Origin of the sequence: Cyanobium usitatum str. Tous, from assembly GCF_003011885.1 — a bacterium.
Classification (GTDB): Bacteria; Cyanobacteriota; Cyanobacteriia; order PCC-6307; family Cyanobiaceae; genus Cyanobium_A; species Cyanobium_A usitatum.
On the sequence record NZ_PXXO01000017.1, the window covers coordinates 1 to 42,395 of the forward strand.

At 62.3% G+C, this 42,395-nt stretch carries 39 protein-coding genes and 1 tRNA gene; 21 read left to right on the plus strand and 19 right to left on the minus strand.

The genetic code is table 11. The annotated features are described in order from the left end of the window. The 4 genes from C7K55_RS11950 to C7K55_RS11965 all read right to left on the minus strand — a co-directional run. Positions 1-2,160 (minus strand): DUF5801 repeats-in-toxin domain-containing protein (locus C7K55_RS11950; protein WP_206603514.1); only part of this gene is annotated, 2,160 nt, incomplete at its 3' end. Between the two features lie 343 nt (positions 2,161-2,503). Further along, on the minus strand, positions 2,504-3,910 hold the full coding sequence (locus C7K55_RS11955) for an HlyD family type I secretion periplasmic adaptor subunit (RefSeq protein WP_106632957.1): 1,407 nt from the start codon (positions 3,908-3,910) through the stop codon (positions 2,504-2,506). Positions 3,911-3,946: 36 nt separating this feature from the next. Then, positions 3,947-6,079: an ATP-binding cassette domain-containing protein gene (locus C7K55_RS11960; RefSeq protein WP_193486318.1), complete on the minus strand. Its 2,133-nt coding sequence runs from the start codon at positions 6,077-6,079 to the stop codon at positions 3,947-3,949. Continuing rightward, positions 6,076-7,752 carry an ABC transporter transmembrane domain-containing protein gene (locus C7K55_RS11965; RefSeq protein ID WP_241518352.1) on the minus strand — a complete coding sequence of 559 codons (1,677 nt, stop codon included), beginning with the start codon at positions 7,750-7,752 and terminating at the stop codon, positions 6,076-6,078. The genes C7K55_RS11960 and C7K55_RS11965 overlap by 4 nt, the downstream gene beginning before the upstream one ends. Before the next feature lie 258 nt (positions 7,753-8,010). Here C7K55_RS11965 and C7K55_RS11970 point away from each other — a divergent pair, with 258 nt between their 5' ends. Beyond that, positions 8,011-8,667, plus strand: a complete 657-nt coding sequence (locus C7K55_RS11970; protein ID WP_127432032.1) for a cyclic di-GMP-binding domain-containing protein, MshE-related — start codon at positions 8,011-8,013, stop codon at positions 8,665-8,667. Here the strand turns inward: C7K55_RS11970 and folP are convergent. The 3 genes from folP to C7K55_RS11985 all read right to left on the minus strand — a co-directional run bounded on the left by folP (position 8,664) and on the right by C7K55_RS11985 (position 10,475). Beyond that, complete coding sequence (gene folP / locus C7K55_RS11975; RefSeq protein ID WP_106632990.1) at positions 8,664-9,449, minus strand: dihydropteroate synthase; 786 nt, start codon at positions 9,447-9,449, stop codon at positions 8,664-8,666. The two genes, C7K55_RS11970 and folP, sit on opposite strands and share 4 nt — an antisense overlap. A gap of 71 nt (positions 9,450-9,520) precedes the next feature. Then, positions 9,521-10,249, minus strand: a complete 729-nt coding sequence (gene tpiA, locus C7K55_RS11980; RefSeq protein WP_106632960.1) for a triose-phosphate isomerase — start codon at positions 10,247-10,249, stop codon at positions 9,521-9,523. Between the two features lie 28 nt (positions 10,250-10,277). Then, complete coding sequence (locus tag C7K55_RS11985; protein ID WP_106632961.1) at positions 10,278-10,475, minus strand: RNA-binding S4 domain-containing protein; 198 nt, start codon at positions 10,473-10,475, stop codon at positions 10,278-10,280. Positions 10,476-10,510: 35 nt separating this feature from the next. On the opposite strand from C7K55_RS11985, the gene C7K55_RS11990 reads away from it, so the two are divergent. The 3 genes from C7K55_RS11990 to C7K55_RS12000 are packed head-to-tail and all read left to right on the plus strand — an operon-like array spanning position 10,511 to position 12,806. Continuing rightward, the gene (locus C7K55_RS11990) at positions 10,511-12,250 is read left to right on the plus strand and encodes an ABC transporter ATP-binding protein (RefSeq protein WP_106632962.1); all 1,740 of its coding nucleotides are present in this window, start codon (positions 10,511-10,513) and stop codon (positions 12,248-12,250) included. Next, positions 12,250-12,549, plus strand: coding sequence for a hypothetical protein (locus C7K55_RS11995; protein ID WP_106632963.1), 300 nt, complete (start codon positions 12,250-12,252; stop codon positions 12,547-12,549). Before C7K55_RS11990 ends, C7K55_RS11995 begins: the two co-directional genes overlap by 1 nt. A 14-nt stretch (positions 12,550-12,563) precedes the next feature. Beyond that, complete coding sequence (locus C7K55_RS12000) at positions 12,564-12,806, plus strand: DUF6447 family protein (protein WP_241518353.1); 243 nt, start codon at positions 12,564-12,566, stop codon at positions 12,804-12,806. Between the two features lie 28 nt (positions 12,807-12,834). Here C7K55_RS12000 and C7K55_RS12005 read toward each other — a convergent pair whose 3' ends face one another. From C7K55_RS12005 to carB, 5 genes are read right to left on the minus strand one after another with little or no spacing between them, the layout of a single operon-like run. Then, positions 12,835-13,848 carry an ABC transporter substrate-binding protein gene (locus C7K55_RS12005; RefSeq protein ID WP_106632965.1) on the minus strand — a complete coding sequence of 338 codons (1,014 nt, stop codon included), beginning with the start codon at positions 13,846-13,848 and terminating at the stop codon, positions 12,835-12,837. Next, complete coding sequence (locus tag C7K55_RS12010) at positions 13,829-14,692, minus strand: ABC transporter ATP-binding protein (RefSeq protein ID WP_106632966.1); 864 nt, start codon at positions 14,690-14,692, stop codon at positions 13,829-13,831. The genes C7K55_RS12005 and C7K55_RS12010 overlap by 20 nt, the downstream gene beginning before the upstream one ends. Then, positions 14,689-15,579, minus strand: coding sequence for an ABC transporter permease (locus C7K55_RS12015; protein ID WP_106632967.1), 891 nt, complete (start codon positions 15,577-15,579; stop codon positions 14,689-14,691). Before C7K55_RS12015 ends, C7K55_RS12010 begins: the two co-directional genes overlap by 4 nt. 32 nt (positions 15,580-15,611) lie before the next feature. Continuing rightward, the gene (locus tag C7K55_RS12020; protein ID WP_241518354.1) at positions 15,612-16,310 is read right to left on the minus strand and encodes a DUF3386 domain-containing protein; all 699 of its coding nucleotides are present in this window, start codon (positions 16,308-16,310) and stop codon (positions 15,612-15,614) included. A 25-nt stretch (positions 16,311-16,335) separates the two neighbouring features. Next, a complete protein-coding gene (carB, locus tag C7K55_RS12025; RefSeq protein WP_106632969.1) occupies positions 16,336-19,674 on the minus strand; it encodes a carbamoyl-phosphate synthase large subunit in 3,339 nt (1,112 codons plus the stop codon). A 97-nt stretch (positions 19,675-19,771) separates the two neighbouring features. On the opposite strand from carB, the gene C7K55_RS12030 reads away from it, so the two are divergent. The 6 genes from C7K55_RS12030 to C7K55_RS12055 all read left to right on the plus strand — a co-directional run bounded on the left by C7K55_RS12030 (position 19,772) and on the right by C7K55_RS12055 (position 24,139). Beyond that, entirely contained in the window at positions 19,772-20,407 is a 636-nt protein-coding gene (locus C7K55_RS12030) for a DUF3318 domain-containing protein (protein ID WP_106632970.1), read from the plus strand. Then, positions 20,400-20,810, plus strand: a complete 411-nt coding sequence (gene rsfS / locus C7K55_RS12035) for a ribosome silencing factor (protein ID WP_106632971.1) — start codon at positions 20,400-20,402, stop codon at positions 20,808-20,810. The genes C7K55_RS12030 and rsfS overlap by 8 nt, the downstream gene beginning before the upstream one ends. A 5-nt stretch (positions 20,811-20,815) precedes the next feature. Further along, complete coding sequence (locus tag C7K55_RS12040) at positions 20,816-21,298, plus strand: CGLD27 family protein (RefSeq protein WP_106632972.1); 483 nt, start codon at positions 20,816-20,818, stop codon at positions 21,296-21,298. 18 nt (positions 21,299-21,316) lie between these two features. After that, positions 21,317-22,288: an asparaginase gene (locus C7K55_RS12045; RefSeq protein WP_106632973.1), complete on the plus strand. Its 972-nt coding sequence runs from the start codon at positions 21,317-21,319 to the stop codon at positions 22,286-22,288. A 43-nt stretch (positions 22,289-22,331) separates the two neighbouring features. After that, positions 22,332-22,408, plus strand: a tRNA-Met gene (locus C7K55_RS12050). An 84-nt stretch (positions 22,409-22,492) separates the two neighbouring features. Next, positions 22,493-24,139, plus strand: a complete 1,647-nt coding sequence (locus C7K55_RS12055) for a GMC oxidoreductase (RefSeq protein WP_106632974.1) — start codon at positions 22,493-22,495, stop codon at positions 24,137-24,139. Positions 24,140-24,292: 153 nt separating this feature from the next. Here the strand turns inward: C7K55_RS12055 and C7K55_RS12060 are convergent, their stop codons facing one another. After that, the gene (locus tag C7K55_RS12060; RefSeq protein ID WP_106632975.1) at positions 24,293-24,562 is read right to left on the minus strand and encodes a DUF2811 domain-containing protein; all 270 of its coding nucleotides are present in this window, start codon (positions 24,560-24,562) and stop codon (positions 24,293-24,295) included. 380 nt (positions 24,563-24,942) lie between these two features. Beyond that, positions 24,943-26,082: a sirohydrochlorin chelatase gene (locus tag C7K55_RS12065; RefSeq protein WP_106632991.1), complete on the minus strand. Its 1,140-nt coding sequence runs from the start codon at positions 26,080-26,082 to the stop codon at positions 24,943-24,945. Positions 26,083-26,159: 77 nt separating this feature from the next. On the opposite strand from C7K55_RS12065, the gene C7K55_RS12070 reads away from it, so the two are divergent. The 3 genes from C7K55_RS12070 to C7K55_RS12080 all read left to right on the plus strand — a co-directional run bounded on the left by C7K55_RS12070 (position 26,160) and on the right by C7K55_RS12080 (position 28,044). After that, positions 26,160-26,822 (plus strand): ParB-like protein, encoded by a 663-nt coding sequence (locus C7K55_RS12070; RefSeq protein ID WP_106632976.1) that lies wholly within the window; start codon positions 26,160-26,162, stop codon positions 26,820-26,822. A gap of 67 nt (positions 26,823-26,889) precedes the next feature. Then, positions 26,890-27,336 (plus strand): universal stress protein, encoded by a 447-nt coding sequence (locus tag C7K55_RS12075; RefSeq protein ID WP_106632977.1) that lies wholly within the window; start codon positions 26,890-26,892, stop codon positions 27,334-27,336. Positions 27,337-27,378: 42 nt separating this feature from the next. Further along, a complete protein-coding gene (locus tag C7K55_RS12080) occupies positions 27,379-28,044 on the plus strand; it encodes a hypothetical protein (RefSeq protein WP_106632992.1) in 666 nt (221 codons plus the stop codon). On the opposite strand, the gene C7K55_RS12085 is transcribed toward C7K55_RS12080, so the two are convergent. After that, complete coding sequence (locus C7K55_RS12085; protein ID WP_106632978.1) at positions 28,041-30,440, minus strand: glycogen/starch/alpha-glucan phosphorylase; 2,400 nt, start codon at positions 30,438-30,440, stop codon at positions 28,041-28,043. The genes C7K55_RS12080 and C7K55_RS12085 overlap by 4 nt on opposite strands. 177 nt (positions 30,441-30,617) lie before the next feature. Here C7K55_RS12085 and C7K55_RS12090 point away from each other — a divergent pair, with 177 nt between their 5' ends. Continuing rightward, entirely contained in the window at positions 30,618-32,786 is a 2,169-nt protein-coding gene (locus tag C7K55_RS12090; protein WP_106632979.1) for a glutamine synthetase III family protein, read from the plus strand. Positions 32,787-32,802: 16 nt separating this feature from the next. On the opposite strand, the gene C7K55_RS12095 is transcribed toward C7K55_RS12090, so the two are convergent. After that, on the minus strand, positions 32,803-33,516 hold the full coding sequence (locus tag C7K55_RS12095; protein WP_106632980.1) for a hypothetical protein: 714 nt from the start codon (positions 33,514-33,516) through the stop codon (positions 32,803-32,805). Between the two features lie 280 nt (positions 33,517-33,796). Here C7K55_RS12095 and C7K55_RS12100 point away from each other — a divergent pair, with 280 nt between their 5' ends. Next, entirely contained in the window at positions 33,797-34,000 is a 204-nt protein-coding gene (locus tag C7K55_RS12100; RefSeq protein ID WP_106632981.1) for a hypothetical protein, read from the plus strand. 9 nt (positions 34,001-34,009) lie between these two features. On the opposite strand, the gene C7K55_RS12105 is transcribed toward C7K55_RS12100, so the two are convergent. Next, positions 34,010-34,261 (minus strand): hypothetical protein, encoded by a 252-nt coding sequence (locus tag C7K55_RS12105; RefSeq protein WP_206603515.1) that lies wholly within the window; start codon positions 34,259-34,261, stop codon positions 34,010-34,012. Between the two features lie 280 nt (positions 34,262-34,541). On the opposite strand from C7K55_RS12105, the gene C7K55_RS12110 reads away from it, so the two are divergent. Genes C7K55_RS12110 through C7K55_RS12120 form a run of 3 tightly spaced genes read left to right on the plus strand, consistent with a single transcriptional unit; the run spans position 34,542 to position 36,070 of the window. Beyond that, positions 34,542-34,979, plus strand: a complete 438-nt coding sequence (locus tag C7K55_RS12110) for a molecular chaperone DnaJ (protein WP_193486321.1) — start codon at positions 34,542-34,544, stop codon at positions 34,977-34,979. Between the two features lie 51 nt (positions 34,980-35,030). Continuing rightward, positions 35,031-35,600 carry an esterase/lipase family protein gene (locus C7K55_RS12115; RefSeq protein WP_106632983.1) on the plus strand — a complete coding sequence of 190 codons (570 nt, stop codon included), beginning with the start codon at positions 35,031-35,033 and terminating at the stop codon, positions 35,598-35,600. Continuing rightward, positions 35,600-36,070, plus strand: coding sequence for a glycosyl-4,4'-diaponeurosporenoate acyltransferase CrtO family protein (locus C7K55_RS12120; protein WP_106632984.1), 471 nt, complete (start codon positions 35,600-35,602; stop codon positions 36,068-36,070). Before C7K55_RS12115 ends, C7K55_RS12120 begins: the two co-directional genes overlap by 1 nt. Here C7K55_RS12120 and C7K55_RS12125 read toward each other — a convergent pair whose 3' ends face one another. Beyond that, positions 36,071-38,251, minus strand: a complete 2,181-nt coding sequence (locus tag C7K55_RS12125) for a beta-glucosidase family protein (RefSeq protein ID WP_106632985.1) — start codon at positions 38,249-38,251, stop codon at positions 36,071-36,073. Between the two features lie 640 nt (positions 38,252-38,891). On the opposite strand from C7K55_RS12125, the gene C7K55_RS12130 reads away from it, so the two are divergent. The 3 genes from C7K55_RS12130 to C7K55_RS12140 all read left to right on the plus strand — a co-directional run bounded on the left by C7K55_RS12130 (position 38,892) and on the right by C7K55_RS12140 (position 41,529). Then, positions 38,892-39,095 carry a cupin domain-containing protein gene (locus tag C7K55_RS12130; RefSeq protein WP_106632986.1) on the plus strand — a complete coding sequence of 68 codons (204 nt, stop codon included), beginning with the start codon at positions 38,892-38,894 and terminating at the stop codon, positions 39,093-39,095. Between the two features lie 594 nt (positions 39,096-39,689). Then, complete coding sequence (locus C7K55_RS12135; RefSeq protein ID WP_241518355.1) at positions 39,690-40,790, plus strand: glycosyltransferase family 2 protein; 1,101 nt, start codon at positions 39,690-39,692, stop codon at positions 40,788-40,790. 469 nt (positions 40,791-41,259) lie between these two features. Further along, positions 41,260-41,529 carry a ribbon-helix-helix domain-containing protein gene (locus tag C7K55_RS12140; RefSeq protein ID WP_106632987.1) on the plus strand — a complete coding sequence of 90 codons (270 nt, stop codon included), beginning with the start codon at positions 41,260-41,262 and terminating at the stop codon, positions 41,527-41,529. 248 nt (positions 41,530-41,777) lie between these two features. On the opposite strand, the gene C7K55_RS14245 is transcribed toward C7K55_RS12140, so the two are convergent. Continuing rightward, positions 41,778-41,894: a sigma factor gene (locus tag C7K55_RS14245; protein ID WP_106632988.1), complete on the minus strand. Its 117-nt coding sequence runs from the start codon at positions 41,892-41,894 to the stop codon at positions 41,778-41,780. Between the last annotated feature and the right edge of the window lie 501 nt (positions 41,895-42,395).

The window sequence follows — 42,395 nt, forward strand, 5'->3', positions numbered from 1 at the left end:
CGATTCATCAAGACTTCCTTCTCCCTCCACACGACTGAATTGATCATCTACTACCGATGCCACAGGTCCATCATCCTGGATCCCTAGCAGCGATCCATTTCCTAGATTCACTCCACCGGCACTCGTTACTGAATCGCCGTCCTGATCTATAATCGTCTGCTTCACAAGCAGTGATCCACCTTCTCCTGTATTTAGGAACGTCTCCTCATCATTTGATCCAGTATTTGAATGATATATATTATCTGGATTTGTTGTATCACTATAGGCAAATGTCACCACACCCGTGCTGCTATCAACGCTGATAACAAATACCTCATTCGTCTCGTTTCCAAACTCCACTCCGAACACCTTCCCAGCATTAGCTCCACTCCCACTCACCAGCACAATCGCATTGCCAGGCAATGACGCATCTGATGCATTCAGTAAATTAAGACCAGAGCTGATCGATTCTCCTGACAGCACAAGACCATAGGACTCTGTAACTCCAGGGACGTCTGTTCCAACCGATCCAATACTTCCGCCAGGCGCGCTGAATGCTACTGATACATCTAACGTCGTGCTATAAATTCCATCACCCTGACCAGACGCTGGCATCGTTCCTAACAGCTCCGATTCATCAAGACTTCCTTCTCCCTCCACACGACTGAATTGATCATCTACTACCGATGCAACAGGTCCATCATCCTCAAAGACAAAAATACCTTGCCCAATATTCAGATTACCGAAGGCCTGATCTCCATCAAAATCAGTAACGATCTGCTGAACCTGAAGGAGATCGGCATCAGCCAAATTGAGCAGAACGGAATCATCGTTAGACGACGAGTCGGGATGCCAGATGGCTGACGATTGAGAGAGCGAGAGCAGACCAGCGGGGCTGATGGTGATCTGAAAATAAGTAACACCACCTGCTGAGCCGATCACCGAGGTAGGTGATGCCTGCGAGAGCAATATCTCTGCACCTGGAACACCGACACTACCGAGTGCAAACAAGCCCGAGGGGATACCGATGCCGTTTAGTACCAACCCATAAGAGACCGTTCCAGGCCCATCAGCCCCAAAACCAAACTGAGTGCCAGGATCAGCGCTGCTGTCAAAGAACTGGCTGACATCGAGAGACACCGTGTCGAAGCCAGCAGCGTTCTCAGAACCATCAGGCGTGCCGATCTCACCAACACTCTCATCCACGATCAGCTGAGGGAGCTCATCAGTGGAAGCCAACACAAACGGCGTGGCATCCACAATCCGAATGCCGCCAGTAGCGGTTGCAGTAGCACCGCTTAAGTCTGTAACGGTGGCAGATATCGGCACAAAGGCCGAGTTCTGATCAATATTTGGATTGCCCAGGGGATTGGTGTTGTTCACCGGGCTGGTGAGCGTGAAGCTGAAGCTGATCACGCCAGTGACGGGATCAAAGCCCTGCAGGGTGAGCACCCCTTCCGTTTCCGTGTCACCGTCTCCGGCTTCCAGGGGGATCTGGAAGGTGGGGCTAAGCGGATCGATTGTGAGCAGCTGGCTGAGCGTGAACAGCTGTCCAGCTATCAGCACGGTGGCGATGTCGCCAATGCCATCGGGATCGCCGATCACGATGGTGCCCTGGCTGGTGGCAAACTGCGACAGACCAGCTTCCAGACCAACCTCAGACACCAGGCCGGAGGGCAGCTGGGTCAAAGGATCGCTGCGTAGCCCCTCGTTGAAGTTGTCGTCGTTATTACCCGGATCGCTGTCACCATCACTTGGCTCAGCGGGATTTTCCGGCAGCACGTCCACAGTGGGCGGACTGTTGGCTTCCTCACCAGCGGCTAGAGGAGTGAAAGGACTCAGCGCAGGATCGTCCTGAGCCACACCCGTCTGCACCACCCTGGGCTGATCAGGATTCTCGGTGGTGGTGGTGCCACCTGCTAATCCACCACTACCACCACCGACGTCGGTTTCGGGCTCAGGAATATCTTGAGTCACTCCTACAGCAGGGGGCTGGCTCTCCGGGGCCTGCTCGGTGATCGTGTTGTCGGTAGCTCCGCCCGTTGGGGTGCTGCCACCGGGATTGTCCATGCTGCCGGCGGTATCTACCACCGCGGCGTCCTGCATGTTGCCTGCCAGACGGCTCTCATCTTCGGCTGCTTGGGCGCCGTCTGTGAGCATGGTGATTAGATCTTCCGCCATGGTCTCGATACATTCGTCTGTATCCAAACTATGCAAGTCAATTCAGCTAATCAAGGGGAAAACCGCCCATTGGCAGCTCACCAGGGGGCCCTGGGCTTAGCAGAGGATCCAATAAACCTGGGAATGACTGCAGTAGAGTCAGTTTGGGGTTTCTGAGAGGTGGCTGAGAAGTTTGCCCGATCAGGGTTTATTACAAATCGACGCAAATTAGAATGCTATTTTGGGAACACAAACACTGTTGAGCGAGTTCGGAGCAGCCAAAGCCGCCGTAGTCAATTCTTATAAAACATACAAAAAAGGCCACCCATGGTGACCTTAAGAACCAAAAAGAGAAAGCCAAGTATCAGCGCGATTCACGCAGTGCTGAATCAAGGGTACGGGTGAATGGCTGGAAGATGTAGCGCAGTACGCTGCGCTGGGGACCCTTGATGTCGGCCACAAGTGGCATACCAACAGCAATTGGGTATTTACGATTGGCCACATCTACAAACTGGCGGTCAAGCTGGATACGAGCATTGTAGTAGTACTTGCGGTCGTCGGGGTCTTGTACTGAATTACCACCGATGCTCAGCACCCGACCGGGGACCGAGCCATAAATAGTGGAATCAAAGGGCTGTAGTTTTACATCCACCTTTTGGCCTGGCTTCACAAAGCCGATGTCACCAGACGGAACCCGCACCTCCACCAGCCTCTGAGTGCTGTTCGGCACCACCGACAGCACCACAGCACCAGGACCGACCACGCCACCAGGGGCCTTAAAGCGCAGATCGCTCACCACCCCATTCACTGGAGCCGTGATTTTGGTGCGCTCAAGCTGGTTACGAGTCTTCTTAATGTTTTCAGCCACTACAGCCTCCTCATTCACCAACTGAGCAACCTGAGAGTTCTGCTCAAAGACCAAACCAGATTGAACTCCATTTAGATTTGCCTCCGCCTGGGAGAGAGACTTCAGCGACTCATTACGCGCACCACGCATCTCCGCCAGCTTGGTATCGATGTCGAGCAGATTGAGCCGGGAGGCGGCGCCAGAAGCAACCAAACCAGCCCACATCGCCCGCTGCTTCAAATACAGAGCGATCTGGTTGTTAAGGCCTGTGATCTCAGCCCGCTTCTCCGCCACCACAGCCTGGGCTGCCTTGATCTGGTCGTTCCGATTGTCCATGCGGCTATTGAGCAGGTCCACCTGGGCCTGGCTCACCTTGTTGCCCTCCTTGATGCCCTCAGTGGGAGGCAGCACCCGCTCACCACGGATCGCAGCCTGCAGCTGCTGTTGCTGCAGCAGCAGGTTTTTGAGCTGTTGCTCAGTGGCGCGATATTCGCTTTCCACCAGATTGGGGCGCAGCTCCAACATCACCTCGCCCACGCGCACCTCGTCACCGTCGCTCACATCAACCCGCGACACAATGCCGCCTTCAAGGTGCTGCACCACATTCACTTCACCTTCGGGAATCACCTCGCCGGAGGCATTCACCACCTGGGTTATGGGTGTTAGCGCCGCCCAAGGGAAGAAGATCAAGGCCGCTGCTCCAAGCACGTAAAGGCTGAGTCGTAGGTAGCGGTTGTCTGGTTTTTCCTCCAGCTCCAGGGCCTGACTGAGCCGGCTGCGACCAACCAGCGTGATCGCATCAGGGCTATCCATGCCGGGCAGCCGAGATAGCAGGCCGCCAGCGGGCGGTAAGGCAAGGGAAGAGGGATCAGACAGGGCGCTGCCAGAAATGGAGTTGTGGCCGTTGGCGGGTATGGAAGTCATGGCGGTTAAGGGGGTGTTAGATCAAAAAAAGGGGAATCAGGCTGTTATCTTTTGCATACGCGCTCGCAGCTCCTCAGCCGTGCCCTGGAAAGAGGTGACGCCTTTATCAAGAATGCAGAGACGATCGGCCTTCTCCAGCAGCATCTTGTTGTCTGTTGCCATAATCACGCTGCGATCCTGGCCACTAAAGGTGCAGCGCCGCATAGACGGAAGAGCGTCCAATACCGCCTGGAACTGATCAGGAGCCAAGCCCTGACTGATGTCGTCTATCAACAAAATTGGCGTGTCCTTGATCAACGCCTGGGCTAAAGCCATAAGCCGGCGCACCCCATTGGGCAGCTGATAGGCAATCTCATCGGTGAGCGGCGTGTCGAAGCCTTCCGGTAGGCCATCGAGAAAATCGAGCAGGCCCAGGCTGGTGCAGATCTGCCGAACCCCGTCCACAGTGACGTCAGGATTCATGGCCGTGAGGTTGCTCCAAATGGTGCCGGGCAACAGCTCGCTCTGGGGCATCAGGTATGCGATGTTGCGCTGGATTGCTTCGGCGCTGAACTGGCGGTAGTCCTTACCGTCAAATAGCAGGGTGCCGCTCACCAGCGGGTAAAGCTGGTCGACAACCCTCAGCACCGTGCTCTTGCCGCAACCGGCATTGCCGGTGATCGCCAACAGTTCGCCGGGTGCCACCGAAAGCGACACCCGGGTGATCGCTAGGGCAGCCTCGCCGCCAAGCCGGCAGGCCGCTGAATCCAGCAAGATCGATCCCCGCATACGCGGCGCACTCACCAAGGCACCGGCAGGTCTCGTGCTGCTGCGCAGTCTGAAGAACTGATCGAGCTGGCCATACTGCTTACGCATCGAATCGAAGCGCAGCAAGGCATTCATCAACTGTTGAAACGGTGTAAATACCCTAAAAACGAAGAACATGGCGGCAATCAAGTTGCCCATGGCCGCCGGGCCCTGACCACTCGAATAGGCCAACCACACACCGATAGCCAGGGTGAGCACGCTTGCCAGTTGGGAGGTGGTGCTAACGATTACTTGCAACCGGCCCACTTGACGGTTGATCGTGAGGCCACTGCTGGTGCTCTGGGCCGACAGCCCTCGCAGCCGCTGCAGCCACACCCATTCGACATTGGCCAGCTTCACTTCAAGGAAACGATTCACCAGCTCCTGCTGGGCCTGGGTGATGCCGATGCCCGTGGCCAGATTGATCTCGGAGGCACCGGTGTAGTAGCGAGACAGCAACCACACCAGCAGACCACTGAGCACCATCAACACCAGAGGCACAAACACCAGCGGTCCTGCAATCATTGCAATGGCGCCTAAGTAGATCACCACAAAGGGAAAATCCAGGCAGGCCAGCGCTAGGGGGCCCTGCAAATAAGCCAGCAGGCCGTCAAGGTTGCGCTGCCGGTTGATGAGGCCGTGCTGGCCAAGGGTCTCGATCTGGCGGTAGTCGAGACCAAACAGCTTCTCCACCAGATTCACCCCCAGCAGAGCATCGAGCCGGCCCGAGAGCTGGGAGAGCAGGTTGGTGCGCCACTGGCGCAGGATCCAATCGAGCACGAATAGCAGCACGACCCCCAGAAAGATCCAGAAGGTGGAGAGCACACTGGTGCTCGGGATTGAAACGTTGTAAATAGCCCGGAGGTAAAAGGGCAGTGTCATCGCCAGCAGCGCCAAGGCGAAGCTGATGCCGTAGAGCACTGCTATGCGATTGGTGAAGCGGTAAAGAATCTGCTGAAGAAGGGTCACCCGCTCGGTGCTGCCTTTGTCCTGCAGAAACATCAACCTGCCACCGGCCGGCACGGTATGAAGTTCGACGCGACCATTGACGTTGCCGGCTACAAGATCCCCCTTAGTGGTGATCGACAGCACGTAGGGCACGTTGTCTGGAGCCACATACAAGGCTGGCAGCAGCTGGGGGTTGAGCTGGCTCCAACTCTCGAGACCTTCCAGACGGCTGCCGTAACCGAGCCTCAGCAGCAAGTTGCGTGCATCGACCAGGTCCATGTGGCGAGGGTCGTTGCCGAAGAGCTCAAACAGCTCATCGGAACGGCCTGTCCAGAGCATCTGCTGAAGTAGCAGCCTTATGCAGAAGGCCATCGGCGCTTCTGAACTGAGCGTTAGATCGCGCAGCAACGTTGAGCGGGATGCAGAAATAGTCATGCGAACACCTCCCGGCCCTTGGCCGGCATATCGATTTGCTGATCACTCAACGAACTGAGCACCCTTCCGGCGCCGCTGATCAGCACAGTCGTGCGGCCTTTGGTGCGGCTCAAAATTCGCTGCAGGCCGTCGATGAATTCCTTGCCATAAGAGCAATCGCTCAGATCCAACAGCAGCACCTGGGGTGATCGAGCGAGGGCGGTGACCACCTGGAAGAGCTGCTGGGCATCGCGCGACAGCCCAGAAGGCACCGAGGTGCCCATTGCCGTGTCGTATCCATGGGGCAAGCCCCTCACCTTGGTATCCAAGCCGGTGAGGAAGGTCCAGAACAAGGCCCGGCGCTGGTAGCGGCGCGGCTGATAGCTGGTGATGTTCTCCAGCAAGGTCCCCTCAAAAAACTGGCGCGCGGGGTCTACATGGCTAATGCAGGCGCGCAGGGCCTCGCGTTGATAACTGGCCACCGGCAGACCGTTGAGCTGCAGACGAGCCTCAGGCTCGATCTGAATCAGAGCCATAAACAGGTGGCGGGCGCTGGCGCCAAACTGCTGATTGCCCAGCAGGGCCACCGAACCATTGGGAATCACCGCCAGGGGCTGGCCATCGAGAGCAAGGCTGAGAGCGCCATCAGTGGACATGGCCAGTTTTTTATCGCCGCCTTCCCCTTCCACCGGTGTGGCCATCAGTGCGTCGTATTCGTCGCGGGAATGAGCCAGGCGGCGGTAGCTGCTCCACAAGCCCATGGCCTGCTGCCAAGGGCTGAGGATTTTGCCGGCCAGCAGCAGGGCTGCCGCCAGGGCACCCACCAGCAACCTTCCCTGGATCACCAGCAGGGCACCCCAAGTAACAATGCCAGCAAATGTGAGCTGGCTCATCAGCGAACCAAACGCCTGGTATCTACCGCTGAAGTTGTTGTTGACCATGCGCTGCCAGGCCAGCTCCTCCTGCCGCTGTTCGTTGCCCACCCGAAACTGACGGCCCAAGCCGTTCGACTTGATCAAGTCGATAGAACCCATCAACTTTTCTTGGTAGCTAAGCCGCTCGAGCTCCAGTCGGTCTCGCTGCTTGCTGATCCCCTCGTATTCGCGAGCGAATGCCAAGGCCCTCAGCACATAAATCACAATGGCAATCACCGCGACGAAGCCGACGCTGCCTGCAATCAGGAACAGCACCAGCACGAACAACAGAGAGAAAACCAGGTCTATCGCGGTAGTGAGAGACTGCAGAGCACTCTCATCGCGCAGCAGGTTGATGCTGTTGAGGCGCTCCAGGTGGGTGGCAGGCGAGACGCTTAGGTAATCGCTTAGGCGCATCTGGGAGAAGTGGGCCAGCCCCTCAAGGCGCCGCTGATGCTCTAGCCGGGCTCCGTCGCCTCCAGTGAAACCAAGCCGCACGATCTTGAGCCAGCCGCCCAACACCATTAGCAGCACCACGACCACCGTCATTACCACCAGGCTCGACATCGCACCACTGGGCAGCACGGACGTATAAACGATATTGATATAAAGAGGGGACGCCAGCTCCAGCAGATTAATTAACACCGAGGCGATCAAGATCGGACCCAGCTGGTAATTGCTCCAGTCAGCATCGCGAAGCGACTGGAAGAAGCGGTGGCCAACAAACTCTTCGATCAGATCAAAGCTAGTATTCCAGGCACCTCGAATATTGGAGGCCAACCGGCCTACCGCCTGAGTAAAGATATACAAAGGAAATCGGCTCTGCTCTCTGACCTCTAGTGTTCTTATCAAATCTCTTCTGCGGCTATTGCAAGGGTAAGCCTGTCAAGCTGGCCTGGCCACGAATTCTCAGAAAGTTCTCAGAAAGGAATTATCCTTACCAAGGCAAACTGGCAAATCAAAGCTAGGCTGAATTTTGAGTCCACTACTGCAAGCCGTGCAGTATTAGTTCAGAGCTGAGCTATGTACCGGTTCCGTTTGAGTTCGGATCAAGTCCAATTGGAGCTAGTTGCCAACGGCAACAGTGCCCTCCTGCCATTTCAGGTAATTGGCCCCACTACGGAGGTGGCCTTTCTTGAAGAGCTGATCGAAGAAAGTCTCGGCAGCCTCACCCTTAACCCGCGCGAGCTGTTTGGCTTCCTTGGCAGCGACCCATGGGTGAAGGGGGCTTTCCAAGCGCCTCAGGTGGTGGAAGGCGATCTAAATGCCGCTGCCAGCACCGAAACCAGCTTTCAGCGCCAAACCCTCGGCAGAAAGCTGGAGCAGGCCGGAGTGCTCGACATCGAAGAGCTGGAGCAGCTGCTAGTGGACTACCGCCCCTTCGCTGAAACCCAGCGCTTTGGCGAATTCCTACGGCTCAACCTGCAGGTGCCGCCCCAGATGCTGGATCTGCTACTCAACCCCGCCCTGTTCGATGAGCAGGGCTTCAATGAGAAGCGGCTGGGTGAGCGCCTGGTGGAAATGGGCTGCATCACCCCTGAGCAACTTGATCAGGCCCTCGACCTGCAACGCAGCAAGGGCGGCCGGGTTGGCGAACTGCTGGCCGAGCTGGGCTTCATCTCCACCACCACGGCCCGCTTCTTCTCGCTGGCCAAAGTCAACGAAAAAGGTCAGATCGACTACCAGGCCGGCTAAGCGGGCCGAAGCGCATCGGCCATCCGGGCAACCTGCACGATTGGCCCAACGTCGTGCACTCGCAGGATGCGGGCCCCCTGGGCAATCGCCTGGCTGCACACCGCCGCCGTGCCCCACAGCCGAGCACGGGGCCTGGGCTCGTTCAACACCGCGCCGATGAAGCGCTTGCGCGAAGGCCCCACCAGTAGGGGAAAGCCTTCCACCGCCAGGGTGCCTAGGCCCCGGAGCAGATCCAGGTTGTGGTCGGTGTCCTTAGCGAAGCCCAACCCCGGATCCCAGATCAGCTGCAGCGGGCGCACCCCCGCCGCCAGAGCCATTTCAGTGGCCGCCATTAGGCCAGCCCGCACCTCCGCCACCACATTCTCGTAGTGGGCAAGGGAGTTCATGCTGCGGCTATCGCCACGGCTGTGCATCAACACCAGTGGGCAGCCGGCAGACGCCGCCAAGCGCAGCAGGGCCGGATCACGCCGGCCGCCGCTGACGTCGTTGATCCAGTGGGCGCCCGCCGCCAAAGCCGCCTCAGCCACCGCCGCATGGAAGGTGTCGATCGAGAGCAGGGCGCCTGGATGGGCAGCGCGAATAGCAGTAAGAGCGGGCAGCAGCCGCTCAAGCTCCCGCTTGGGCCCCACCTCCTCGGCGCCGGGCCTGGTGCTCTGGGCGCCGAGATCCAACACATCGGCCCCCTGGGCCAGCATCCGCCCAGCGGCGCGCACCGCCTGCGCCACGCTGGCGAGGCGGCCGCCGTCGCTGAAGGAGTCGGGGGTGAGGTTCAGCACCCCCATCACTGCGGTGCGCTCGCCCCAGGCAAAACGGGGTTGATCGATCACGGGGGGCCAGTCTCAGGGAGCCAGTCTCAGCGGCCGTAGTTGACGATGCGGGCAAAGCTCACCGGATCGAGGGAAGCCCCACCCACCAAGACGCCGTCGATGTCGCTCTGGGCCATCAGGTCGTCGATGGTGGCAGGGTTCACCGAGCCGCCGTATTGAACCGTGACGCCGGGGTTACCCACCCAGCCCCGGATCAGGCCGCAGATGCGATTGGCCTCCTCAGCGGCGCAGGTCTTGCCGGTGCCAATCGCCCAGATCGGCTCGTAGGCCACCACCACCTGGGTGGGATCCACATCCTCAAGGCCCTGTTCGATCTGGCGGTGGATCACCCGCTCGGTTTCATTGGATTCCCGCTGGTCGAGGCTTTCGCCCACGCACAGGATCGGGATCAAGCCATGGCGCTGGGCATTGCGGGCGCGCAGGTTGATCTGCTCATCGCTTTCGCTGTAGTACTTGCGCGGCTCACTGTGGCCAACGATGGCGTAGCTCACCCCGTGCTCCAGCAGCATCGGCGCCGAGATCATGCCCGTGTAGGCCCCCTGGTCTTCCCAGTGCACGTTTTGCCCAGCAAACTTCACACCAGCACCCTCCAGGTGGCGGCAGAGCGTGGGAATCGAGGTGAAAGGCGGAGCGATCACCACCTCCCGATCGTCTGGGGAGTCGGCAATCAGGGGCCGAAACGTGGCCGCAAATACCCGCGTCTCAGCGCAGGTCATGTGCATCTTCCAATTACCCGCGATCACGGCCTTACGCATCGGCCCTCTCCAGCACTGTCAGGAAAACCTAATGGGCCGGCGGCCTGGTCCCCATAAACAGCAGCTCGCGGCCGTCGATGTCGACCGCATCACCGGGGGCCAACTGACGACCGCGACGGGTTTCGATGGCGCCATTCACCCGCACATCACCGCGCTGAATGCGCAGCTTGGCTTCGCCGCCGGTGCCAGCCAGGCCTTGGTATTTGAGGAATTGATCGAGTTTCAAGGGGCGGATTGGGGGAGCAGCGATAGCGTGACCGCATGCTTGCACCCTCGCCGGCCGGGTTTCGACACCTCTGGCCGCTGCTGAAACCCCACCGCCGGCGCCTGCTGGCAGGTGGGCTGTGCATGGTGATCTATGTGGCCTGCTGGCCGCTGCTCGCCTGGCTGGCGGGCCAGCTGATTCCAGCCATCGGCGCTGGCAACTTCCCAGTGGTGCTGCGCACTATCGCCGCGGCCCTGGGACTGTTTTTGGTTCAAAAGGCGGCCCAGTTCGGCCAGGACACCCTGCTGGCAGGGCCGGCCCTGCGGGTTAGTCAGGAGTTGCGGCGTGGCCTATTTGCCCGCCTGCAACGGCTGGAATTCGGCGCCCTCGAGAAGCTCTCAGCCGGCGACCTCACCTATCGCCTCACCGAAGACGCCGACCGGGTGGGCGAGGTGATCTACAAAACCATTCAAGACACCACCCCCAGCGCCCTGCAGCTTGTGGTGGTGCTCGGCTACATGGTGTGGCTCGATTGGCCCTTAGCCCTGGCCACCCTGCTGCTGGCGCCAGTGGTGGTGCTGCTGGTAAGCAGCTTTGGCGCCCGGGTAATGACCGCCGCCGAACGCAGTCAAAAGCAGGTGAGCGAGCTGGCGGGCCTGCTGGGCGAAGCGATCGGTGGGCTGCCTTTAGTGAGGGCCTTCGCGGCCGAACCGTGGCTGCAGCAGCGCTTCGACACCGAAATCGACCTGCACCGTCGGGCCCGCTACCGCACCCTCAAACTGCTTGCCCTGCAGCACCCGGTGGTGGGCTTTCTGGAAGCAGCCGGCATCCTCACCGTGCTGCTGCTCGGCGCCGCCCGGATTCAGGCCGGCGGCCTCAACAGCCAGGGCTTCAGCAGCTACGTGGCGGCCCTGCTGATGCTGATCGACCCGATCTCCCACCTCACCACCAACTTCAACGAGTTTCAGCAGGGCCAGGCCTCGCTTCGGCGACTGCGGGCGATCGAGGCGGAACCGGTGGAGGCTCCAGACCGGCCCTCGGCCCAGCCGCTTGGCAGCGTGCGCGGCGAGCTGGTGCTCGAGCAGGTGCGCTTCGGCTACAACCCCGCCCAACCGGTGCTGCACGACCTGGATCTGCAGGTGCGGCCTGGCCAGGTAGTGGCCCTGGTGGGCCCCTCCGGCGCCGGCAAAAGCACCCTGTTTTCCCTGCTGCTGCGCTTCAACACCGCCCAGCAGGGCCGGGTGCTGCTGGATGGCCACGACCTAGCCGATCTGCGGGCGCGGGAGCTGCGCCGCGCCGTAGCCCTGGTGCCCCAGCAGAGCAGTGTGTTTTCTGGCACGGTGGCCGAAGCGATTGCCTTCGGCCGGCCCGCCAGCGAGGCTGCCATCCGCCAAGCCGCCAGCCTCGCCAACGCCGCCGGCTTCATCGAGGCCCTGCCCCAGGGCTACGCCAGCCGCATCGAAGAGCGGGGCAGCAACTTCTCTGGCGGCCAGCTGCAACGGCTGGCCATTGCCCGCGCCGTGCTCGGCAACCCGGCGGTGTTGCTGCTGGATGAAGCCACCAGCGCCCTCGATGCCGAAGCGGAGGAGGCGGTGCAGCGGGGCTTGGAGCAGGCGATGGCGGGCCGCACCGTGCTGGTGATTGCCCACCGGCTAGCCACCGTGCAGGGTGCAGACAGAATCCTGGTACTCGATGGCGGTCGCATCGTCGAACAGGGCAGTCACAATGAGCTGATGGCGCAGGGGGGCCGCTACCGCGAGCTCTGCGAGCGCCAATTCATTCATCTGCAAGCCTGATGTCTTGGGAATACCGGGTGATCCACATCAACGTGGAGAGCGGCAATCCGCCGGGTCCTCCCTCACCCAAGGCAGATAGTGAGCGGCTCGGCGGCGCCCTGAGCCCGGAGTTTCTTAAGAAGGAATTCCCGCAGCAATACGACGCCGCAGCCACCAAACCACGCCACCCAGCCGAACAGCTGCAGTTTTTTCTCAATGCCCTCGGCAAGGAAAACTGGGAGATGGTGGAAGCAGCCCAGGTGGGCCCGCTGCTGATGTTTTTCTTCAAGCGACCGGGTGGCCTGCCACCCGTATCCTGAGGGCTGAAGATTTTTTGCCACTCGTGGACAACGTCGCCCAGCAATCCGACAACCAGCCGCCCGTGCTCACCTTCGAGGGCAAGCGCTACGACCTCAACGGCTTGCCGGATGAGATGAAGGAGCTGGTGCGTGGCATGCAAGTAGCTGATGCCCAGCTGCGCATGCATGAAGACACCCTGAAAGTGCTTGCCGTTGGCCGCCAAGCTATGGCAAGCCAGCTCAATGACAAGCTGCAAAACATCACCCCCCTTCCTTGAAAAAGGGGTGATGCGATGGGGGTGGGCTTTAGCTCACCACCTTCTGGGCTTCCTTGATCAGCTCCTCAGGCAGCGTTACCCCGATCGCTGCGGCGGTGGCCTTGTTCACCATTAACTCCGTTTTGGTGAGGGGCTCGAAGGCCATCTTGGCCGGCGATTCTCCCTTCAATACCCGCACCGCCAGCTTGCCTGCTGCGTAGCCGTCATCGAAGTAGGCCCAGCCGATCGTGGCAAGGCAGCCGGGCAGCTTGATGTCGTCGGCATCCACCGAATACACGGGAATCTTCTTCTCTAGGCCCACCTTGGCGATCGAGCCGAAGCCCTGAATCGTGGCGTAATCGCCGATCTTCACGAAGGCCTCTACCTTCTTGTCGGCCAGCACTTGGGCGGCTTGCAGCACTTCGCCGGAGTTGGCCACCGACTGCTCCACAACGGTGATGTTGCGCTTGGATGCCTCCTCCTTGAGCACCTTGGCTTCATATTCGGAGTTGGGCTCGCCGGGGTTGAAGATCAGGCCCACGGTCTTGAGCTCAGGGTTGATTTGGCGTGCCAAATCGAGCTCCTTGCCCACCGGGTTGGTGCCGATCGTGCCGACCACATTTGGCTTGTGCTGACCCACGGCACCCGGGGGCGTGCCCGCGCCGGCACCCCAGGGATTGGAGCAATAGCAGAACAGCACAGGAGTGGTTGCTGGGGCCACCTTCATGGCGGCCTGCAGGGGCGGTGTGCCAACCGCCAGGATCATGTCCACCTGGTCGCCCACAAACTGCTTCATCACCAAGGTGGTGTTGGGCAGCTCGCCGGCGGCATCCTTCTGGATGAAGTTGACGTTTTTGCCAGGGATGTAGCCAGCTTCTGCCAGGGCCGCTTCAAAGCCTTTGCGGGTGTTGGTTGGAGGCGGGGCTTCCACCATCTGCAGCATGCCGATGGTGGGGCCTTTAACCTTGGTGCCACCGCCGAGCTTGCCGCAGGCGGAGAGCACCACCGTGCTCACGGCGCCGGCCCCTGCCAGGGTTAGAAATTCACGACGCTGAAGACCCATCTGCGGCACTGGAAGACTGCGGCGCAACTATGGCTGCTCCATACATCGCCCGCAACGCGGCCGGTTCGAGATATTCACGCTCGGCAGCATTCCAGTCGCCGATCAAGCCACCCTCATGGAGCATCACCAACCTGTCGCCGTGTCTCAGGGCCTGCTCGAGGCTGTGGGTCACCATCAGGGCGGTAGTGCCCAGCTGACGAACCAACCTGTCGGTGAGCGCCATCACCGTTGCTTCGGCCCGGGGGTCAAGGGCAGCGGTGTGCTCATCAAGCAGCAGCAGATCCGGTGAACCCAGGGTTGCCATCACCAGGCTGAGGGTCTGGCGCTGGCCACCGGAAAGCTGACCCACCGGTTCATCGAGACGGTCGGCCAGGGGCAAGCCCAGCTCGCCCAGCAGCTCGCGGTAGCGCCTGCGGTCGCCGCCATTGGGATGGATGCCCCCAAAGGCACTAATCAAAAAACCTGCTGCAAACCTGGCTGGCCTGTTGCGCCGCTCCGCCAGCCGCAGGTTTTCTGCCACGGTCAGCCCCGGACAAGTTCCCTCCAGAGGGTTTTGCATCACCCGGCCGATCCAGCGAGCCCGCTGGTGATCTCGCAGGCGGTGCAGGGGGCGACCGCCCAGGTGGATACGGCCAGCACTGTGGCGCAGGGTGCCAGCCACCAGATTGAGCAGGGTGCTCTTGCCGGAGCCGTTGCTGCCAATCACCACCAGAAACTGGCCGGGGGGGCAGCTCAGCGAGAAACCGCTGAACAATTGCCGCCAGCCCGATCCAGGCAGGGGATGGCCCCAGCTGAGCTCCTCAACGCTGAGACCAGGGGGGCTGAGATGAGGGGCGGAACTCATTGCTCCTGCCTCCCCTGATCTGCCGAAAGACCCGGTATGCGCAGCCGTCCGAAGGCCAGGGCGATCAGCAGCAGCAAGGCCGTTGCCAGCTTGAGATCAACCGGTTCGAGGCCCAACTGCAGGGCGATGGCGATCATGGTGCGGAACAAAATCGCCCCCACCGCCACCGCCAACAGGGCCCGCGGCAGCGAGCGCGGCCGCAGCACGGCTTCGCCAATGATCACCATGCCTAGTCCCAGGATCAACGAGCCGATGCCCATGGTCACATCGGCAAAGCCCTGATAGGTGGCAACCAGCGCCCCGGCCAGTGCCACCAGACCATTAGCAGCGGCGATACCCACCGTGAGCCCGCGGCGCTGGTTGATGCCGTTGGCGCGGGCCATGGTGGGGTTGTTGCCCAAGGCGCGCAAAGACAAGCCGAAATCTGTGGCCATCAGGAAGGAGATCAGCAGGATCATCCCAACGGTCGCCAGGCTTAATCCCACGGCCCATTGACCATCCAGGCCAAGGCCCAGATCGGGGAGGGCCAGAATTCCAGCTGGGGTTTCAGACAGGGGGATGTTCGAGCGCCCCATCAGCCGCAGGGTGATCGAATAAAGGCCCGTGGTGGTGAGGATGCCTGCAAACAGATCATTCACACCCAGCCGGGTGTGGATCAGGCCGGTAACCATGCCAGCCAGGCAGCCAAACAAGATCGCCAGCCCCAAGGCCACCGGCACCGGGGCACCCTGGCTGATCAACACCGCAGCGGTGCCACCTCCCAGGGCAAAGGAGCCATCCACCGTGAGGTCTGGGAAGTTGAGAACGCGCAGCGTCAGGTAGGTGCCCAGGGCCAGGCCGGCATAGGCCAAGCCCTGGTCGTAGGCACCAATCCAAAGAGAAAACATGGCTGCATTGTGCCTAGCAGCGGCCTATTGGCTTAAGCCAAGGGGGCAAGATCCTCGAAACGAAACACCTGGCGGCCGGCAGGAGTTTCGCCATGGGCCTCGGTCTCAACCACCCGCTCGCTCAGCACCCAGGGGCCAGCCTCGGTCAGCGGCACAAAGGTGTCGTTGAAGCGGCTGGTGCCACCCTTAGCTTCGCCGCTGGCGGGGTCGCTGTACTGGCTGGTGTAGCTGCGGCTCAGGTAGCCGCTGCCGGTGTCTGTTGTGCTCTCGGTGAAGATCGTCACCACGGTGCCGTGGATGTGGCGGTGCACCATCGTCACCACGTCGTTCTGGATCCGGTAACGGTCACCGGTGTTCTTACCGCCCACAACCACCTCGGTGCCCACTGCATCGGTATCGCCAGCGGTGAAGGTGTTAGCACCGTGGGTTTGCTCAAAGCTGCGCCGCACCCGGTGGATTGCCACCTCCCACAGTTGGGAAGCCAGGGCCTTGTGAATCTCCTCATCGGCGACGCCAGCCACCGTGGCCTTGAGGTCGGCGCCTACCACGAAGGTGCCCTCTACGCGCTTTCCGTCTTCACCGGCATCACCGGCTTGCTCCCAGATGCAGCGGCCCTGATAGCCACCGAAATCCGGTTCCCAGGTGTAGCGATTTTCATAGGCGGCCCGGAAAGCCGCCGTGCAGTCGCTGCCTGAGGTGATCTGGTTGCTGACTTGGGTGCTGGCTGTCAAGGCGGGATCTATCGGGTCCCTAACCCTAACGAGTGAGTCCGGGGTGGATGTCCTGCAGGGCATTCACCTCAATCTTCTGCTGCTGCAACGCCGTGATCGCCTCGACAGCGGCCCGGGCCCCGGCCAGGGTTGTCACCGTCGGCACGGCGTAGTCGAGGGCGGCCCGGCGCAGATATTTATCGTCGTGGGCAGCCTGGCGGCCGATCGGGGTGTTGATGATCAGCTGAATGCGGGCCGAGCGGATCGCGTCTTCAATATTGGGACGGCCCTCATGCACCTTGAGGATTGATTCCACCTGCAGGCCAGCGGCTCGCAGGGCCTCGGCGGTGCCGCCGGTGGCGATCAGGTCAAAGCCCAGCCCCACCAGCCGCTCCGCCACCGGCAGCAGGGCCTGCTTGTCGCGGTCGTGGGTGGAGAGAAACACCGTGCCGCTGGTGGGCAGGGCCTCGCCTGCGGCCAACTCGGCCTTGGCATAGGCCATGCCGGCGCTGCTGGCGATGCCCATCACCTCGCCGGTGCTGCGCATTTCAGGGCCCAGCAACGTGTCGGAACCCGGGAAGCGCTTGAACGGCAGCACCGCCTCCTTCACCGTTTGCAGAGGCGGGATGGGCTCGGCCGTGAGCCCCAGCTCCGTCAGGGTGCGGCCGGCCATCAGCTGGCTGGCCACCTTGGCCAGGGGCACGCCAGTGGCCTTGGCCACAAACGGCACCGTGCGGGAAGCACGGGGATTGGCCTCGATGATGAACACCCGCTCGCCCTGCTCAGGGTCGATTTGCACGGCGAACTGCAGGTTGATCAGGCCGCGCACCCCAAGGGCCAGGGCCAGGGCCCGGCTCCACTCGCGGATCGTGGCCAGGGCTGCCTCGCTCAGGCTCACCGACGGCAGCCAGCAGGCCGAATCGCCCGAGTGGATGCCCGCCGGCTCGATGTGCTCCATTACACCGCCGATCACCACTACCCCCTCCCGATCGCAAAGGGCATCCACATCCACTTCGATGGCGTTATCGAGGTATTGGTCGATCAGCACTGGGTGGTCGGGCTCCACCTGCACCGCTTCCACCATGTAGCGGTTGAGCTCGGCTTCGTCGTAGACGACCTCCATGGCGCGCCCGCCCAGCACGTAGCTGGGGCGCACAACCACTGGATAGCCCACGCGCGCAGCGATGGCCCGGGCCTCGGCCTCACTGCGGGCCAAGCCATTGCGGGGCTGGCGGATCTCCAGCCGGCGCAGGATCGCTTCAAATTGCTCCCGGTCTTCGGCCGCGTCGATCGATTCAGGTGAGGTGCCCCAGATGCGAGTTCCGGTGGCCAGGCCCTCGGGCGAAGCCAGCCAGCGCAGCAACGGGATCGCCAGCTTCAGCGGTGTCTGGCCGCCGAACTGCACGATCACCCCCTCGGGATGCTCCACCTCAATCACGTTGAGCACGTCTTCGAGGGTGAGCGGCTCGAAATAAAGCCGGTCGGAGGTGTCGTAATCCGTTGACACCGTCTCCGGGTTGCTGTTCACCATCACGGTGGCGAAGCCCTCGGCCTGCAGGGCGAAGGAGGCGTGCACGCAGCAATAGTCGAATTCGATGCCCTGGCCGATGCGATTTGGCCCGCCGCCCAGGATCATCACCTTGCGGCGGCTCTCCGGCTGCACCTCGTTTTCGGGCGGCACGATCTCCAGCTCACCTGCCGCATTGAGCCGCTCCAGCGGCCGCTCGTAGGTGGAGTAGTGATACGGCGTGCTGGAGGCAAACTCCGCCGCACAGGTATCGACGGTTTTGAACACGGCATTGATGCCCAGCCCCTGACGGTGGCGCCGCACCGTGAGTTCATCGCTGCCAGTGGCCCAGGCGATCTGGCGATCTGAGAAGCCCAGCTGTTTGAGCTCCAGCAGGGCGGCGGCATCGAGTTGCTCGAGCTGGCGGCCCCGCAGCAGCCGCTGCTCAGCTTCGAGAATGCAGCGCAGCTTGGCCAAAAACCATGGATCGATGGCGCTGAGCTGGTGGATCTCGTCGTCGCTGCGGCCGACGAGCATCGCCTCGCGCACGGCGAAAATCCGCTCAGGCGTGGCGGTGCGCAGGGCCCGCTCCAGGGCGGTGGGATCGGGGGCAAGCGTGAGGTCACTTGCGGCATCGGGGCGGTCGCAGCCCCAGCCGGCATGGCCCGTTTCCAGGGAGCGCAAAGCCTTTTGGAACGACTCCTCAAAGCAGCGGCCGATCGCCATCGCCTCCCCCACCGACTTCATCGAGGTGGTGAGCACCGCCGGGCTACCGCGGAACTTCTCAAAGGCGAAGCGGGGAATCTTCGTGACCACGTAATCAATCGTGGGCTCGAAGCAGGCCGGGGTGGCACCGGTTATGTCGTTGACGATTTCGTCGAGGGTGTAACCCACCGCCAGGCGGGCGGCAATCTTGGCGATTGGAAAGCCTGTGGCCTTGGAAGCCAGCGCCGAACTGCGCGATACGCGCGGGTTCATCTCAATCACCACCACGTCGCCGTTGGCGGGGTTGATCGCAAATTGAATATTGCTGCCGCCGGTATCAACGCCGATCTCGCGGATGATCGCGATCGACTGGTCGCGCAGCCGCTGGTATTCGCGGTCGGTGAGGGTTTGGGCCGGTGCAACGGTGATCGAATCACCGGTATGTACCCCCATCGGATCGAGGTTTTCGATGCTGCAAACGATCACCACGTTGTCGGCGCTATCGCGCATCACCTCCAGCTCGAATTCCTTCCAGCCCAGCAGCGACTGCTCCACCAGGATCTGGGAGACGGGGCTCGCCTCCAGGCCGCTTTTGCAGAAGGCGCGGAACTCCTCGGGGTTGTAGGCGATGCCACCGCCGCTGCCGCCCAGGGTGAAGGCTGGCCGGATGATGCGGGGATAGCTGCCGATGACCTCGCCCACCCGCTCCGCCTCCTCCAGGGTGTTGGCGATGCCCGAGGGACACACCGCGACGCCGATTCGCTCCATCGCCTCCTTAAAGAGCAGCCGGTCTTCCGCCTTGCGAATCGCCTGCAAGTTGGCGCCGATCAGCTCCACCCCGTGCTTTTCCAGGGTGCCGTTTTCAGCCAGGGCTACCGCCAGATTGAGGGCGGTCTGGCCGCCCATCGTGGGCAGCAGGGCATCGGGCTGCTCGATCTCAATCACCCGGGCCACCACCTCGGGCGTAAGTGGCTCGATGTAGGTGCGATCCGCCATGTCCGGATCGGTCATGATCGAGGCAGGGTTGGAATTCACCAACACCACTTCGAAGCCTTCTGCCCGCAGCGCTTTACAAGCCTGGGTGCCGGAATAATCGAATTCGCAGGCCTGGCCGATCACGATCGGCCCCGAGCCCAGCAGCAGGATGCGCCTGAGGTCCGTGCGGCGGGGCATAGGGGGTGGGCAAGCCAAACCTGCCTAGCCTCTCACGCCCCCATGGCAGCAGCTGGGGCTGGAATCGCTAACCTGATTGATAACGCGGAAGCCCTAGATGAGTGAGCTCCAGCGCCTGAAAGGGCTGCTGCCCCCTGAATTACAGAGCTGGGTGTTTGTTGAAGCGGCCGCCTCGGTGGAACCGCCCCTGATCACCATCGAGGAGATCGGTCGCGATGAAGTCGAAATTCAGGTCGACCTGGAAAGCTGGGACGGGCTGGCGATAGACCATCGCAACCTGCTGTTTTGGCACGAGGTGGGCCGCGTCCAGAACGATGCAGTACCCCGCGACGGTTGGGAAATGGCGGCCCTGGCGATCGGCCTGGGTGGAGCCATCGGTGAGCTGTGGGTGCAGGACGGCCTCCTCCTGGTGATGGCCCTGGGCCTATCTGGCTTTGCCGGCTACCGCCTCTATCTCAAAAACAACTCCGAAAAGCGGTTGCAGGACGCCATCGCCGCCGATGAGCGGGCCATCGACCTGGCCACCCGCTTCGGTTACACCCTGCCCAATGCCTACAAGAGTTTGGGCGGCGCCCTCAAGGAGCTGGTGGAGCAGACCCGCAAGAAAAAGAAGCGCGCCTTCTACGAAGACCGGCTAGAGGCACTGCGCAAGAGTGCCGGCAAGGCCCGGGCCGAAATGGCCCAGCAACAGGGCTCGCGTCAATCCGTCACCAGTGAGAACGTCTATGGCTGATTCCCCCGCTGGCAGGCCCACGACCCACCAGGAGCTCGACAGCGAGCAGCTGGCCAAGCTGGCGGCGGAAGCCTGCGACGACCGCAAGGCCGTGGACATTCGCCTGATCCGCGTTGACGAGGTGTCGTCGTTGGCCGATTGGTTTGTGATCTGCAGCGGCCTCTCCGATGTGCAGGTGCGGGCCATCGCCCGCTCGGCTGAGGATCAGATCGAGGAAACCACAGGCCGGCTACCCCTACGGCGCGAAGGCCAGAAGGAGGGCCGCTGGATGCTGCTCGATTACGGCGAAGTGATCGTGCACGTGCTCACCCCCAGCGAGCGCACCTACTACGACCTCGAATCCTTCTGGGGCCACGGCGAACAGGTGCGCTTCGTAAGCTCAATTCCAGCAGTTTCTCCCTGAACGCCATGCCGTGCCCGGTGCCGCCCGAGCAACGGCCCCTGCAGGAATACGAGCAGTTGCTGACCTCCTGGTTTTTTGTTTGGCCGTCCCACGACCTGCCAGGTCTGTTGCGCCCTTTAGCCACCAGCTGGCTGTTGCTGCTGCCCCTCTCCACCTTGGTGGCAAGCGGCAGCTGGGTGCTGCGCCACCACCCGGCCCAGCTGGTGCTGGCGGGCATGGTGGCTGCAGTGGCGTTGCCGATGCTGCTGCTCGTGCGCCAGTGGCTCGGATGGAACTACGTGCACCGCCGCCTGGTCTCCGAGCGGGTCGAATACGAGGAATCGGGTTGGTATGACGGACAAGTGTGGGAAAAGCCCCTGGCCTGGCGCCAGCAGGACCTGCTGGTGGCCCAGCACCAGGTGCAACCGGTGCTGCGGCGGCTGCAACAGGGCGCAGCCCTGGCGGTAATCCTGGCCCTGGTGGGGGCCAGCCTCTGTCAGGCTCTTTAGATCAGTTCCTGGGCTTTTGTGACCCTGTCCTCCAGTTTCGGTGGCACCGCCCGCGGGGGCGTCCCTCCCTTGGAGGTGCGGCTGCTGCGCAACGGCATCGTCGAATCGCGCCACCGGGTGCATGCGGTGGTTTGCGACGGCCGCGGCCGCGTATTGATGCGGGCAGGCGAGCCCCAGCAGCTGAGCTTTGTGCGCTCTGCCCTAAAGCCCTTTCAGGCCACGGTTTTTGTGAGCAGTGGCGCCGCCGACCATTGCAATTGCGGCGAGCGGGGCCTGGCGATCGCCTGCGCTAGCCACACCGGCACGGCCATGCACGCCCGCGAGGCCTTCAAGCTGCTTTGGGGCGCTGAAATCGAGGCCGAGCAGCTGCAATGCCCCGTTCCCGACTGCGGCAAAAGCCCCCTGGAGCACAACTGTTCCGGCAAGCACGCCGCCTTCCTGGCCACCTGCCGGCAACTGAACTGGAGTACCGAGAGCTATCTACAAAAAGAGCATCCTCTCCAGCAGGAGGTGCTTAAGCGCGTGGGCGATTTGCTCGCCCTGCCCGCCGCCGAGCTGCTCACCGCCCGCGACGACTGCGGCGCCCCCACCCTGCAGCTGCAACTGGCCCAGATGGCCCTGCTCTACGCCCACCTGGGCGCCGGCAGCCAGGCCGACCTGGAGCGCCTCAGCCGGGCGATGCTGGCCCACCCCGAACTGGTGGCAGGGGAGGGGCGCTTTGACACCGAACTGATGCGCGGCGGCCACGGTCAAGTGGTGAGCAAGGGCGGAGCTGAAGGCATCCAGTGCCTCAGCCGCGTCGGCGAAGGCATGGGGGTAGCGATCAAGGTGGAAGACGGCTCCGCCCGAGCCAAGCAAGCCGTAGCCCTGCACCTGCTCGAGCAGCTCGACTGGCTAACGCCGATAGCTCTCGAAGAGCTGCGCACTCGCTTCTTGATCCCAGCCCCCCATCTGCGCCTGGAAGTGATCGGAGAGCTGCGCTTCGACTGAGCGGCAGTACTAGGCACTTCGACTGGTATGGTTAAGAGGTCGACGCGGGGTAGAGCAGTCTGGTAGCTCGTCGGGCTCATAACCCGAAGGTCGCGAGTTCAAATCTCGCCCCCGCCACCACTTCCCAAAGCCCCGGCAGTCTCCTGTCGGGGCTTTGTTGTTTGAACGTTCACCTGCGCTACCCCAGCGATCACCGCCCAGAAAATGGCCATCCCCGCCAGCGTGACCCAGCCCGACGCCATCGTGGTGGGCTCCGGCGCTACCGGCGGTGTGGCTGCCATGGTGCTGGCCGAGGCGGGGCTGAGGGTGCTGGTGCTGGAGGCCGGTCCCGAGCTCTCATCCCGCCAGGCCTTCGGCAGCGAACCGCTTAATACGGCCCGGCGTGTGGCCAGCATCGCCAGCGGCCAGCAACGCCTGCAGCGCCACCATCCGGGCTTCTGGAAACACAATCCCCAGCTGTTCGTCGATGAGCGGCTCAATCCCTACTCCACCCCAGACGACGCCCCGTTTTTGTGGAGCCGGGGCAGGCAGGTGGGGGGCAAAAGCCTCACCTGGGGAGGCATCACCCTGCGCCTATCCGACTACGAATTTGGTGCGGCTGAGCGCGAGGGTCAGGGGGCAAGCTGGCCGATCGGCAGCGCCGAGCTAGCGCCTTACTACACCCGCCTTGAGCAGTTGCTGGAGGTGCATGGAGCCTGCGACGGCCTGCCCCAGCTGCCCGATGGCCACTTCCAGGCGCCCCTGCCCTTCACCCCAGGCGAGCGCCACCTGCAGCGCCGCATCGGCAACGAGCTTGGCTTGCCCCTGATCCACTCGCGCGGCTTCAACCTGCACCGGGGTGCGGGCTGGCCCCGCTCCGCCAGCCAGGGGCGCACGTTGGCACGGGCCCTGGCAACAGGGCGCACCCAGGTGCGCAGCAACGCCGTGGTGAGCCACCTACTGCTCGACGGCGAGCGGGCCCAGGGCGTGGTGCTGGTAGATGGCAAAACGGCAGCCCGCGAGCGCATTGAGGCGCCCTTGGTGGTGCTCTGCGCCTCAACGATCGAGACCCTGCGGATCCTGCTGCACTCGAGCGAAGCCCACCAACGCGGCGGCCTAATCGATCCATCCGGCAGCCTCGGGCGCTATCTGATGGATCACATCTCCAGCAGTCGCTTCTTTTCGATTCCCGGGGTGCCGGCCCTTGATGGGCCCAGCGAACTTTCTGGGGCTGGTAGCTGCTTCATACCCAACACGGTCAACCTGGATGCGGGCAGCGAAGCTGATTTCAGTGGCGGCTATGGCCTCTGGACAGCCCTGCAGCGCTTTGATCCACCCGCCCTGCTGCAGCGACGCAGAGGCGAGGCGGTGGGTTTTCTGATCGGTCACGGCGACGTGCAACCCAACGCCGACAACCAGGTGACCTTGAACGGCGAACATCTCGATGCCTGGGGGCTACCCACCGCCCACATCAACTGCCGCTGGGGTGCAAACGAGCAGCGCCTGGTGGCCCACATGCACCGGCGCATGGAGGCGGTGGTGGCAGCTGGTGGGGGGCAGATCCGGCCCATCGAAGAGCTATTTGTGCTGCCGCTGCTGGAGCCCTGGATCCGCACCAGCCTGGCGGTGAGTCCCGAGGCGCCACCACCTGGCTACTACATCCACGAACTCGGCGGCGCCCGCATGGCAAGCCAGCCCGAGACAGGTGTGGTCAATCACCTCAACCAGTGCTGGGGCGCCCCCAATGTGCTGGTAGTCGATGGGGCCTGCTGGCCCCGGGCCGGCTGGCAGAGCCCAACCCTCACTGAAATGGCCATCACCTGGCGCGCATGCGAAGCCGCCGCCGCCAGGTTGCGCCAAGGAGACCCATAACCCGGTTGCGATCCGGTGTCTATCGCCACAACCAGCTTGAGCAACCCTGCTCACAATGGCAACGTCGACCTCAAAAGGGGTCGGGCAAGGGAGTCTCAGGCGGAGGTTGGCCCCTCCGCCTTTTTTTTGTTATCCGCCACCAGATTTGAAAATTCAGGGGCGCAGGAACAGGCCGTTGAGGTAATGCTGGCTCACCCCCTTATCGGAGCAGCCGTGCTGAAACAGGAAGCTGGACAGCGCTGAGGAGATCAAGCGGTATTGATCCCACTGGGGGTGGCTGCGCAGGAACTCGCGCATGCCATCGAACAACACCTCTGGCACCTCCGCCTCCAGGCTGATGCTGCCGGCTTCTGCCTCCACTAACCCTTCTGCGCAGCTGGGCTGCTCCATACATCGTTGGAGGTGACTGCGCTCGGCTGCCATAACGAAACACGGGATGGGGTGACTCAGTAGGCCACATCGCTGAAGGTCCGTCAAAGCCTGAAGGCCAGGGCGAAACCACACCGTTCTCAACTGAGATTGCCTGTGCCGGCGGCTCCGTAACGACGCAGCGAAGCTTTTCAAAGCCTCCGAGGGCGACCGCTGGTGGTGATGTCAAGGCCAGACTGAACAAAAGCAGTTATTCCCCAACTGCCAGGCCTAAACTGGCTTAAAAGCCTCATTTCTGGGGAAAACCCCTAATAAACCGGGGAAAAGACGGCAAAATTGTGGAAAGGGATAACCAATCAGCAGAACTGATGAGCTGGAGTCTCGCGAGACTTCCGGCAAGCTGAGAAGACTGAGCCTCGGCAAACCGAGAGGGCTCAGCTGCTGCCGCCCTGGCGCAGGGTTGTGGGACCGAGGGGATGGTCCGCGTGGGGGTAGGGCAGATGGTGATGGCTCTGCCCGTGGTCGTAGCTGAGACCGTGGTCGTGGCTGTGCCCAGGAGAGTGGTCGTGATCGTGGGAATGGTCGTGGGTGTGTCCGCCCACTGGAATCGGCACGCCATCGGGCTGGCAGGCACCGGTGCACTCGCGCTCACAGAGGTCACAGCCGTCGGTGAGCCCTTCCACGTGGTGATGGTGGCTGTGCTGGGGCGCCCCAACCTCAGTCTCAAAGCCCAGCACCTGGGCCCGGTATTTGCACAGCGAGCAATTCATGTTGGCGTCACCGCGCACCACCTCGGCCACGCGCTCCACAAAGGTTTCAAGCACCAGGGGGTGATCTGCCAGATAGGAGGCCTTCAGGAACTCCACCTCGGGATGGTCCTGGGCCACCCGCTCGGTGTGCTGCTGGATCCGACTCACCAGCACCCCGGAAAACAGGAAATAGGGGAAAACGACAACCCGGCGATAGCCAAGTCTCACCAGTTGGCGAAGTCCGGGCTCCACCAACGGAAAGGTGACCCCGGAATAAACCGTTTCACCCCAGCCAAAACCAAAACCCTCCACCAACATCCGCGTCACCTTGGCGACATTGGAGTTGGCATCGGGGTCGGACGAGCCCCGGCCCACCACGACCAACATGGTTTCGTGCAGGGGCACCTCTGTGGCTGCCCCATCAAGGACTTCGCGAATCCGGGCCCCGGCGGCCTGAATCATCTTCAGGTCAACCCCCAGTTCTCGGCCGTAGTCGATGCGCAGACCCGTCTCCGCCGCGTAGGTATTGAGCACCGAGGGGATGTCGTTTTTGGCGTGGCCCGCTGCAAACAGCATGGCCGGCACGGCCAGCACGTGGCTTACCCCCCTGGCTCGCAGCGCCTCCAGGCCATCGCGCAGGATCGGCCTGGCAAATTCCAGGTAGCCGTATTCCACAGGCACCTCGGGCAACAGCGCTTGGAGCCCCTTGGCCAGCTCGGCAAACTCGGCCACTGCCAGCCGATTGCGGCTGCCGTGGCCGCAAACCAGCACCCCAATCGAGCCGTGGGGACCGGCACTCAGGTCGGGATGGGAGAGGGAAGCCATGGCCACTCGCACTTGAGGCCGACCTTATTCCGGGAAGCAGCGGGTCAGGATGGGGATATCCGGGCTGCCTAGCCGCCATGGCCCTGCGCCTTCCCCCATACCAGCCATTGCCGGCACCGCGCCCGGGGGGTGAGCTGCTTGAGGTGCCCATCGCCCAGCTGCGCCCCACCCAGCTCTGTGTGGGACTGGCTGAAGTGCGCAGCAGGCTGCGCGATTTCGGTGCCGAAAATGCCCGCGAACGCCGCTCCTACCTGGGCAGCAAGCCCGTGCCGCTGGTGCGCAGCGCTGATGGCAGCGTGTGGATGGTCGACCGCCACCACCGCCTACGGGCCCTGATCGAGATCGAACCCGGCGCCACCGCCTTCGGCTACGTGGTGCTCGAGCTCGACAGCCCCGACCCCCAGCAGGTGCTTGCTGCCCTGCATCAACGCGGCTGGCTCTACCTCTATGACGGCAGGGGCTTAGGGCCCCTCCCCCCCAGCGCCCTGCCCGAGCAGCTCACAGGCCTGCAGGACGACCCCTACCGCAGCTTGGTGTGGAAGCTGAAGCAGGAGGGGGTGCTGGCCGCCGCCCCTCTGATTCCCTTCCACGAATTCCGCTGGGGGGCCTGGCTGCGCAGCCGCCCCCTGCCGCCATTCAGCTCCGAGCAACTCGAGCCGGCCCTGCCCCGCGCCCGCGCCCTGGCCCGTTCACGAGCCGCCGCCCACCTGGCTGGCTGGAAGGGCTCAGGCAGTTGCTAGGCGGCGCCAGTTGCTAGGCGGCGCCAACTGCCCCAGGCTGGAGCTCCACCGCTCCCCTGCGCCGTAAATGCCATACAGCCACCTGCTGGTGCCCACCGATGGCTCCGAGCTCTCAGACAAGGCCGTGCAGCAAGCGGTGGCGCTGGGCCAGAGCCTGGGAGCTCGCATCACCTTTTTGCACGCGCAATCCAACTTCCCCATCTCCCTGGTGGGCGTGGGTGAGCTGGTGGACCCCAATACGGTGACCGCCCTGGTGCAAGCCGCTCGCCATGGCGCCGAGCAAATCCTGGCGGCAGCAGCAGCAGTGGCCCAGGCCGCCGGGGTGGTCAGCGATCAGGACACCGTGGTTAGCTCCATGCCCTACGCGGCAATCGTGGAGGCGGCCAATCGCCATGGGGCTGATCTGATTGTGATGGCCTCCCATGGCCGCCGCGGCCTGGAGGGGGTGCTGCTGGGCAGCGAAACCCACCGGGTGCTTACCCACAGCAGCTGCCCGGTGCTGGTTGTGCGTTGAGCTCCGGCCACTACGCTGCCTGCGACAGCAACAGGCGTGCCGGTGGCTAAGGACGAAACGAGCAGGGGTGAAGAACTGCAGGGCTTGGGCTGGACGCCTGAGGAGGTGCGCCAATACGAGGAGCTGTGGGAATACCGGCAGCGCTGGGGCGCCATCAACCTGGAGCCGGAAGATCGGGTGTTGCTGCGGCGAGCTGAAGCAGCCCTGCCCAAGCGAGTTGCCCATGGCAAGAGCTCGCTCAAAAAAACACTGCAGCAGAAATCTCACTACCGCTGGCTATGTCTCTATCGAGACGCCATGCTCGCCGCCGCCGAAGGCCTTGGCCTCCAGCCCGGCGAAGAAGCCGCCTGGGTGATTCTGCTCGAGGCCGAGTTAAGGGCCCTGGATCACTACGAGCCGGTGCTGGGCTTGCCTGACACCCTCAAGGCCAAGGCCCTTTTGCCGGTCCGGGAGGCCTGGATCGCTGCCATCGCCACCCAGGGACGGGAGCTCAGCTTCGACTTCGACGCACCTCTGGACGCCCTCAAGCAGCAGGAAGCCACCAGCTGGAAGCCCCTGCGCAACGTTGGGGCCCGCTCCTATCCGGTGCTTGAAGCTGGCGCCGCTGCCAACTTCCGCACCCAGATGAACCAGGAGGTAGCCCAGCTGATCCGCTCCAGCTTCCCCTCGCTTAAGGACAGCGACAAGCCGGAGCCCACAAGCGCCTAAGGCGCCGGGGCGCCGGCGCTGGTCTGCACCGGTACCCGGCCCACCTTCCAGATGCGCTCGGCGTAGTCAGCGATCGAGCGGTCGCTGCTGAAGAAGCCACAGCGCATCGTGTTGTGCAGCGACATCCGCGCCCAGCGGCCCCGGTCGAGCCAGGCTTCATCTACGGCGTTTTGAGCGCGGCGGTAGTCGGCCACATCAGCCATCACCCGGAAGGGATCGTGGCTGGTGAGGCTGGCCAACAAGGGGTGGAAGAGCTCCCTATCACCCTCGCTGAAGTAGCCAGAGCCGATCAACTCCAGGGCCTGGCGCACGGCCGGGTCCTGCTCGATCCAGGGCATCGGGTGATAACCGCTGTGGCCCAGCTGCTCGATCTGCTCTGCGGTGTGGCCAAAGAGGAAGAAGTTCTCAGCACCAACGCAATCGCGGATTTCGATGTTGGCCCCATCGAGGGTGCCAATCGTGACCGCACCATTGAGAGCCATCTTCATGTTGCCGGTGCCGGAAGCCTCCTTACCAGCGGTGGAGATCTGCTCAGAGAGATCCACCGCTGGATACACCAGCTGGCCCAAGCTGACGCTGAAGTTGGGCAGGAACACCACCTTGAGGCGGCCATCCATGGCCGGATCCATGTTGACCACGTCGGCGATACCAACCAGCAGGCGGATGATCAACTTGGCCAGGGCATAGCCCGGAGCCGCCTTGCCACCGAACACAAAGGTGCGCGGCGGCAGGTCTTCACCGGCGCGGATGCGCAGATAGCGCTCAACGATCTGCAGGGCCGCCAAGTGCTGGCGCTTGTATTCGTGGATGCGCTTGACCTGCACATCAAACAGGGAGGTGTGATCAACCAGCACCCCCAGCTCGCGGCGCATGTACTGGGCGAGGCGCTGCTTGCCGAGGTCACGAACCGCCTGCCAGCGCTCCAGGAACGCAGAGTCGTCGGCAAAGGCGGCAAGACCTTGCAGCTCCTCGAGGTGGGTGCGCCAGCGATCGCCGATCGCCTCATCGAGCAGGGCCGCCAGCGGTGGGTTGGCCACCGCCAGCCAGCGCCGCGGTGTTACGCCGTTGGTGACATTGGTGAAGCGCTCCGGCCAGATCCGGGCAAGATCGGCAAACAGGTTCTGCTTAAGCAAGGTGCTGTGCAGTTCGGCCACGCCGTTGACGTGGTGGCTGCCCACCACCGCCAAGTGGGCCATGCGCACCCGGCGCTGCGGGCCCTCCTCAATTAAGGAAATGCGCTGCAGGATTTGGGAATCGCCGGGATAGCGAATCCGGGCCATGCGCAGGAAGCGGGTGTTGATCTCGTAAATGATCTCGAGCTGGCGGGGCAGCAGCTGCTCAAACAGCTCCACGCCCCAGGTTTCCAGGGCCTCGGGCAGCAGGGTGTGATTGGTGTAACTGATGCTGGCAGTGGTGATCGACCAAGCGGTATCCCAATCGATGCCGTACTCGTCCATCAGCAGCCGCATCAACTCAGCCACGGCGATGGCTGGATGGGTGTCGTTCAGCTGCAGCGCAAACTTGCGGTGGAAGTCGGTCACCTCCAGCCCCTGGCCCCGCAGGATGCGGAACATGTCCTGCAGGGAGCAGCTGACGAAGAAGATCTGCTGGGACAGACGCAGCCGCTTGCCCTGGTCCAGCTCGTCGTTGGGGTAGAGGACCTTTGAAAGGGTTTCCGCCTGCATCTTGCGCAGCACCGCCCTGGTGTAATCGCCGGCGTTGAAGGAGGCGAAGTCGAAGGCCTCGGGAGCCACCGCCGACCAGAGCCGCAGGGTATTGGCGGTGTTTACGCCATAGCCGAGGATTGGGGTGTCGTAGGCGACGCCGATCACGGTGTGTTCACCTATCTGCACCGGATAGCTCCACTCAGGCCGGATCACCTCCCAGGGATTGCCATGGGCCAGCCAGGGATCGGTGCTCTCCACCTGGCCGTGGGGGGTGATCTGTTGGCGGAAGATGCCGAATTCGTAGCGGATGCCGTAGCCGATCGCTGGCAGCTCCAGCGTCGCCATCGACTCCTGGAAGCAGGCGGCCAGTCGACCTAAGCCACCATTACCAAGTCCGGGTTCGGGCTCCTCGGCGATCAGCTCCTCAAGGCTCAAGCCCAAGCTGGCGCAGGCCTCCCGGGCTGCCTCCACCAAGCCCAGATTCACCAGGTTGTTTTCCAGGTGCGGGCCCAGTAGGTATTCCGCCGACAGGTAGGTGGCCGTGCGGACATGCTCGCGGGTGTATGTGTCTGCGGTGTCGACCCAGTTTTTGAGCAAGCGATCACGCACCGCCAAAGCCAGGCAGCGGTAATGGTCGTGGCTGGTGGCAAGGGAGCTGGACTTGGCCTGACTGAAGAAGAGATGCCCTTGCATGGACTCCTTCAGAGCCTGGCTATCGGCTGAGGCCATCCCTGACTACCTGGAAAGTGAAAGTCTGGGGCTGGCGACTCAAATTCGCAGCAGCGTGGTCACGGTTACCGCACACGCCAAGCCAGGGCCAATCGCGCCGCTGGTATCAACCGCAGCAAAGTTTGGAGGGGGGAACAGCTTTGGGTAGGGGGAGTGACGTTCAGTGGCGAACTCCCCATGCCCTCCCAACCACGCCTTCAAGCCCTCGAAAAGATTCTCAGCCGCCCCGCCGCCCTTACAGCACCGATTCAGCCCCTCGATGAGCTCTGGGCTAGCGACGTATTCACCCTCGACAAGATGAAGGCGGCGCTGCCGAAAGAGATCTTCAAATCGGTGCAGCGCACCATTAAGGAGGGCAGCAAGCTCGACGTGTCGGTGGCAAACGTTGTAGCCCAGGCGATGAAGGAGTGGGCCACCGCCCGAGGTGCCCTGTATTACTCCCACGTTTTTTATCCGCTCACCAACTCCACTGCCGAGAAGCACGACGGCTTCATCTCACCCCAAGGCGACGGCACGGTCTTCACCGAATTCACCGGCAAGGTGCTGGTGCAGGGCGAGCCCGACGGCTCCTCCTTTCCCAATGGCGGTATCCGCTCCACCTTTGAAGCTCGCGGCTACACCGCCTGGGACATCACCAGCCCCGCCTGGCTGATGGAGACGCCCAACGGTGTCACCCTCTGCATCCCCACCGTCTTCGTCTCGTGGACCGGCGAGGCCCTCGACAAAAAAACCCCCCTGCTGCGCTCGATCGCAGCCGTAAACAAACAGGCCCACAGGCTGCTCAGCCTGCTGGGGGAAACCACCATTGCCCCGGTCAACTCCAGCTGCGGCGCCGAGCAGGAGTACTTCCTGATCGACAGCGCCTACGTGCCCCTGCGGCCAGACCTGCTGTTGGCCGGCCGCACCCTGTTCGGTCGCCCCTCCGCCAAGGGCCAACAGTTTGACGACCACTACTTCGGCGCTATCCCGGAGCGGGTGCAGGTGTTCATGCAGGAGGTGGAGCGGCAGATGTACCGCCTGGGGATTCCGGCCAAAACCCGCCACAACGAGGTGGCCCCATCCCAGTTTGAGATTGCGCCTTTCTTCGAGGCCGCCAACGTGGCCACCGACCACCAGCAGCTCACCATGACCCTGCTGCGCAGCACGGCGAAGAAACATGGTCTGGCCTGCCTGCTGCACGAGAAGCCCTTCGCCGGCATCAACGGCTCTGGCAAGCACGTCAACTGGTCGATCGGCAACGCCACCCAGGGGAACCTGCTCGATCCGGGCAAGACGCCCCATAAAAACCTGCAGTTTCTGATGTTCTGCGGAGCGGTGATCCGCGGCGTGCACATGTATGGCCCCCTGCTGAGGGCCGTGATCGCCACCGCCAGCAACGACCACCGCCTCGGAGCCAACGAAGCGCCCCCGGCAATTATCTCGGTGTATCTGGGCAGCCAGCTGGAGGATGTGTTCAACCAGATCCGCGAGGGCCGGCTCTCCGGTTCGGCCCTCGGCGGCGTGATGGACTTCGGTGTGGATACCTTGCCGGAATTCGACAAGGACGCTGGTGATCGCAACCGCACCTCGCCCTTTGCCTTCACGGGCAACCGCTTCGAGTTTCGCGCCGTCGGCTCCAACCAATCGGTGGCTGGCCCGCTTGTGGCCCTGAACACCATCCTGGCCGATTCCCTCGCCTGGATCTCCAGCGAGCTGGAGGCAAAGCTGGGAAGTGGCTACGGCCTTGAGGAAGGGGCTCTGGCCGTGCTCAAGACCCTGATCGAACAGCATGGCGCCGTCGTGTTTGGCGGCAACGGCTATTCCGATGAGTGGCACCGCATGGCCGTGGAGGAGCGGGGCCTGGAAAACCTGCGCACTACCGCCGATGCCCTGCCGGTGTTGGAGCGCCAATCAATGCGCGAGCTGTTCGAGCGCACCGGCGTGCTCTCGGCCGTGGAGCTGCAGAGCCGCTTCGAGGTTTACGCCGAGCAGTACATCCTGGCGATCGATGTGGAAGCCAAGCTGGCCGTCCAGATCGCCCGCACCCAGGTGTATCCGGCGGCGATCCGCTACCTCGGCGAACTAGCTGAATCCCTGCAACTGCAGAGTTCCCTAGGCATCCAGGTATCGCCGGAAACCTCCAAGGAGGTGGCTGGACTGTGCCAGTCGTTGATGGACATCAGCGGCCAACTGCAAAACGCCATCGACCATCCCCCCCACGGCACCGAAGCCCACATGCGCTACTCGGCCGACACCCTGGTGCCGTTGATGGCCGACTTGCGCGTGGCGGTTGACGGCTTGGAGGCCCTGGTCGACGACAACCTCTGGCCCCTACCCACCTACCAGGAGATGCTGTTCGTGCGTTGAGCCAGGCTGCGCCCGCTCACTGCGGAAAAACGCTGATGCGGGCGCGTTCTACGTAGCTGGGGTCGGCCATGGTGTCGACCTCAAAGCTGGTCCAGGTGGCACTGGGTGCGGGGCTGCGCTCAAGCAACGGCCATTCGATACGCCGGCGCTGATAGGTGAGGCCCACACAAGTAAGCGCCTGGTCATCGGCCATCAGCGACCAGAGCACGTGCACCTCGCCGCGGTCATAGGCGATCGGAAGCTCCTGCCCGCCCTGCTCTGGCAACCATCCCGGAGCGAGGGTCAGGCCAGTCTGATTTTCCCAGCACAGGTAAGAGCCGTTATCGGTGGGATAAAACCAGCAGGTCTCATTGGCTGCCTCAGCCAGCGGAAAGCGATCCAGCAGCTCCACCTGCTGCACTTGCAGCCAAGAGCCTTCGGCGGGGCCCCTAACGGCGTAGACCCCGATCCACAAGGAGGGCACGTCAAACTGCGTCACAACGGCATCGCAGATCAGGGAACGCCGCTCTGGCGCTGAGCCGAGGGGATCTTCACCGGCGATGGTGGCGCAGCTATTAGCCACCAACTCATCGAGGCTGCCCTGCCATTGATCTGGCATCCGAAACAGCCTCAGACCCCGGCCGCGATCAGGACCCTGGTGGCCTTGGGCCGCAACCAGAGCCTGCCAATCAACGCCCTCTTCGGGCAACTCCTGGACCCTTGTCAAGAGAAAGGCTAGGGAGTGGAGCATGGGTGCCTGCACAGGTCAGGGGCGCAGTAAAAGCGGACCCTAGAAGCCCTGACTGTTTAAGGCGGTGTTCTTGGCTGCCGGTCAGAGCACCAACTCCACGATCACAAAGCCCACAAGGGCCGCCAGAGCCAGCAGGGATGGCACACGCATCGAATTCTGCACTGCTCAATTCTTAAGCAAATCCTAGGAGCGCTGGCTGGCCCTGGTTTGGGATCGGGGAGGTCTTCACATCTCTTGCTCCTGAGAGACTGGGGTCATCAGCAATCCGGCACCCCAGGCGATGCAAAGCAGCGAGGGCAGCCACCGCACAGCTTTCAGCCTGGTGCTGCTGCTCGGGGTGGCCATCGGCCTACACGTTTATGCCCTACGGGTGAAAGAGGTAAAACCGAGTCGCCAGCTGCCAAGAACCAGCCTTAGCCCCGATGGCCAGGGGCGCGTGGCCGGGTCCCAATCCAGCCGGATTCAGCGACTACTTGAAAACTGAAAGCCAGCCTCAGCGCTCGAAGGCAAGGCCCACCAAAGAACGATTGGCACCCTTGACTTGCCAGCAGCCCTTCACCGGCCTGTAGCCACAGCCACGGCCATGGGCCTGGGTGATAAGTACGCCATGGCCGCCTGGACACAAATCGAGCTGCGGATCAACCCATATCGCCACGCCACCAGCACTGAAGTTGGCGATATCAACGGGAATTACAGGCAGCACCCTGCCCTCCCACTGCAACCAGCCCTCCATGGGTTGCTCCACTGGCCAACGCTGACCCTCGCGGAGGTTGGCGAACCCAGCCAGAGGCCTGTTTCGCAGGCGAAATCTGGTCAGCGATCTCATAAAACCCCCACTACGCAGGCCAGAGAAGACCGATCGCGGCAAGCGCGCCTCACCTCTTCTTAAGTTTAGACCCATCTGACACTGGATAGGATGAGGTCCCGGCAGCCTTGTCATAAGACGCTCCAGAAGCGCAAGGCACAAAGATCTCGCCCCTAGCCAGCCATGAGCGTCGCCTAGGCCACCACGGGGCTTGCCGGCCATGGAGGACAGTGGATATATCGCGGCAGAGCTGATGCCCCAGACCATGCAAGCCAATTTGACCGGTCTGGTACCGACCCGATCGCCACGGGCCGCTGCCGCGCCAGCTGAAGAGACAAGCCAGTCCCAGCGGGGATTCGGCGGATCGGGCCAGAGCAAGTCACGACGCAAAGGGGGCAAAAAGCGCAGCCCTGCGCTGAGCAAAGCCGACTGGGGCCCTCTGGGTAAGCATCCCGATCTTGATGCGATCGTGGCGCGTCAGCGATTACACCTGCCCCTGGCCGGGCGCATCGGCGCCGACGAAGTCAACCGAGCTTGGAAGAGCGCCGCCGCCGAACACCACCCAGACCGCGGTGGCAGTCACGACACAATGCAACGGGTTAACGGGGCGCGGGATCTGCTGCTGGGTCGCAGCACCGTGGTGGAAAGGTCAGATTGAGTAATTGAATCGGATGGTGGTCCCATCGCCGATGCAACCCCCCTGGTTCTGGTGCACGGGCTGCTCGACAGCCCCGCGGTTTTCAATGCGCTTAAGCGCTGCCTGGGCAACCAGCGCCAACCGCTGTTAATCCCCGAACTACCGCTGCGGTTTGGCCTCACCCCTATCTCCGAGGCGGCCGAACTACTCGGTAGTCATATCGAAGCGGCCTTCGGGCTGGAGCAACCCATTGATCTGCTGGGCTTTTCGATCGGCGGCGTAATCGCCCGGACCTGGATCCAGCTGCTGGGCGGCCAACACCGCACCAGGCGCTTCACCAGTGTGGGAAGTCCCCAGCAAGGCACCCTCACCGCCCAGCCCTGGCCGGGCCGCCTACTGGCGGGTATCGCCGACCTCAAATCGGGCAGCCCCCTGCTCACCGAGCTCAACGGCAACCTCGACGCCCTGGCCGGGATCGACTGCTGCAGCTTCTATTCGACCATCGACCTAGCCGTACTGCCCGGCTGGCGGGCCGTGCTGCCTGTGGGCCGCACCCAGATGCTGCCGGTGTGGGCCCATCCCCAGTTGCTGCGCGCTCCCAAATCGGTGCAGCTACTAGCCCAGGAGCTGTTGCGGCCCTGATGACAAACCTTTCTCCGCTGATGACAGCCACCTCCAGCGCCCTGGGCTGGCTGCTCTGGAGCCTGCTCGTGGGCTCCCTGGCCAACAGGCTGCCAGCCGCTTGGTTAGAGCGGGAGCACTGGTTTATGCGGCGGCCATGGAGCGAAAGCCGTCAGGGCTTCGAGAGCCAGCTGGCGATCCGCAGCTGGAAGCCCTGGCTGCCCGATGCCGGCCACGCCCTGCCCAAAGGGATCGCCAAGGCAAGCCTGGTGGGCCGGGAGAGCATCAAGCTGGAGCGGCTGGTGCTGGAAACTCGCCGGGCCGAGCTAGTGCATCTAGCCCTGTGGCTTTTCTGGACTATCACCCCCCTGTGGCTGCCGCCGGCGGGGGTGCTGATCAACCTCGCCTTTGCCACCGCCTTCAACCTGCCCTGCCTGTGGGTGCAGCGCTACAACCGCCTGCGGCTGCAGCGCCTGCTGGGCAAAGGCTGATCAGGGGCCCAGATCCGTTGCCTCGCAATTGATCTCCAGCAGCACCCCCCAATCTTCACTGTGTTGGCCAACCCGCAGGCGATGGCAACCCGACTCCAGCCAAAAGTGGCTGGAGGCTTCATCGAAATAGGCCAGTTGACGCAGCGGAATGAGCAGCTGAAGCCGCCGGCAGTTGCCTGGCTCCAGCGCCACCCGAGCAAAGCCCACCAGGCTGCGCTGGGGCCGCTCCAGCACTAACCCAGGCGGTTCGGCGTACACCTGCACCACAAACTCACTGGCCAGCAGGCCGGCATTTTGGGCAGTTACAGCCAGCCGAATTTGATCTGGCTGCAGCTCGGCCTCCGCCTGGCTGAGGCGCAGCTCTGCGTAGGAGAGCCCAAAGCCGAAGGGGAAGGCGGCCGGATTGCCCTCTCGCTGCAGGCGGCGGTAGCCGTGCCAGAGGTCGTAGCGCACCTGGGGAGCCCGGGGCTTGAAATCAGGCAGGTGGTCGGCGCTGGTGGGAATGGCGAAGGGCAGGCGCCCACTGGGCGACACCTGGCCGAACACAACATCGGCCAAGGCCTCACCGCCCCGCTCCCCCGGGTACCAGAGCAGCAGGATCGCCGGCACAGCACGGCGCCAGGCCTCGATCAAGATTGCCCCACCTCCCATCAACACCACCACTGTGCGGGGGTTTGCCGCCAGCACGGCCTCGATTAAGGCCACCTGCTCAGCGGGCAGCTCCAGGTTGGTGCGGTCGCCGGCGGCGAAATCGCCCCCCTGACGCGCCGAGCCGTAGCTGGTGATGGCGGCAATGGCCCGGGCCACCGGCGGCCACCAGCGCCGTAGCAGGGGATGGGGGGGCGGTATCTGGCGCAGGATCGGCGCGATGTCGCCGGGATGGATGTGCTCCCCCTCCAGGCGCCAGTCGAGGCCCACTACCAGCAGGGCCGCCTCACAGCTGGCGGCCAGGGCAGTGGCTTCAGCCAGCCGCTCGCCACTGGCGTAACGCACAGCCCCCGGCGCAGCCGCTGCCTGCAGCCCCTGCAAGGGTGTGACCACCACGCCTGGCTCGGGCCGGGTGTCGGAGGAGCCGCGATCGCCCAGGTTGGCGATGGCGGCCAGGCTGCCTACCACCGCCAGCGAGCGGGCCGGATCCAGGGGCAACAGGGGGGGGCCATGGGGGAAGGCCTCGTTTTGAAGCAGCACGATCGACTTGGTGGCAGCCTCCCGGGCCAGGGCCCGGTGCTCGGAGCAGCCGCGCAGGCTGGTGGGATAGGGACCCTGGGGCACGGCGAGCTGCACCCGCAGCTGGCGCAGCACGGCGTCATCCACGCGCTGCTGCGGCAGCCGACCATCAGCAACGGCAGCCGCCAGGCAACCGGCAAAGATCATGCGGAAGGGCATTTCCAAGTCCTGGCCGGCCCGCACCGCGGCAACGCCATCGCGCATCCCGAAGATGAAATCGGTCACCACGAAGCCCCTGAATCCCCAGCGCTGCTTGAGGATTTCGTTGAGCAGCGCGGGGTGCTGGCCGCACCACTCGCCATTCACCTGGTTGTAGGCGCTCATCAGCGAGCCCGCCCCGGCCTCTACGCAGGCGCGGAAGTGGGGCAGGTAAAGCTCGTGCAGCACCCGTTCACTCACCTGCACGTCCACCAGGAAGCGAGAGCTGTCGATCGAGTTGAGGGCGAAATGCTTGACGCAGGCAACGGCGTGGCGCTGGATGCCGCGGGTCATTGCCGCCCCCAAGCAGCCGAGCAGCACCGGGTCTTCGCCATAGGTTTCCTGGGCCCGGCCCCAGCCGGGGTGGCGCAGCAGATTGACGCACACCGCCGCCAGCCAGTTGGCCCCGAAACTGCGGGCCTCGCGGGCCATGGCCACGCCGATCCGCTCCTCCAGATCCACGTCCCAGCAGGCACCGCGAGCAATCGGAGCGGGGAAGGTAGTCGCCCCGCCCTGGAGCACCACCCCCCGCGGGCCATCAACAAACTGCAGACCGGCTAGCCCCAGGCGCGGCAACACTCCCGCTGGCCAGGGGTGCAGGTGGGAGGCGTCGCGGCTGGCAATTTCCACCATGCCGGGCCAGAAGTCGGTATCGCCCTCCAGCAGGGCAAGCTTCTCGGCAACGCTGAGCTGGGCCAGCAGCTCTTGGGCCCGGCGCTCAATCGACTGCTGATCAGTCTCTGGTGGCGCCGTCATGGCCTTTTCCCAAGCGGCATAAAAACTAGGAAGCCCGGAGCGCGTGCCCCGGGCTTCTGTTGACCCAGCTGTGGCGTTTGCCCGGAGGGGTGGGGCGCAGCTGGGCGCAAGTTAGATAGCAATCAGATCGTGAGATCTGGGTGTCTTCAGTTGTACTGCGGAGCTGCTGACGCAAGCACCTGAGGCCAGGTGACCAGTGGGACGTCTCGATTAATCCGGGGCACCTAAGGCGGCGCAGTGGAGGCTTTTCAGCCAAGAGACGTCAGAGATCCGTCGAGAGTGTTGGAGCAGGGGCCGGATCGTCAGCGCACTCCTGGCAAATGCTCAGGGGGGGTGTCTTCCATCAGTGGAGCCTCCGAATCCCGATGTCCACACGATCTCTCCGCCAAACCAAAAAGGCAACCATCCATACCGCTGCCGCAATGGCTCTTCACCCGCGGCAATCAGACTTCATGAAGGCCGCTTCACATCTGAGGCTGGAAAGGACCCAGGATTTCGATCAGCTACTTCGGCACCCTTGAAGAGAAAATCCAGGCTGGGGATTCTGGCCCTGGCGTGAAGGTAGAAACCCTGAGCCGCAGCGATCGCTCCTGGAATGGGGACCTATTGCCCAAGCTCAACGGTGTCCAAGCCGAAGTAGGTGATCAACCAAACGGGCGACTTTCTATTCATCCCAGCGGGCACCACCCACAGGCCGGCAAACCTCAGCGCCAGCGAGGCGGCCATTGCAATCGTGGCCCGCAACGATGCCAACGAGCAAGAGCATGTGGAGCTGCACGCCCCTCCGGGTAAGGCCGAGAGCGCACCAGATACATCAACCTGTGCAGCACCAGGCCACAAATAGTTATTAAGGCCTGCAGCGTCAGGGGGAATGCGGCGCCGCCATGGTGGGCGATGGGGTAAACGCCGCACCGGCCCAAGCTAATGCTGGCAGGAGCAGCAAAGGCGCTTAGCTCTCTTTCAGAGATAGTGAATTAATCGCTACTACGCAATTAAGACAGCATCAAGCTTGGCCTTCATGGGAATCCCCCATGCCGCGCTGCCATTAACTACATCACTACCGAAACAGCCAAAAGATCAAATGCTTGTACTTGACAAGCTTAACCGCATAAGCTATTTACAAGATAGCGAATGATAATCTAGACCGGCGGGGTTAGACCTCTGGTTAGCAGATAAACTCCTACATACAAAAACAGAAAGATCAAAAGCAAGCCACCAACAAATAATTTCCCATCCATCGGTGGTAGCTGATTTAGTTTTCGCCATCCTATCCAAGCAGAACCGGCCTCATCAGCGCATTGGAGCGGGACGAGAAGGGTTAAGAGGTGCTGCTCCTCAAGCAGATAGACCCGCCCAAGTCATTCAGCTGCAAATCCGAGGTAATGATTGATAGTTCCAGTCCCTCTCCCTAAGGTGAAAATTCTCCTCAGGTAACTGAGTGTTAATTGGCTGGCTGGAGGTGTCGCTGCTGGTGCGCTGGCTGCTGGGCTGGATTCTGGCCTTGAGTCTGCCGTCCCTTCCGGCCTCCATGCCGCTGCACCAACGAACAGTGTCCGTGTTGATACCTGCCCGAAATGAGGCAGCAACCTTGCCGAATCTACTGGCGGCCCTCAGCAACCAGGTTCTCAGGCCCGCTGAAGTGATCGTGGTCGACGATGACTCCAGCGACGGTACCGCCACCATCGCCCGCCAGAGTGCTGACACGCTTGCGATCAAGGTGATTCAGCCACCTCCTCTTCCCGAAGGCTGGTGCGGCAAGACCTGGGCTCTTCACCACGGGGTGCAGGCCAGCCGAGGGGATGTGTTGGTTTTTCTCGACGCCGACACCGAGCCTGCCCCACAGTTCCTACAGCGGCTACTCGCCCAACACGAGCAGCAAGGAGGACTGGTCTCGGTACAGCCCTATCACCGCACAGAGAAGCCTTACGAGCAGCTCTCTCTGCTCTTCAACCTGGTGGGGCTGATGGCGGTAAGGCTGGGGCCGGGCTGTGGGGTTGCCTTCGGGCCAGCGATGGTGAGCAGTCGGGCCGACTATCTGCGCGCCGGCGGCCATGAGGCAGTGGCAGACAAAGTGGTGGAGGATTGGTTCCTAGCCCATCGCTACGAGCAGCTCGGCCTGCCCGTGAGCGCCTGGCTCGGCAGCGATTCGATCGCATATCGCATGTATCCCGGCGGTTTGGCCGACATGGTGGCCGGATTCGATAAGAACTTTGCGACGGCCGCCGGAGAAGTTCGCTGGCCCTGGATGCTGGCGATGCTGCTGTGGCTTTCGGGCCTCTTCTGGGCGGCCTGGTGTCTGCCTGCCGCCTTGCTGGGCTGGCCTCTGGTGGGCCCCCCCGCGATCGGCCCAAATGCATTGATCTATGGCGCCTTTGCTGTGCAGTTGCTGCTGCTCAGCCGCCGGGTAGGGCGCTTCCATTGGATCAACCTGATCTTTCCGATTCCAGTGCTGTTCTTTCTAGGGGTGTTCATCCTCGCGATCTTCAAGCTCGAGCGAGGACATGTTGAGTGGAAGGGAAGGCGATTCAAGGCACGCTGAGGAGCCTTAGGAGGCGTGATCTGCGGGTTGATACAACCTTGCGGGCCTGCTGAGGCAGCTCGTGCAAGGTTGCTATGGCTGCTCGATTAGTGGGTATTTAAAAGAGGGCTGATCACACATCTGCTGCCGATCCGCTGATAAAGCTGAATTCCAGCAATTTGATGAGCATCATAGAAAAAACAAGCAGTTTTAATGTGCACCCACATGACTTGACAGGGGAAGATCTCTAGCCTGGATGCGCGCCAAGGCCTTAAGACGATTTTAGCCAATGCACGGGAAAAACTGCGGCGCTGTGCCTCACCCTGCAGCAGATTACAAAAATCCGCATAAACTTGAGGCCGTGGGCAGCATAAATACTCCAAATAAGTGCAGATTCTCCCAGGGATAAACGAATATGATTATTTCACCACTCGCAAGAGTGCCGCTTCTGCTTAATTTTGCCCCCCCCCCAGATCGATAAAGTACTGCAATGAACGATAAACTACGAATTCTTCAGCGCCAACCACGCAGGATCTCAATTACATTAAGCTACAATGTACATGAGGCTTTGATAAAAAGATCAGACGAAGAGGGCCGCTCTGTTTCCAACCTTTGTGCATTCCTGCTTGAAGATGCTTTAAAGGATCAGAGAGAACTGATAGGCATACACAGTCGAGACAATATAGTGGATGGTTTGGCCGGTAAAAAGTTGATGCTTAACGGTGATTCCGTGTCTAATGGATTTTCTCGACGACAGTAGAGCATGCGGCAATTCCAGCCAAGCATCTTACGCAAGGTACAGGGCTGGCTCAATAGCCCTCCTTAGCTTATTAGGTGCTCGCCACTCTACAGGCTGAATATGTTGCTTTGCCTTACCCGTTGATTTTGCAATATCGACAAAAAGCCATTCGCTTTTTAACACAAAGTCGGTGGCCTATCAGTTCTTGCTCATCTGCAGAAAGCAATCTCAGACATTACTGAATCTATCATTGTCTTGAATAAACCTAATTATAGATTGCTTAATCCCTCAATATCCATAGGCAGAAAGCGATAGCCCCTGGTCGGATCAAATTTTTCCACGGCTCGCACAAGACCCTTATTGCCTGCCTGAACAAGATCAATCATGCCAATTTAGTCACCCCTTGTCCGAAAACTATATTGCTTGACAACACTAACAATGAGCCTAAGGTTACCATTCATTATCCGGACGAAAGCACGGCGTCCCCTTCGCTGTTTGACGCTCGCGATGTTGTCAAAGTCTCGCCATTTTCTATTCATTCGCCCAGGCTCAACCTTTTCCTCTTCACGCAGTAGCGGAATGCCACCATTCGCCTGTTTATAATCACTTAAGCAATCAGCCATGGAGACCAGCGAAGCAACTGTGGTCATGCTCCTCCAGAAGCCTCGACTTTAAAATCAAATCAGCACATATGCTTACTTAGTGCCGCGCTGCGCAGCCCCCCCCCCCCCCCCCCCCCCCCCCCCCCCCCCCCCCCCCCACCCCCCCCCACCCCCCCACCCCCCCCCCCCCCCCCCCCCCCCCACCCCCACCCCCCCCCCCCCCCCCCCCACACCCCCCCCCACCCCCCCCCCCCCCCTCCCACCTCCCCCCCCCCCCCCCGCCCC

What these genes read in the sequence shown, in the direction of transcription:
- C7K55_RS11955 (WP_106632957.1), bottom strand. Translation starts at nt 3,910, where the DNA reads ATGACTTCCATACCCGCCAACGGCCACAACTCCATTTCTGGCAGCGCC.
- C7K55_RS11960 (WP_193486318.1), bottom strand. Translation starts at nt 6,079, where the DNA reads ATGACTATTTCTGCATCCCGCTCAACGTTGCTGCGCGATCTAACGCTC.
- folP (WP_106632990.1), bottom strand. Translation starts at nt 9,449, where the DNA reads ATGGGGGTGCTGAACCTCACCCCCGACTCCTTCAGCGACGGCGGCCGC.
- tpiA (WP_106632960.1), bottom strand. Translation starts at nt 10,249, where the DNA reads ATGCGTAAGGCCGTGATCGCGGGTAATTGGAAGATGCACATGACCTGC.
- C7K55_RS11990 (WP_106632962.1), top strand. Translation starts at nt 10,511, where the DNA reads ATGCTTGCACCCTCGCCGGCCGGGTTTCGACACCTCTGGCCGCTGCTG.
- C7K55_RS11995 (WP_106632963.1), top strand. Translation starts at nt 12,250, where the DNA reads ATGTCTTGGGAATACCGGGTGATCCACATCAACGTGGAGAGCGGCAAT.
- C7K55_RS12005 (WP_106632965.1), bottom strand. Translation starts at nt 13,848, where the DNA reads ATGGGTCTTCAGCGTCGTGAATTTCTAACCCTGGCAGGGGCCGGCGCC.
- C7K55_RS12010 (WP_106632966.1), bottom strand. Translation starts at nt 14,692, where the DNA reads ATGAGTTCCGCCCCTCATCTCAGCCCCCCTGGTCTCAGCGTTGAGGAG.
- C7K55_RS12015 (WP_106632967.1), bottom strand. Translation starts at nt 15,579, where the DNA reads ATGTTTTCTCTTTGGATTGGTGCCTACGACCAGGGCTTGGCCTATGCC.
- carB (WP_106632969.1), bottom strand. Translation starts at nt 19,674, where the DNA reads ATGCCCCGCCGCACGGACCTCAGGCGCATCCTGCTGCTGGGCTCGGGG.
- C7K55_RS12030 (WP_106632970.1), top strand. Translation starts at nt 19,772, where the DNA reads ATGAGTGAGCTCCAGCGCCTGAAAGGGCTGCTGCCCCCTGAATTACAG.
- rsfS (WP_106632971.1), top strand. Translation starts at nt 20,400, where the DNA reads ATGGCTGATTCCCCCGCTGGCAGGCCCACGACCCACCAGGAGCTCGAC.
- C7K55_RS12040 (WP_106632972.1), top strand. Translation starts at nt 20,816, where the DNA reads ATGCCGTGCCCGGTGCCGCCCGAGCAACGGCCCCTGCAGGAATACGAG.
- C7K55_RS12055 (WP_106632974.1), top strand. Translation starts at nt 22,493, where the DNA reads ATGGCCATCCCCGCCAGCGTGACCCAGCCCGACGCCATCGTGGTGGGC.
- C7K55_RS12060 (WP_106632975.1), bottom strand. Translation starts at nt 24,562, where the DNA reads ATGGCAGCCGAGCGCAGTCACCTCCAACGATGTATGGAGCAGCCCAGC.
- C7K55_RS12065 (WP_106632991.1), bottom strand. Translation starts at nt 26,082, where the DNA reads ATGGCTTCCCTCTCCCATCCCGACCTGAGTGCCGGTCCCCACGGCTCG.
- C7K55_RS12070 (WP_106632976.1), top strand. Translation starts at nt 26,160, where the DNA reads ATGGCCCTGCGCCTTCCCCCATACCAGCCATTGCCGGCACCGCGCCCG.
- C7K55_RS12075 (WP_106632977.1), top strand. Translation starts at nt 26,890, where the DNA reads ATGCCATACAGCCACCTGCTGGTGCCCACCGATGGCTCCGAGCTCTCA.
- C7K55_RS12085 (WP_106632978.1), bottom strand. Translation starts at nt 30,440, where the DNA reads ATGGCCTCAGCCGATAGCCAGGCTCTGAAGGAGTCCATGCAAGGGCAT.
- C7K55_RS12090 (WP_106632979.1), top strand. Translation starts at nt 30,618, where the DNA reads ATGCCCTCCCAACCACGCCTTCAAGCCCTCGAAAAGATTCTCAGCCGC.
- C7K55_RS12095 (WP_106632980.1), bottom strand. Translation starts at nt 33,516, where the DNA reads ATGCTCCACTCCCTAGCCTTTCTCTTGACAAGGGTCCAGGAGTTGCCC.
- C7K55_RS12100 (WP_106632981.1), top strand. Translation starts at nt 33,797, where the DNA reads ATGCAAAGCAGCGAGGGCAGCCACCGCACAGCTTTCAGCCTGGTGCTG.
- C7K55_RS12110 (WP_193486321.1), top strand. Translation starts at nt 34,542, where the DNA reads ATGGAGGACAGTGGATATATCGCGGCAGAGCTGATGCCCCAGACCATG.
- C7K55_RS12120 (WP_106632984.1), top strand. Translation starts at nt 35,600, where the DNA reads ATGACAAACCTTTCTCCGCTGATGACAGCCACCTCCAGCGCCCTGGGC.
- C7K55_RS12125 (WP_106632985.1), bottom strand. Translation starts at nt 38,251, where the DNA reads ATGACGGCGCCACCAGAGACTGATCAGCAGTCGATTGAGCGCCGGGCC.
- C7K55_RS12140 (WP_106632987.1), top strand. Translation starts at nt 41,260, where the DNA reads ATGAACGATAAACTACGAATTCTTCAGCGCCAACCACGCAGGATCTCA.
- C7K55_RS14245 (WP_106632988.1), bottom strand. Translation starts at nt 41,894, where the DNA reads ATGATTGATCTTGTTCAGGCAGGCAATAAGGGTCTTGTGCGAGCCGTG.